52 protein-coding genes, 1 tRNA gene and 1 pseudogene (1 of these 54 cut by a window edge) are annotated in these 57,671 nt (G+C 47.6%); 35 read left to right on the plus strand and 19 right to left on the minus strand.

All coding sequences use genetic code 11. The annotated features are described in order from the left end of the window. A partial coding sequence (locus DFR44_RS06305; RefSeq protein ID WP_246012065.1) for a YDG domain-containing protein occupies positions 1-907 on the plus strand: 907 nt, incomplete at its 5' end. A gap of 126 nt (positions 908-1,033) precedes the next feature. Next, a complete protein-coding gene (locus DFR44_RS06310) occupies positions 1,034-2,677 on the plus strand; it encodes a ShlB/FhaC/HecB family hemolysin secretion/activation protein (protein WP_133620224.1) in 1,644 nt (547 codons plus the stop codon). A gap of 71 nt (positions 2,678-2,748) precedes the next feature. Here DFR44_RS06310 and DFR44_RS06315 read toward each other — a convergent pair whose 3' ends face one another. Then, a complete protein-coding gene (locus tag DFR44_RS06315; protein WP_162845185.1) occupies positions 2,749-3,963 on the minus strand; it encodes a class I SAM-dependent methyltransferase in 1,215 nt (404 codons plus the stop codon). Between the two features lie 47 nt (positions 3,964-4,010). Between DFR44_RS06315 and DFR44_RS06320 the strand changes: the two genes are divergently transcribed. From DFR44_RS06320 to ttcA, 3 genes are all read left to right on the plus strand, one after another. Continuing rightward, on the plus strand, positions 4,011-4,838 hold the full coding sequence (locus DFR44_RS06320) for an SDR family oxidoreductase (RefSeq protein WP_246012066.1): 828 nt from the start codon (positions 4,011-4,013) through the stop codon (positions 4,836-4,838). A gap of 6 nt (positions 4,839-4,844) precedes the next feature. Further along, positions 4,845-5,264, plus strand: a complete 420-nt coding sequence (locus tag DFR44_RS06325; RefSeq protein WP_133620228.1) for a dihydroneopterin aldolase — start codon at positions 4,845-4,847, stop codon at positions 5,262-5,264. Positions 5,265-5,327: 63 nt separating this feature from the next. Continuing rightward, positions 5,328-6,263 carry a tRNA 2-thiocytidine(32) synthetase TtcA gene (ttcA, locus tag DFR44_RS06330; RefSeq protein WP_133620230.1) on the plus strand — a complete coding sequence of 312 codons (936 nt, stop codon included), beginning with the start codon at positions 5,328-5,330 and terminating at the stop codon, positions 6,261-6,263. A gap of 172 nt (positions 6,264-6,435) precedes the next feature. On the opposite strand, the gene DFR44_RS06335 is transcribed toward ttcA, so the two are convergent. Together DFR44_RS06335 and DFR44_RS06340 are read right to left on the minus strand one after the other, a co-directional pair. Continuing rightward, positions 6,436-6,933, minus strand: coding sequence for a DUF4822 domain-containing protein (locus tag DFR44_RS06335; protein WP_133620232.1), 498 nt, complete (start codon positions 6,931-6,933; stop codon positions 6,436-6,438). A 59-nt stretch (positions 6,934-6,992) separates the two neighbouring features. Continuing rightward, entirely contained in the window at positions 6,993-7,904 is a 912-nt protein-coding gene (locus DFR44_RS06340; RefSeq protein WP_162845186.1) for an HNH endonuclease, read from the minus strand. 236 nt (positions 7,905-8,140) lie between these two features. Here DFR44_RS06340 and DFR44_RS06345 point away from each other — a divergent pair, with 236 nt between their 5' ends. Then, on the plus strand, positions 8,141-8,815 hold the full coding sequence (locus tag DFR44_RS06345; RefSeq protein WP_133620236.1) for a glutathione S-transferase family protein: 675 nt from the start codon (positions 8,141-8,143) through the stop codon (positions 8,813-8,815). Positions 8,816-8,922: 107 nt separating this feature from the next. Further along, positions 8,923-10,014: a redox-regulated ATPase YchF gene (gene ychF, locus DFR44_RS06350; protein ID WP_133620238.1), complete on the plus strand. Its 1,092-nt coding sequence runs from the start codon at positions 8,923-8,925 to the stop codon at positions 10,012-10,014. A 77-nt stretch (positions 10,015-10,091) separates the two neighbouring features. On the opposite strand, the gene ppk2 is transcribed toward ychF, so the two are convergent. Genes ppk2 through ftsY form a run of 3 tightly spaced genes read right to left on the minus strand, consistent with a single transcriptional unit; the run spans position 10,092 to position 13,645 of the window. Continuing rightward, positions 10,092-11,078 (minus strand): polyphosphate kinase 2, encoded by a 987-nt coding sequence (gene ppk2, locus DFR44_RS06355; RefSeq protein WP_425459563.1) that lies wholly within the window; start codon positions 11,076-11,078, stop codon positions 10,092-10,094. Continuing rightward, complete coding sequence (locus DFR44_RS06360) at positions 10,997-12,466, minus strand: Ppx/GppA phosphatase family protein (protein ID WP_133620240.1); 1,470 nt, start codon at positions 12,464-12,466, stop codon at positions 10,997-10,999. The genes ppk2 and DFR44_RS06360 overlap by 82 nt, the downstream gene beginning before the upstream one ends. 45 nt (positions 12,467-12,511) lie before the next feature. Continuing rightward, positions 12,512-13,645, minus strand: a complete 1,134-nt coding sequence (gene ftsY, locus DFR44_RS06365; protein ID WP_133620242.1) for a signal recognition particle-docking protein FtsY — start codon at positions 13,643-13,645, stop codon at positions 12,512-12,514. 258 nt (positions 13,646-13,903) lie between these two features. On the opposite strand from ftsY, the gene DFR44_RS06370 reads away from it, so the two are divergent. Further along, positions 13,904-14,515, plus strand: a complete 612-nt coding sequence (locus DFR44_RS06370) for an RsmD family RNA methyltransferase (RefSeq protein ID WP_133620244.1) — start codon at positions 13,904-13,906, stop codon at positions 14,513-14,515. A 44-nt stretch (positions 14,516-14,559) separates the two neighbouring features. Here the strand turns inward: DFR44_RS06370 and DFR44_RS06375 are convergent, their stop codons facing one another. Next, a complete protein-coding gene (locus DFR44_RS06375; RefSeq protein WP_133620246.1) occupies positions 14,560-14,976 on the minus strand; it encodes a DUF2721 domain-containing protein in 417 nt (138 codons plus the stop codon). A gap of 181 nt (positions 14,977-15,157) precedes the next feature. On the opposite strand from DFR44_RS06375, the gene coaD reads away from it, so the two are divergent. Together coaD and DFR44_RS06385 are read left to right on the plus strand one after the other, a co-directional pair. Beyond that, a complete protein-coding gene (coaD, locus tag DFR44_RS06380; protein ID WP_133620248.1) occupies positions 15,158-15,655 on the plus strand; it encodes a pantetheine-phosphate adenylyltransferase in 498 nt (165 codons plus the stop codon). 88 nt (positions 15,656-15,743) lie between these two features. Continuing rightward, positions 15,744-16,010 carry a YfhL family 4Fe-4S dicluster ferredoxin gene (locus tag DFR44_RS06385; RefSeq protein ID WP_133620250.1) on the plus strand — a complete coding sequence of 89 codons (267 nt, stop codon included), beginning with the start codon at positions 15,744-15,746 and terminating at the stop codon, positions 16,008-16,010. A 140-nt stretch (positions 16,011-16,150) separates the two neighbouring features. On the opposite strand, the gene yiaA is transcribed toward DFR44_RS06385, so the two are convergent. The 4 genes from yiaA to DFR44_RS06405 form a co-directional block, all read right to left on the minus strand. After that, complete coding sequence (gene yiaA, locus DFR44_RS06390) at positions 16,151-16,597, minus strand: inner membrane protein YiaA (RefSeq protein WP_133620252.1); 447 nt, start codon at positions 16,595-16,597, stop codon at positions 16,151-16,153. 305 nt (positions 16,598-16,902) lie between these two features. Continuing rightward, a complete protein-coding gene (locus DFR44_RS06395; RefSeq protein ID WP_133620254.1) occupies positions 16,903-17,511 on the minus strand; it encodes a YitT family protein in 609 nt (202 codons plus the stop codon). A gap of 99 nt (positions 17,512-17,610) precedes the next feature. Next, positions 17,611-18,120 (minus strand): TlpA family protein disulfide reductase, encoded by a 510-nt coding sequence (locus DFR44_RS06400; protein WP_133620256.1) that lies wholly within the window; start codon positions 18,118-18,120, stop codon positions 17,611-17,613. A gap of 84 nt (positions 18,121-18,204) precedes the next feature. Next, positions 18,205-18,654, minus strand: coding sequence for a YraN family protein (locus DFR44_RS06405; protein WP_246012067.1), 450 nt, complete (start codon positions 18,652-18,654; stop codon positions 18,205-18,207). 113 nt (positions 18,655-18,767) lie between these two features. Between DFR44_RS06405 and rsmI the strand changes: the two genes are divergently transcribed. The 5 genes from rsmI (at position 18,768) to DFR44_RS06430 (ending at position 24,490) form a co-directional block, all read left to right on the plus strand. Continuing rightward, entirely contained in the window at positions 18,768-19,655 is an 888-nt protein-coding gene (gene rsmI, locus DFR44_RS06410; RefSeq protein WP_133620258.1) for a 16S rRNA (cytidine(1402)-2'-O)-methyltransferase, read from the plus strand. A gap of 311 nt (positions 19,656-19,966) precedes the next feature. Next, entirely contained in the window at positions 19,967-21,202 is a 1,236-nt protein-coding gene (locus tag DFR44_RS06415; RefSeq protein ID WP_133620259.1) for a glycosyltransferase family 2 protein, read from the plus strand. Beyond that, on the plus strand, positions 21,195-22,169 hold the full coding sequence (locus DFR44_RS06420; RefSeq protein ID WP_133620261.1) for a hypothetical protein: 975 nt from the start codon (positions 21,195-21,197) through the stop codon (positions 22,167-22,169). The genes DFR44_RS06415 and DFR44_RS06420 overlap by 8 nt, the downstream gene beginning before the upstream one ends. A 9-nt stretch (positions 22,170-22,178) precedes the next feature. Beyond that, on the plus strand, positions 22,179-23,222 hold the full coding sequence (locus DFR44_RS06425; RefSeq protein WP_133620263.1) for a hypothetical protein: 1,044 nt from the start codon (positions 22,179-22,181) through the stop codon (positions 23,220-23,222). Continuing rightward, a complete protein-coding gene (locus DFR44_RS06430) occupies positions 23,219-24,490 on the plus strand; it encodes a nucleotide sugar dehydrogenase (RefSeq protein WP_133620265.1) in 1,272 nt (423 codons plus the stop codon). The genes DFR44_RS06425 and DFR44_RS06430 overlap by 4 nt, the downstream gene beginning before the upstream one ends. Here DFR44_RS06430 and DFR44_RS06435 read toward each other — a convergent pair. Next, on the minus strand, positions 24,476-25,708 hold the full coding sequence (locus DFR44_RS06435; protein ID WP_133620267.1) for an MFS transporter: 1,233 nt from the start codon (positions 25,706-25,708) through the stop codon (positions 24,476-24,478). The two genes, DFR44_RS06430 and DFR44_RS06435, sit on opposite strands and share 15 nt — an antisense overlap. 125 nt (positions 25,709-25,833) lie before the next feature. Then, on the minus strand, positions 25,834-27,111 hold the full coding sequence (locus DFR44_RS06440) for an aspartate kinase (RefSeq protein WP_133620269.1): 1,278 nt from the start codon (positions 27,109-27,111) through the stop codon (positions 25,834-25,836). Positions 27,112-27,359: 248 nt separating this feature from the next. Between DFR44_RS06440 and DFR44_RS06445 the strand changes: the two genes are divergently transcribed. Together DFR44_RS06445 and DFR44_RS06450 are read left to right on the plus strand one after the other, a co-directional pair. Then, the gene (locus DFR44_RS06445; RefSeq protein ID WP_133620271.1) at positions 27,360-27,965 is read left to right on the plus strand and encodes a M15 family metallopeptidase; all 606 of its coding nucleotides are present in this window, start codon (positions 27,360-27,362) and stop codon (positions 27,963-27,965) included. Between the two features lie 20 nt (positions 27,966-27,985). After that, entirely contained in the window at positions 27,986-28,669 is a 684-nt protein-coding gene (locus DFR44_RS06450; protein ID WP_133620273.1) for a hypothetical protein, read from the plus strand. An 11-nt stretch (positions 28,670-28,680) separates the two neighbouring features. Here DFR44_RS06450 and tsaE read toward each other — a convergent pair whose 3' ends face one another. Beyond that, on the minus strand, positions 28,681-29,202 hold the full coding sequence (gene tsaE / locus DFR44_RS06455; RefSeq protein WP_133620275.1) for a tRNA (adenosine(37)-N6)-threonylcarbamoyltransferase complex ATPase subunit type 1 TsaE: 522 nt from the start codon (positions 29,200-29,202) through the stop codon (positions 28,681-28,683). Positions 29,203-29,235: 33 nt separating this feature from the next. On the opposite strand from tsaE, the gene queG reads away from it, so the two are divergent. The 3 genes from queG to DFR44_RS06470 all read left to right on the plus strand — a co-directional run bounded on the left by queG (position 29,236) and on the right by DFR44_RS06470 (position 32,541). Continuing rightward, complete coding sequence (queG, locus tag DFR44_RS06460; RefSeq protein ID WP_133620277.1) at positions 29,236-30,342, plus strand: tRNA epoxyqueuosine(34) reductase QueG; 1,107 nt, start codon at positions 29,236-29,238, stop codon at positions 30,340-30,342. 189 nt (positions 30,343-30,531) lie between these two features. Next, positions 30,532-31,545, plus strand: a complete 1,014-nt coding sequence (locus tag DFR44_RS06465; protein WP_133620280.1) for a homocysteine S-methyltransferase family protein — start codon at positions 30,532-30,534, stop codon at positions 31,543-31,545. 114 nt (positions 31,546-31,659) lie between these two features. Beyond that, entirely contained in the window at positions 31,660-32,541 is an 882-nt protein-coding gene (locus DFR44_RS06470) for an EamA/RhaT family transporter (RefSeq protein WP_133620282.1), read from the plus strand. A 164-nt stretch (positions 32,542-32,705) separates the two neighbouring features. Here DFR44_RS06470 and DFR44_RS06475 read toward each other — a convergent pair whose 3' ends face one another. Then, complete coding sequence (locus tag DFR44_RS06475) at positions 32,706-33,164, minus strand: hypothetical protein (RefSeq protein ID WP_133620284.1); 459 nt, start codon at positions 33,162-33,164, stop codon at positions 32,706-32,708. 175 nt (positions 33,165-33,339) lie between these two features. Between DFR44_RS06475 and metH the strand changes: the two are divergent. From metH to pyk, 5 genes and pseudogenes are all read left to right on the plus strand, one after another. Next, positions 33,340-35,958, plus strand: a pseudogene (gene metH / locus DFR44_RS06480) (methionine synthase); the annotation flags it as partial. A gap of 30 nt (positions 35,959-35,988) precedes the next feature. Next, positions 35,989-36,405 (plus strand): hypothetical protein, encoded by a 417-nt coding sequence (locus DFR44_RS06485; protein ID WP_133620288.1) that lies wholly within the window; start codon positions 35,989-35,991, stop codon positions 36,403-36,405. A gap of 97 nt (positions 36,406-36,502) precedes the next feature. Then, the gene (locus DFR44_RS06490; RefSeq protein ID WP_133620290.1) at positions 36,503-37,030 is read left to right on the plus strand and encodes a YcnI family copper-binding membrane protein; all 528 of its coding nucleotides are present in this window, start codon (positions 36,503-36,505) and stop codon (positions 37,028-37,030) included. Between the two features lie 88 nt (positions 37,031-37,118). After that, on the plus strand, positions 37,119-37,550 hold the full coding sequence (locus DFR44_RS06495) for a copper chaperone PCu(A)C (RefSeq protein WP_133620292.1): 432 nt from the start codon (positions 37,119-37,121) through the stop codon (positions 37,548-37,550). Positions 37,551-37,749: 199 nt separating this feature from the next. Then, on the plus strand, positions 37,750-39,174 hold the full coding sequence (gene pyk / locus DFR44_RS06500; RefSeq protein ID WP_246012068.1) for a pyruvate kinase: 1,425 nt from the start codon (positions 37,750-37,752) through the stop codon (positions 39,172-39,174). A 132-nt stretch (positions 39,175-39,306) separates the two neighbouring features. On the opposite strand, the gene DFR44_RS06505 is transcribed toward pyk, so the two are convergent. After that, positions 39,307-39,804, minus strand: coding sequence for a hypothetical protein (locus tag DFR44_RS06505; protein WP_133620296.1), 498 nt, complete (start codon positions 39,802-39,804; stop codon positions 39,307-39,309). A gap of 159 nt (positions 39,805-39,963) precedes the next feature. On the opposite strand from DFR44_RS06505, the gene secA reads away from it, so the two are divergent. From secA to hpf, 3 genes are all read left to right on the plus strand, one after another. Next, positions 39,964-42,750: a preprotein translocase subunit SecA gene (secA, locus tag DFR44_RS06510; RefSeq protein ID WP_133620298.1), complete on the plus strand. Its 2,787-nt coding sequence runs from the start codon at positions 39,964-39,966 to the stop codon at positions 42,748-42,750. Positions 42,751-43,020: 270 nt separating this feature from the next. Continuing rightward, complete coding sequence (locus DFR44_RS06515; protein WP_133620300.1) at positions 43,021-45,879, plus strand: adenosylcobalamin-dependent ribonucleoside-diphosphate reductase; 2,859 nt, start codon at positions 43,021-43,023, stop codon at positions 45,877-45,879. 226 nt (positions 45,880-46,105) lie between these two features. Beyond that, complete coding sequence (hpf, locus tag DFR44_RS06520) at positions 46,106-46,420, plus strand: ribosome hibernation-promoting factor, HPF/YfiA family (protein ID WP_133620302.1); 315 nt, start codon at positions 46,106-46,108, stop codon at positions 46,418-46,420. Between the two features lie 60 nt (positions 46,421-46,480). Here hpf and DFR44_RS06525 read toward each other — a convergent pair whose 3' ends face one another. After that, the gene (locus DFR44_RS06525) at positions 46,481-47,902 is read right to left on the minus strand and encodes a phosphomannomutase/phosphoglucomutase (RefSeq protein ID WP_281275630.1); all 1,422 of its coding nucleotides are present in this window, start codon (positions 47,900-47,902) and stop codon (positions 46,481-46,483) included. Positions 47,903-48,035: 133 nt separating this feature from the next. Between DFR44_RS06525 and pgi the strand changes: the two genes are divergently transcribed. The 4 genes from pgi to mutS all read left to right on the plus strand — a co-directional run bounded on the left by pgi (position 48,036) and on the right by mutS (position 53,319). Further along, complete coding sequence (pgi, locus tag DFR44_RS06530; protein WP_162845187.1) at positions 48,036-49,577, plus strand: glucose-6-phosphate isomerase; 1,542 nt, start codon at positions 48,036-48,038, stop codon at positions 49,575-49,577. 113 nt (positions 49,578-49,690) lie between these two features. Further along, a tRNA-Leu gene (locus DFR44_RS06535) sits at positions 49,691-49,775 on the plus strand. 160 nt (positions 49,776-49,935) lie between these two features. Further along, entirely contained in the window at positions 49,936-50,718 is a 783-nt protein-coding gene (locus tag DFR44_RS06540) for an inositol monophosphatase family protein (RefSeq protein WP_133620306.1), read from the plus strand. A gap of 15 nt (positions 50,719-50,733) precedes the next feature. Continuing rightward, the gene (gene mutS / locus DFR44_RS06545) at positions 50,734-53,319 is read left to right on the plus strand and encodes a DNA mismatch repair protein MutS (protein WP_246012069.1); all 2,586 of its coding nucleotides are present in this window, start codon (positions 50,734-50,736) and stop codon (positions 53,317-53,319) included. 21 nt (positions 53,320-53,340) lie between these two features. Here the strand turns inward: mutS and DFR44_RS06550 are convergent, their stop codons facing one another. Then, on the minus strand, positions 53,341-54,210 hold the full coding sequence (locus DFR44_RS06550) for a glycosyltransferase family 2 protein (RefSeq protein ID WP_133620309.1): 870 nt from the start codon (positions 54,208-54,210) through the stop codon (positions 53,341-53,343). 14 nt (positions 54,211-54,224) lie between these two features. Next, positions 54,225-55,163 (minus strand): LysR family transcriptional regulator, encoded by a 939-nt coding sequence (locus tag DFR44_RS06555; RefSeq protein ID WP_133620311.1) that lies wholly within the window; start codon positions 55,161-55,163, stop codon positions 54,225-54,227. A gap of 126 nt (positions 55,164-55,289) precedes the next feature. Here DFR44_RS06555 and DFR44_RS06560 point away from each other — a divergent pair, with 126 nt between their 5' ends. The 3 genes from DFR44_RS06560 to waaC form a co-directional block, all read left to right on the plus strand. Then, positions 55,290-56,009: a pirin family protein gene (locus DFR44_RS06560; protein WP_133620313.1), complete on the plus strand. Its 720-nt coding sequence runs from the start codon at positions 55,290-55,292 to the stop codon at positions 56,007-56,009. Between the two features lie 151 nt (positions 56,010-56,160). Continuing rightward, on the plus strand, positions 56,161-56,778 hold the full coding sequence (locus DFR44_RS06565) for a DUF4254 domain-containing protein (protein ID WP_246012070.1): 618 nt from the start codon (positions 56,161-56,163) through the stop codon (positions 56,776-56,778). Between the two features lie 34 nt (positions 56,779-56,812). Next, positions 56,813-57,671: the 5' portion of a lipopolysaccharide heptosyltransferase I gene (waaC, locus tag DFR44_RS06570; RefSeq protein WP_133620315.1), read on the plus strand. The gene runs 320 nt beyond the window's last position; only the first 859 of its 1,179 coding nucleotides appear in the window; it begins with the start codon at positions 56,813-56,815; its stop codon lies beyond the right edge, outside the window.

Genomic DNA, 57,671 nt, shown 5'->3' on the forward strand with positions numbered 1-57,671 from the left:
CGCGGACGCGGTCAGCATCACGGGTCTGGTTGCTGGCGACACCGTCACGGGTCTGAGCCAAAGCTACGACAACAAAAACGCAGGCAGTGGCAAGACCGTCAGCGTTGACAGCGGCTACACGATAGGCGACGGCAACGGCGGCCAAAACTACAGCGTGAGCACCCAAAGCGCAACGAACGGAGTGATAGACAAAGCGAGTCTGACGCTATCGGCGAGCAACCAACACAAAACCTATGACGGCACGACCAGCGCTGCGGACGCGGTCAGCATCACGGGTCTGGTTGCTGGCGACACCGTCACGGGTCTGAGCCAAAGCTACGACAACAAAAACGCAGGCAGTGGCAAGACCGTCAGCGTTGACAGCGGCTACACGATAGGCGACGGCAACGGCGGCCAAAACTACAGCGTGAGCACCCAAAGCGCAACGAACGGAGTGATAGATCCAAGGAAATTAAAGGCAATTAGCGCTTTAGTCAGGGACAGATATTACGACGGTACTGCTCGTGCTAAAGTTGAGGGTGTTGTGCTTTCAGGTCTTATTGATGGTGAAACGCTAGTTGTTGAAAGTAACGCTAGTTTTAGCAATGCGTTGATAGGGAAAAATAAACCCGTCACTGTTACTTATTCATTATTTGATAGTAAAAACAATGGGTTGAAAAATAATTACTCACTTGATGCAACTGAGATAGTCTCTGCTTCTATCTTGCCAAACTTAAACCCTGTTAACTCACAAAAAATATCTTTTAAACCTGACCGCCTTGTGTTAAATAAGTTTGCGGTTAAAGATATTAAATTAGAAAACAATTCTACTTGTTCTAAAGAAAATCCAGAAAAGTGTTTCTGTGAAGACACCTCAATTGATTTGGTACAAGTTTGTTATTTTGTTGCAGATAAAATTGATAAATAGTTTTCTTTTCTGTACAGGAGCTAATTAAGAACGCCTCGAATTGACGCTTTCTATTTAAGGGGGTTGCGGGGGTAGATAACGCCTGTTAAAGCGGTATTTTTTAAAATCACATACCAAAGTGAAAAAATGATAAACATAAAAAAATTAGTAGCGGTATTGTCTCTTCAGTTGATTTTTCCTGATTCGCTATTTGCTCATGGAGAAATTGGTGACGTTCAGCGCAATATTGAGCAAATAAAGATGGATACTTTGCCAGTTCAAAGCCAAGAGAAGGCTTTTCCTCAGACCTTTTCTGAAACGAATCTTACGAAAATCGATAACTTGTTGAGGGTTGAGGTAACGAGTGACGTTATGCAGGATGAAATTAAGGAGTATTTTTCTACTAAAATTGGTAAGGCCGTATCACTAGAGCAGCTGGAAGATTTTAATGGGTGGGTTTGGAGCTTGCTTCAGACTAATGGATATTTAGGGTACATCAGTTCGACGCAAAAGCAGGAGGAAAGAGGAACGGTATTGATAATTAAGGTAAATAGTCTGACTATTCGCAATCTGTTTATATCTTCCGATAAAGAGTCAGTGGCTAGACAATATGAAAAAATACTGCTTGAGCGGATGTCTGATGTAATAGCTCCTGGCCGTCTCTTGGATTTAAAATATTTAGAAAATAGAATTGTTAGAGCGAGTTTTGATTTGCCGATTGACATACGAGCCAGTATTCAAAATCCTAAGTCGGGTAAGGTCGACTTGGTCTTGCATGTAAAAGAAGAGCCGAAAAATACAGGAAAATTATCAACAGCTCTTATGCAGGTTAATAATTTTGGTTTGCGCCGTTATGGTCGAGCTCAGGGGGTCGCATCTTTAGCTTTTGTAGGATTGACCCCTTCGTCAGACTTGCAGTTGACTGCATTAGGTTCAGAAGGACTGAGGTATGGTCGTTTAGAATATGAGTTCCCTTCGCAGAGCTTCAAGGGGCGCTTTCGTTTATACGGTAGTTATACACATAGCCGAAGTATTAGGGGGGAAGAGAGTGACACAAATGGAGAGGCTAGTGAATATGAAGTTAGCTTAACCAATTTGGTAGGAGCAACTAGGAGCGTTGCCTTTAAAACAACCATTGAAGCAATGCATAGACAAAGTAAAACCTATTTAGATATTGGAGGTTTTAAACTTGAGGATATTAAAGATAATAAATTTCGTTTTGCTGTGAGCGCGGATAATGATGCCCTTGCGTTAAATCATTTTCGCTATGAGCTGGCTTTTACATATGGTCGTTATAATACGTCAGGTACTTACAGCAAGGGAGAAATAAACGGATTGGTGAGACATACTTTGGTTAATAATCGTAGATGGGAGGCCAGCCTTCGCTTTCATGGCCAGTTTTCGAGCACGAACTTGGACAGCTACGATAAATTTGTGCTAGGTGGCTTAAATGGTGTCCGTGCTTATTCAACTAATGATGGTGTCGGCGATCTTGGGTTTGTTGCATCAGTTGATTTAACAAGAAGACTATGGAATAACCATTATTTTAGTGTTTTTTATGATGCAGGTTTAATTAAACCTAATCGGGAATTATTGAGTTGTTTTTCATGTAATAACTCTTATTCATTACAGGGTGTTGGTATAGCAGTGGGAGGTCGTTTTGGTAAAGGTTTTTCTTATTCAATGACCTTGGCTAAGGGGGTCGGTTCTTATAGTGGTTATCTTAATGGAAATGTTGAGTCTTACCCACGCAATTGGCGCTTCTTGTTTTCTTTGTCCAATCAATTTTAGTGTAGTCCACTCGTGGGTTTAAAGCTTGGTGTTTAATAATTTTTCATTTAATTTGTTGATTCTAAGGTGGCTTACAAACTCAACAACCGATTGCCTCGGGTAAAGCCTTGCAAGGTATCGTCCTCTTCAAACGCCAAGCCTTTTGCCCACGCCATCGCTTTAAACAACTCGCCCATTTCTGCCTCAGAAATCAACTTATGCGCACGATTGGCCGCCACGCGCATGTGCTCTTCTGGTAGTTGCGTGAGCAGCTCGAGCAAACCGCAGTTGATTAAAAAATTCGCTTGGTTCACATAGCCAATCGCGGTCAAATTACGCGGCGATTTTAAAGCTGAAAAATTGACATGTGCCGTGATGTCTTGCACGCCAGGGCAGTACAACGCATCATCATGCGCCACATGTTGAATGTGACACATCAGCGTGCCTGTATTGCGTTGCGGGTGGTAAAACTCGTGTGCAGGAAAGCCATAATCAAGCATCAGTACAACGCCTTTTTTCAAGCACGCGCCTAAACTTTCAATAAACGCAAGTTGTTGGCAATGGGTCTCGCTCACATAAGTCGCGCCGCTGTCCTCTAACGCCGTCAGCCACTCCTTGGGCATGGTTAAACGTTTGTCGGTCGGTCGGTCGACATACTCCAACCCCTGCGCATCCGCCGTCACGCCACGCTCAAACCATTGCCCCGCCTGTACGCCAATCAATTCAACAGGCATGGCATCGAGCACCTCATTGCCAATGATGAAGCCTTCATAATCCTCGGGTAAGGCATCCAGCCATCTGACTTGATGCGATAAATGCACGCCCGCATCCGCTAAGGTCGCTTGCTGTTGTGCACGCAAAGTGCCCGACAGCTCTAAAATGGCGTAGTTCACTTGCACGCCACGATTGTGTAAGTGCGTTAAGATGTCCGCCGCCAAACGTCCTGTCCCTGCGCCCACTTCCAATATTTGAGCGACGCCCACACGTTCAAACACTTCCAACGCTTGTTCGGCTATGCACGCGCCAAATTCGGGCGACAACAAGGGCGCTGTGATGAAGTCCCCATCCGCCGCAAGCGCAGAAAAAGGCGATGTTTCACTCGCGTAATAGCCCAACCTCGGCGTGTACAAAGCGGCGTTCATATACGCGTCAAATGGCAACCAGCCGTGCGCTTGATGAATTAACGTGTGTATCACGCTCATCAGTTGTTCGCTGCGTGCCAGTTGTGCTGTAGAAGGTTGCGGAAGCTGTTGTGCCATCGGGGTGACTTTCTTTGAGGCGTTGTAAGGCGTACAATGGCGGCACATCGTGTACCCCATATTTTTTGAACCGCTGGATTATAACAAATCGCATCATGACCCCATCTGCTTTTCACTTGAAATTGCCCACTGCCATGCCCAGAACTGCGCTGGTCACTGGCGGTGCGCGGCGCATTGGGCGCACCTTATGTTTGGCACTGGCTCAAGCAGGTTTTGATGTGGCGGTACATTACGGTCAATCGTCCGATGATGCACACGACTTGGTTGCTCAACTGCAACAATTGGGCGTGCGCGCCTGTGCGCTACAAGCAGATTTACAAGATGAGCACGCCACCGCTCACTTGATACAAGCCGCCTCGCAAGCATTGGGCACAATTGGTGTTTTAGTCAATAATGCGTCTGTGTTTAATTACGACTCATTGACGCAAGATGCGCCCTTGTCGCAAGCGCATTTTGAGCAACATTGGCGCGCGAATACATTCGCCCCGCTCTTGCTAACTCAGCAAATGGCGCAAGGCTTAGACGCGCAACAAACGGGCGTCGTTATTAATATTTTGGATCAAAAACTGCATAACCCCAACCCTGACTTCATCTCCTACACCCTCTCAAAAGCCGCACTTGAGCATGCCACGCTGTTGGCGGCGCAAGCACTTGCGCCTCGTGTGCGCGTGATTGGCATTGCGCCTGGGTTGAGTTTGCCTTCTGGCGACCAAACCCGCGAGGACTTTACCCGAGCGCACAACGCCACGCTTTTGCAACAAGGCTCCACCCCTGACGATGTGGCACACGCCATGCTTTACGCCATCCATGCGCGTAGCATGACAGGCACAACCCTGCTGGTGGACGGCGGGCAACACCTCACGCCACAAACCCGCGATGTGATGTTCACGCATCGAGCCCATTCATTCACTTCTCAAATTTAGGACACCATGCTGACCCATCCCGTTACCGAAGAACTGGCGCGCACCCTTGTTGACTGCCGCTGTATTTTTGTGCGCAACTATCACCTACAAGTCTCCATCGGCGTATACGACCACGAAAAAACCGCCCCGCAGTCCATGGTGTTCAACGTCACGGCGTTCGTCAAACGCACATCGGCCTCACCCCAGCACGATGGTTTGGACGAAGTGATTGATTACGACTTCGTGCGCAACACCATCACCGAACAAGCATCAACAGGCCACGTGCAGTTGCAAGAAACCTTATGCGACCGCATAGGCGAAGCATTAATGAAAAAAACCGCGATATTAGCGGCTTATATTTCCAGCGAAAAAACGGAGATTTATCCAGACGTCGATGCGATTGGCGTAGGCGCATGGTATTTTTCACCACACACGTCGCCCGTATAAATCACGTAAAATAACGCCCAATAACCGATTTTCAGATTTTTTACGCTCTTTTAAAAAAACATTATGACCATGACACACACGGACGCTTTAACCAAAGCCGAACAAAAACGCCTGTATGAGAACAATAAACTCGAAAAACGCCTGTGCCGCTTGGTTGGGCAAGCCATTGGCGATTTCAACATGATTGAAGACGGCGACAAAGTCATGGTTTGTCTCTCAGGCGGTAAAGACAGTTACGGCCTGCTCGATATTTTGTTAAAACTCAAAGCCCGTGCGCCCATCCATTTTGATATTGTTGCGGTCAACCTAGACCAAAAACAACCAGGTTTTCCAGCCGATATTTTACCCAACTACTTGACCTCGCTTGGCGTGCCCTTTCACATCGAAACGCAAGACACATACAGCATCGTCAAGCGCGTCATCGAAGAAGGAAAAACCACCTGCAGCCTCTGCTCACGCCTACGCCGAGGCATTTTGTATCGCGTAGCGGACGAATTGGGCGCAACCAAAATTGCGCTGGGACACCACCGTGACGATATTCTTGAAACGTTTTTACTCAATTTGTTTTATGGCGGCAAGCTCAAATCCATGCCCCCCAAACTGGTCTCTGACGATGGTAAACACGTGGTCATCCGCCCCCTCGCCTACGCCACAGAAGCCGATATGGAACGCTACGCCACCGTGCAAAACTTCCCCATCATTCCGTGCAACTTATGCGGTTCACAAGACAACCTGCAACGCCAAGCCATGAAAGCCATGCTGCAAGACTGGGGCAAAAAACACACGGGTCGCATCGAAAACATGTTCGCCGCGCTCAGTCATGTCGTGCCCTCGCACCTGCTCGACAGCGACTTATTTGATTTTAAAGCATTGGATGTTCACACACAGGTGAAAGAAGGCGATATGGCATTTGACGAAGAGCCTTGTTCAACAACTGAAAAAGCCGAGCCGTTCAAAACGGATGTTAATACGTACGCGCAGAAAATTACGTTTGTTTGAGTTTAGGAAAAGTGTCTTAGCAAAAAAGATGACTAACGGACTGTATTGCTATTTTTAGCGGGCGTAAGGTAAGACTTCAATGGTGAGTCAAGTGATGGTGCAAACTATCAGTCGTTATATTTATGAAAAACCTCTGCAACTGAATATAAGCACCATCGACACGATTATGAGTTTACTTGCTTAGTGTTTTGTATGGCTCATGCTTGACCAAAACGTCCACGCCCGCACTGTTTTTGATACGGTAAGTAAACACATTTGGCGACAATTTAACCACATCCACGACTCGGGTGAACAGTGCAGCGCCAGTTTGCGGGTCTATAGCATAAAGTATGCGTTTTTTTCCATCAGGGGTGAGCGCCCAAATGCCCGAACTCTTGGGCTTGCCCTCTAAATCCAAGATGGCATATTTACCGTCGATTTGGTAATTCGCCAAGCCAATATACATTTGATTTTCTTTAGCAGATGTCAAGTCAACACCTGACTGAGCGTCGGTGATTTGGGTGGTCTTCCAAGTTTTACCAATGAAATTTAAGGCTGCATTTTTAGATTCTGAAACATGGGCAGCTTTGTCCGTTTCAACTTTTGGGTTTGACTTTGCATGAGCTGAAGCCATGCTGCCCATAATAGATAAGGCAATCATTGCATTGGTGATACATACGCTTTTTTTCATTTGTTTTTCCTTATTGGAGTGGTTTTCGAGATGATTGAGGTTTTGTAAAAATCAAGTAGTCATGTTATTTTTGCACCTTTTGAGCGGTTGCATCTCCAGCAAAGTGTTTGCAAGTTACTTTCTGTCGTCATTCCGCCCTTTGAAATTGGAAGTATGTGGTCAATCTCCAGCAATAGATTCTTTTCATCTCTTGTTGATAAATTGCAAATTTTGCAAGTGTAGTTGTCCCTTAATTTGATAGTTTCTCTTAAGTTTGATGTCATAAGTGCTCTTTGCCCAGCAGCACTTTTTCTAAATTTCACAAGTTCACTAAGGTATAGAATCAATCCATCCAAGTTGTTAATATCCAGTTTTATTTCTGTTTTTACAGAGCTGTTTCCTCCTGCAGACACGTATTGAAAAGTGTAAGTGTCGAAATATAAGTCGCTCAAGTCAATGTTATAAAATCCTAATTTTTTAGCTAACTTTCGTTTGCTAAATTTCATTACGATTAATGGAATGGAGCGGCTGATACTGGCTAAAATTGAATCCTTCTGCTTTTCCAGCAAAAATTTGCCTTGCTCAACCGCAGAAAAATCATTCAAGGTGTTTTCAAGTTCAATGAGAGTGTCTTCGTTGGTTTTTATATTGAAATACTTGCAGAGATATTTGAACGGTTGGTCATGAGCGTTTTTGCAAACAGAAGCTGAGCAGTTGTGAGTTTGACTATTTCTATCATTTTTTCCCCAGTCCTGTCTTTTGAAATTGTATTTACTGTTGTCTTTTAGATTAGCGACTCCATAGTCCTGAGAGTTAACGCCTTCATGCGAGCGTTTGAGTTCTTCAATATGATTATTTAATTCGTTGCAGTCGTTAATATGTTCACTGATACTGGCTTTTAAAGACCTAAATTTTTCGCTTCTAAAATAAAAAAATAAGAAAACTTGATATATCGCAAAAATACCGACGCAAAGTGAAATTATTTTTGTCATAAGATACATCTCCCATTCAGTTCCTAAAATTTTATAAAGCCGTGATTATTCTTTGTGATTTTACCATTGGCTTGTATTGAAAACGGTTGTTGAATGAATAAAATCTTTGACTTTTAAGCAAGACTCTCGGTGATATTTATATTGTTTATTCGCCTTGGTTGTTTTATGCTTCGACATCACGTTTTTTTATCAAAACATGGCTTAAAAACACCTTCATCAAGTACACGGAACACATCATGCAACTCATCATCGGCAATAAAAATTATTCTTCGTGGTCGTTACGGGCGTGGTGGTTGCTCAAATCGATTGGCGTGCCTTTTAATGAGGTTCTTGTGCCTCTGGCTCAAGCCGACACTCGCGCGACGTTATTGCAATACACGCCGTCGGGTCTAGTGCCTGTGTTGTTGAATGAAGAAGTCGGATTATGGGACACCTTGGCGATTACAGAATATTTGAATGAGCGCAATTTAGGCGTGTGGCCTGTTGATCACTTGATGCGGGCGTATGCGCGAGCGGTGTCGGCTGAGATGCACAGTGGTTTTACGGCGTTGCGTTCTGAGATGCCGATGAATTGTCGGGCGCGTTTGAAATTAGTTCCATCGCTTGCGTGCGTCGCTGATATTGAGCGCATTTGCGCCATTTGGCGAGATTGTCGGTTGCGTTATGGTCACTTGGGGCCGTGGCTGTTTGGTAAGTGGAGCGCGGCGGATGCTTTTTTTGCGCCCGTGGTGATGCGCTTTAATTCATACGGCGTTGAGTTGGACGATGTGTGTTTTGCTTATTTGCACACGGTTTGGTTTGACCCGTACATTCGTGAGTGGGTGGCGGCAGCGGAGCTTGAGCCTTGGTCTTATCCAGCAACGGATGCGATTGCGCAGGCGGCACAGGTGGCATTGACACCCGCCATCTAAATAGATGAAACACAAAGGCTATAAGTAAGGCACATAAACCGCTATAATGGCGGTTTATTTGATTGTGCGAGCGCAAGGTGCGCTGGCTTACTTTTTGAGACACCATCATGAGTTTAAAATGCGGCATCGTTGGTTTGCCCAACGTCGGTAAATCTACCCTGTTTAACGCTTTGACTAAAGCAGGCATCGCGGCGGAAAATTATCCGTTTTGTACCATTGAGCCCAACGTTGGCATCGTTGAAGTGCCTGACCCACGCATGGCTGAGTTGGCGAAAATCGTCAATCCACAGCGCATGCAGCCTGCGATTGTAGAGTTCGTTGATATTGCGGGCTTGGTTGCGGGTGCGGCGGATGGTGAGGGCTTGGGCAATAAGTTTCTTGCTAATATTCGAGAAACCGATGCGATTGCGCATGTGGTTCGTTGCTTTGATGATGAGAATGTGGTGCATGTGGCGGGTAAGGTCTCGCCGATTGATGACATCGAGGTGATTAATACCGAGTTGGCGTTGGCGGATTTGCAGTCGGCTGAAAAAGCCTTGTTGCGCAACCAAAAACTTGCGCGTTCGGGCGATAAAGATGCGGCGAAATTGGTGGCTGTTTTAGAAAAAATCATCCCTGTTTTGAATGAAGCCAAAGCGATTCGCGGGGCGGGTTTGGATGCGGACGAGCTGGCGTTGCTTAAACCGTTTTGTTTTATCACGGCGAAGCCGACCATGTATGTGGCCAATGTTTTGGAAACAGGTTTCACCGACAATCCACACCTTGATGCCGTGCGCGATTACGCTGCGAAAGAAAATGCGCCTGTGGTCGCGGTGTGTGCTGCCATTGAAGCGGAAATCAGCGGTCTTGAGGATGACGAAAAAGGCATGTTCTTGGCTGAGATGGGCTTGGAGGAGCCAGGCTTGAACCGCGTGATTCGCACGGGTTACACGTTGTTGGGCTTGCAAACGTATTTTACGGCGGGGGTTAAAGAAGTTCGCGCGTGGACGATTCACATCGGTGACACCGCACCTCAGGCGGCTGGCGTGATTCACACGGATTTTGAGCGCGGTTTCATTCGCGCGCAAACCATTGCGTACGAAGACTTCATCGAGTACAAAGGCGAAGCAGGCGCGAAAGAGGCGGGTAAAATGCGCGCCGAGGGTAAAGAATACGTGGTCAAAGATGGTGATGTTTTGAACTTCTTGTTCAATGTGTAATCTATACGGGTTCGCATGACATGCAAAAAGCCGCTCTTTTGTGAGCGGCTTTGTTTTGTGCGTGATTTCAGGGTTGATTAAGACGAGGAATCATCTTGGTCGTGTGGCGAGCTGATTAATAACGGGTCAATCGCGCCAATTTTAGTGATGTCTTTGTTGGTGTATGGCAGTTTATGCAAAACGTATTGCATCGCGGTCAAGCGGGCGCGGCGTTTGTCATTGGACTTAATCACCGTCCACGGGGCTTCAGGACGGTCTGTGAACGAAAACATGGCGTCTTTGGCATCGGTGTAAGCATCCCACTTGTCGAGGGATTGTAGGTCAACGAAGGAGAGCTTCCACTGCTTGAGCGGGTCGGTGGCGCGTTCGGCGAAGCGGCGGCGTTGTTCCTCTTGGCTGACTGAGAACCAAAATTTAATCAGGTGTATGCCACTGCCGACCAGCATTTTTTCAAATTCGGGTGCTTGCTGCATGAACGTAAAATACTCATGTGCATCGCAAAAGCCCATCACTCGTTCAACCCCTGCGCGGTTGTACCATGAGCGATCAAACAACACCATTTCCCCCGCCGTTGGCAACTGCGCGACATAACGTTGAAAATACCATTGACCGCGTTCGGTCTCGGTTGGTTTTTGTAGCGCCACGACACGCGCACCGCGTGGGTTTAAATGCTCCATGAAGCGTTTAATCGTCCCGCCTTTACCTGCGGCATCGCGCCCTTCAAAAATAATCACCACTTTTTCGTGGTTTTCTTTGACCCATGCTTGTAGTTTAAGCAGCTCAACTTGTAAGTCTTGTTTGCGCTTCTCATAAAGGCCGTAGTCAATCCATGTGTCGTAAGGATACGGCGCGGCGACTTCATGTGGCGTGACGGGCGCGCTACTCGCCGAATGGTCGCTTAACAACTTATCCAATGAGTTGTCGTCAATGTCGTTGCGTCCGTTGCCAGCGTCCGCCGCCATGGGGCTGTCTTTTTTGGATGTCATGGTTTGAGGTTGACCTTCACGCCTGTTTTTTCCCAAGTGCGCCACTCCTCCTCGAGCAGGTACGCGCTCAAGGGGAATTTTTCAGCCCACGCAGGGTCATGATGCCAATGTATGATGCGACCGTCAAAAGCCAATGTGCAGAGAGGAGTGCGGATGTCGATACGCGCATGACACAGCAATGCCGCTAGGCGCAAGCACAGTAACTCTTGTGCTGTATTCGGTTGAGCCAGCAGTGCCGCTGATTTGCGCAAGCCTCCGCGTTGCCCGAGCACCAGTTGCGCCAAATGGGTTTGTTCGGCGCGTGAAAAGCCTGCTAATTCGGCATTTTGCACAATGTATTCACCGTGGCGGTGAAAGCCTTCGTGTGAAATGGCCATGCCAACTTCATGCACGCGCGCGCTCCACGCCAACCATTGCGACTCGCTTGGCGTGAGGTGGTCGCGAATTTTTGCCAACAAATCCAAAGCAATTGTGTGTACACGCATGGCTTGGGCGTGGTCAGCCGACCAGCGTTTCGCCAAGCGAGAAATGCTTTGCTCCCGCACATCGTCGCCCATGTCGCGACCGAGCAAATCCGCCATGACGCCTTGGCGCAACGCGCTGTAACAAGGGGTCATGCTGCTCACCCTAAAGGCTTGAAATAAACCCGTTAAAACAGCCAATCCTCCTACCAAAACTTGTGCGCGAGCGGCTTTTAAGTCAGTGAAAGGCCATTTTTTGGCATCGGTTGTGGTGACGATATGGGCCAGCTCATCTAAGCCCGCACGCGTGATTTTATCTGTGCCACCATTGAGTTGGGCGCACAAATGGGCGATGGTCTCAATCGTGCCCGAAGAGCCGTAAGCCACTTGCCAATGCGCGGAATCAAATGATTCGCCGACCTCTTCAAAAACCGCCGCCGCAGCAATAACCGCTTTTTCAAAGGCTTTGGCGGTGACTTTGTTATTGTTAAAAAAACGCAAAGTGTGCGACACGCAGCCGATTCGCATCGACTCCATGCGATGCGCATCGGCATTAACGCCAACAATTAACTCCGTGGAGCCGCCCCCAATATCCACCGCCAAGCGAATTTTATGGTCTTTGGGCAAATCATTGGCCATGCCTTGATAAATTAAACGCGCCTCCTCTTGCCCTGAAATGATGTCAATTGGGTAGCCCAGCGCGGCTTGGGCGGGTTCGAGAAACGCGTCGGGGTTTTTTGCCGAGCGCAGGCTTTGTGTGGCGACGGCGCGAACAGCGTCAGGATGAACGCCGCGTAAACGTTCAGCGAATCGGCCTAAGCATGCGACGCCGCGTTCAATGGCCTCCTTCGTCAAGCAGCCGTTTTCATCCAATCCTGCCCCCAGACGCACAGGTTCTTTGTAATAGTCCAGTCGAACCAGTTGGCCATGATCAAGTCGCGCCATTTCGAGACGAAAACTGTTTGAACCTAAATCAACTGTAGCGAGTATTTGTCCATCGCGCATGCTTGCCCTCTGATTTTTGAATTGCTGTTTGAGTTATTTATTGAGTTATTCGTCTAGTAACGCATCAACAAATTCACGCGCGTCAAACGTTTGTAAATCATTCACGCTTTCGCCCACGCCAATAAAATACACGGGAATCACGCGGTCAATGGCCAAAGCCGCGAGCACCCCACCTTTGGCCGAACCATCGAGTTTAGTGACAATCAGTCCTGTTAAACCAACCGCATCATCAAAAGCTTTAACTTGTGCGAGCGCGTTTTGTCCCATGCTGCCGTCAATGACAAGGAGGACTTCATGCGGTGCGCCGTCAAGGGCTTTATTGGCGACACGTTTGACTTTTTTCAACTCGTCCATGAGGTGAAGTTGTGTTGGTAAACGCCCCGCTGTGTCGGCAATGACGACGTCGATGCCTTTGGCTTGTGCCGATGAAATGGCATCAAAGACGACCGCCGCTGGATCGCCCGATTCTTGGGCAATCACCGTGACACCGTTGCGCTCGCCCCAGACCGCGAGCTGCTCACGCGCGGCCGCGCGAAACGTGTCGCCCGCAGCAAGGATGATGGTTTTGCCGATGTGTTGGAGGTGATGCGTGAGCTTGCCAATGCTGGTGGTTTTCCCTGCGCCATTCACGCCCGTGACCATTAAAACCAGCGGCTTGTGTGTGTCCACATCCAGTACTTTTTCCAAGGGTTCGAGGATGCGAATCAGCTCTTCTTTCACCACCGACTTGACGTCTTGCGCGTCCTCGATGCGCTCTTTTTTAACGCGAACACGCACCGCTTCAAGAATGCGCATGGTGGCGGGCACGCCCACATCTGCCAAGAGCAAGGCTTCTTCGAGCTGTTCAAACAAAGCCTCGTCTACTTTATGACCGACAAACACATGCTTAATGTTTGAGCTGGTTTTTGATAAACCTTTCTTCAAACGAGTCAACCAGCCGCTAGATTCAGCGGTTGTCGGCGTGGCTTCGGTGGGCTGTTCGCTGTCTGTTGGTGACGAGGGCGAGGTGATGGTTGGGTTCGTTTGTGTGCTCAACGCGGCCAAAGGCGTACTTTGAACGGCGGTTTCGGTGGTGGTTGGAGGTTCTGTTGTGCTCAGATTGTCAATGTTTTCAACAGTCTCAGGGGTGGATTTAATGCTATCTTCAAGCGTTTTTTTGCGGCGGAAAAAATTAAACATAGTGGATTCGGCTTTTCAACATCAGGGTTAAACAGGGCTGGCGTACGTGGAGTCGTCTCTGTTTTTGAATCAGCAATATAAATCATTTTAAACATATAGAATGATTTTACACAAAAATTCACTTTTTATAATTTTTTTAAATATTGCTGATAAAAACCAACAGGCTAAACCAAGCGCAGACGGTTGTTACCGTCCCTGCACTTTCATTACGCTATAATTTCGCTATTTTCTCACAAATACAGGCCGAAACTTTCACAAATGCGCAAACTCAATACCTCACAGCCAAAGCCAGCGCGCACCACGGGGCAAGTGCGCATCATTGGTGGGCATTGGCGACGACAAAAAATAGATGTTCCTGCCCATGACGGCTTGCGTCCATCATCCGACCGCGTGCGCGAAACAGTATTTAATTGGATGATGCACCAATGGGGGGGCGTGTTTGAGGGGAAAGCCGTTTTAGATGCGTTCGCAGGCAGTGGTGCTTTTGGCTTGGAGTGCATCAGCCGCGGCGCGCGCGATGTGGTAATGATTGACAACCACCGCCCAGCGGTCACGGCCATTCAATCCACCTTAACGCGTTGGCAAGTTGCGGCGGATGTGCGTCACGCCGATATTGTGTCAACGTGTCACGATTTGTCGGCCGCAGGACGCGTTTTTGACTGGATTGTCCTTGACCCGCCATTTGAGCAAGGTTGGCTTACCCAGATGATGCCCGTCATCAATCCACTGTGTCACAAAGGCACATGGTTGTACGTGGAAGTTGAAGCGGGTTTGGATACTGAGTTGTTGTCAACTTACGGTTGGGAGAAGGTGCGTGAGGGCAAAACCCAGCAGGTTAAATTTGGTTTGTATCGGCGCAGGGAGGTGTGAGTGCTTTCGTTAAACCCAAGCCGTGAGGCTTAAACGGTTTGATTTTATTTCAGCATTAAAAATACTTCTCGCAGAAACATTCCTAACGAAGTCACCACGCACAACATGGCCAGAATGAACAGCACCGCAATCATACGAGACAACTCGATGCTCAGTAAGGCCGCTAAAAACGCACCAATCACCACCAAACAAATCATCAACGCCGATAAAACCGCCGACAAAATGCCCAAATAAATCACGCGCAAACGATGCACATGCAAGTCGCGTTCGGCTTGTAACTCTTGTAAAGTTAAAGCGTCGTGAGTTTCTCTTAACAGGTGGTCAAGTTGACGACGACGGTCAATGCTGCGGCTGAGTCGAGTGTTCAGCACGTTGATGAGCGTGGCAATCGCGGTGAGTAAAAAAACAGGGGCAACCGCCATTTGAATGGCGTGAGCAATCTCGGCAACATGAGCTTCCATGCGATGTCACTTTCTCTTAAAAAAGGTGTGTATTTTAACCGATTTAACCGCTGGCCAAACAAAAGGCCTCATTTCAAGTCGTAAGCCCCGCCATTACCGCATTGAAAATTACGGTTTGGATAAGTGAATCGCTATATAATGCCCTCTCTAATATTGGCATTGAGTTTTATTTGAGGAAAACATGTCTAAAATTGCAGTATACCCAGGCACTTTTGATCCACTCACGCGCGGACACGAAGACTTAATCCGCCGTGGCGCAAAGATGTTTGATACCGTTGTCGTTGGCGTCGCCGACTCAAAGAACAAAAAACCGTTTTTTAATTTAGAAGAGCGCGTCGCCTTGGCCAAAGAAGTGCTTAATCACAACGCCAATATTCAAGTGGTTGGTTTTTCAGGGCTGCTCAAAGATTTTGTTCGAGAACATAATGGCAACGTGATTTTGCGAGGTTTACGTGCCATGTCTGACTTTGAATATGAGTTTCAAATGGCAGGCATGAACCGTTATCTCATGCCCGATATTGAAACCATCTTCATGACGCCATCAGATCAATATCAATTCATCTCAGGGACAATGGTTCGAGAAATTGCCGCGTTGGGTGGGGAGATTAGCAAATTTGTCTTCCCAAGTGTAGAAGCCGCAGTCAAAGCCAAATACGCGCAGCTAAAAGCAGCAGGCTAATGCCTTCGCGCACATTCAGCAGCTTCAATAAAAAGCCGTTAAAATAGCAGTTTAACGGCTTTATCATTTTTCAAAAGTACTTTTAATTATGGCACTCATCATCACCGACGAATGCATCAATTGCGATGTGTGCGAACCCGAATGTCCAAACAAGGCCATCACCATGGGCAAGGATATTTACGAAATCAACCCTGATTTATGCACAGAATGTGTTGGACACTACGACGAGCCGCAATGCCAGATTGTGTGCCCAGTCCAATGTATTCCCAATGACCCCAATCGAGTCGAAACGCGAGAACAATTGCACCAAAAATATGCGTCATTGGTCGGTCAAGGACACTTTAAAAAAGATTGAATAACAGAACTGAGTCATATTGAGTCATAGTGCGCCATGGGTTTAATTTTAATCCTAGGCATCGGCGCAGATGCAATGACCTTATCGCCATCTGTCGTTGCGTGATGAGTCGCCACACCACGCAAGCACAGGTCAGAGTATTATTGGACGTCTTGGTGGTCAGTCGTGTCGTGTTTCATATCATGAGGCTTATTGGCTTCGATGTCGCGAGTGTTCTTTTGTACGGCAACGGCTCCAAACAAAGCCAATAAAAATGAAATGCCGTAAAAGCCTTTTTCACTCAACAACAAAGTGGCATTAAATAAACCAACAATTAATAATAAAATTGATAAAGCCAAAGAAAACCATGACAAGCTGTAATAAATAGAAGTGACTTTAATGCCCTCTTGTCTATCTCTCACGCTTTTTTGTAGTGACACCGCAGAAAAAAGACCGTACATTAAAATCGTAAAATAGTAACCTTTTTCATTGAGCTGCATTTGAGCGTTAAGCAGCCCGACAATATACACCAGTATGCCTGCAAAAAGAGCCAACCAAGAGGCGGCGACAAACGCGCTTGACGGTTTTATATATTGCACTTGAGTCATGAGTGTGGTTCCCTTTTGTTGTGATAATTGAAGTTAATGTGTGTACTTGATTGATGTGTTTAAGTTCATTTGAAAATGTGACAGGACGAATAAACTTAATAGCGACAAGTAGGCGTTGACTGTAGCTATTAACCTCGTTAGAGGTTAATAGCCTAATGCTTTACGAAGCCCAGTGCTGCGGGATTTTACAGGAGTTTTGACGGGTTGTTGATTTTTGTTTTTTACTATAATTAATAATTGTCTTCTGTCTTTAGTATAGCGATGAATCGCCGTACAAGCGGCTTAGATGTCCAAGCAGACTTAGGTCACATCCCTAAGTAACGACCTTGTCGATGATTAATCGCCAATACAAGGTTCATCACCACAGCACCCAAAATTGAATACGCCACTTTGTCTGGCGATGCGGCAATAAAGGCCAATGCCACAATCACAACATCAAAGCCCATTTGCAACTTGCCCGCGCGCCAGCCTCTGGTTTGTTGCAAATAAATAGCGACGATGCCGACACCGCCCAAGCTGGATTTGTGTCGAATCAACATCAAAAAGCCACCGCCTATCATCAACCCACCCACAACCGTTGCAAATAAGGGGTTAACTTGACTAATGTCCACCCAGTCGGGAATGTAAGCAGTCCATAGCGACAGCATAGCCACGGCGCAAAAGGTTTTGATGGTGAATTCATGCCCCATTTTTTGCCACGCCATCCAATAAAACGGCAAATTAATCACGAAAAAAATCACGCTGAAATTCCAGTGTGTTAAATAATGCAGTAAAAATGCCACGCCGACCGTTCCGCCTGATAACAGCCCTACGTCTTTGTACAACACCACACCAAAACCCACAAACAAAGTGGCGTTAATCAACGCAAATGCGTCTTCCCAGACGCTGTGTTTAATGTTTTCTAAATGACTCATACATGCTTTCTTTTAAACGATACCCAGTTCATCCGCTGCTTTCATTAGGCACATATAAAACAACCCGCCAACGGCGGGTTTGTTAAACATGCGCCGCCATCAGGCAGCGATGGCTTTATTGATAACACTGTACATATCATCCCAATTGGGTTCACCCACATATTGTTTAATTACATTGCCTCTTTTATCAATGATAAATGTGGTGGGTGTGCCCATGATGCCGCCAAACTGGGTCGCCAAACGACCTTCTTGATCCCATGTGACGTTGAACGGTAATTGCTGTTCGTTCACATAATTTTTGATGTACTCAGGATTGTCGTAATTCATCGCGATGGCCACATATTCCAAACCTTTTGGATTCAGTTCCTGATACATCTTCACCATATTTGGCATTTCTTTTTTGCAAGTAGAACAGCTGGTGGCCCAAAAATTAACAACGGTCACCTTGCCCTGCGCTTGCCAATCGGCAAAATCAATTTTTTTATGGTCTATTGTGGTGAAACTCACTTGACTCATCGCGCCCTTGGTTGGGGCGAGTTGCTGATACGCCGTGAGACCGATAATGGCGGCAATGCCCGCAGCAACCATCCATTTAATTGATGTGTTCATGATGCCCTCCAAATACAACCGTGCAAATTTTCAATGGATGCATTATAACCCACGGATGTGCACTATGTGAGACCGCCTCACGACTTAAGCCGTGACATTTTTCACCCACTCAATCTCGGGTGCATCTAAGCGACCTTGCAATGCCACCACGTCAATGCGACAAGGATGATGTTGCCATTTCGTTTCTTGCTGCATAAACACTTCACATGCACGCATTAACTTTGTCAGCTTATGTGGTGTCACTGAAGCCATCGCGCCGCCAAATGCATTGCTTTTACGCCAACGCACCTCAACAAAAACCAAGGTGTCACCATCCAACATGATTAAATCAATTTCGCCCTGCGTACACGCCATATTCGCCTGCACCACTTTCAAGCCATTTTTGCCAAGATAGTCCCGCGCAAAAGCTTCGGCTTGTGCACCATCAAGCTGCTTGGCTGCTTGCGGCTGGTAGGTTCGCATGGTTGTGTTCATAGTTGATTTTTCATTCGGCTTTTTTTGCTCAACGGATTGTTTTTTTAACCATGCCCACATATCGCGTCCCCTTTCCCTTTGGTTCGTTTTGTCCGTTTCGCTTTTTACTCGCATCCATGTAACGGCATGATATAGTGCGAACCAGATTAATCTTTTTTGATACAGCACAAGCAATGACCGATTTTAACCCCAGCACACTCAGCTCGTTGTGGCAAAATGCCCACACCCAACAATGGCCTCAAGGCACTTTATATGTGGTCGCCACGCCAATCGGCAATGTTGCGGACATCAGCATCCGCGCTTTATACGCTTTGCAGCTGGTCGATGCCATTGCGTGCGAAGACACTCGGCACAGCAAACCCTTACTCGCACAATACGGCATCAGTAAACCACTGATTGCCGTGCATGACCACAACGAAAGTGACGTCGCTGCCAGCTTAATCGCGCGGTTACAACTCGGTGAGCGTATTGCCTTGATTACTGATGCAGGTACGCCTGCCATTTCTGACCCAGGTTCGCGCGTCGTCGCCGCTGCACATGAAGCGGGCATCCGCGTCATGCCCATCGCGGGTGCAAGTGCGGCTGTCGCTGCCATGAGTGCGGCGGGCTTGGATGGCGGTTTTCAGTTTATTGGTTTTTTACCAAATAAGTCTGCTGCACGCCTAAGTACTTTGCAACGTCTCGGCTCGGCGCAAACGCATCTGGTTTTTTATGAAGCGCCGCATCGCCTACACGACACCATAACCGACATGGCTCGTTCCTTCCCCAGCCGATGTTTGATTCTAGCGAAAGAATTAAGCAAGCTACATGAAAACATCCAAATTCTAGACTTAAGCGCAATCGACTCTTGGCTCGCCAATGCGCCCGCTCCACGCGGTGAATATGTGTTAATACTTAGCGCGCCTGCAGTTGAGGTGAGTGACAGCGTTCCAGAATGGCACAACACCCTGACCACGCTACTGACCGAACTGCCGCTTAAACAAGCCGTTGCACTCACGGTTAAACTCTCTGGCGCATCTAAAAATACGGTATACGCCACTGCTCTGTCTTTGAAGCTTTAGTCAAAACCTACCTTTTTCACATCAAGAAATGCAAAATACGTGCAATATAACTATGCATTAAAGCGTAATAGTCAAAAAAATAGGTGAAAAACACTTCTTAATATTCAAAAAAACATTATAAAATGCAAAAATAACTATTGAATAACTGTTGAAAATACTAAACATGTGAAATAAAAATGCGTTTTAAATATAAACTTATATTTTAACGTGTATTTATAGCTATGTTATTGTGCAAATTATGTAGCCTAACTCAAACAACAAAGTTTTTGAGTCGGGCTTTATTTGCTTAAACATATAACTGGCTGTAAAAATTGGACTACTTTATTTTATTTGTAACGTTTTTACCTGCTCTTGGACTTCTTTTAACTTTTGGTTTTGGTCTTGTCGTTAAACTCAATGTTCCTGCGGCTGAAATAAAAAAAGATTTTTCCTATGAGCCTAAAGTAAGTGTGTTGCTGCCCGTCTATAACGAGGGAGCGCATGTATTAGAAACAATCAACAGCATCTTGCGTTGCAACTATCCACCAGAAAAGCTCAACATCATTGCATTTGATGATTGTTCGAGCGATGACTCTTTTGCTTACATACAACAAGCAGAAAGAGAAAATCCGACTAGAGTTCAAGCGTTTAAAAACCCAACCAATGCAGGTAAGCATCATTCATTGTCCAATGCTTCAAAAAAAGCCGATGGCGATATTTTGATTTGCATTGATTCCGATTGTATTTTTCACACTGAAGTCATCCGTGAGCTGGTGTCATGCTTTGCTGAGTCTAATATTGGCGCTGTGGGTGGTCGGGTTGGGGTATCCAATCCGAATGAGAACATCATCACGCAATGCCAGTCATTTGTGTATTACTTCTCTTTTAACATCATCAAAGCTTTTGAAAACTTACATCGAAATGTGGTCTGTATTTCAGGTTGCATGTTTGCTGTTCGTCAGGAACTGTTCAAAGAAATTGAACCCGCTATGACAGCGCGCAATTGGTTCGGCATTGGCGTTCGAGATGGCGAAGACCGCTACATGACCCATTTGCTGGTTCTTAAAGGCTATAAAACGTATATAAACAATGATGCCCAGTGTTGGACTTCGGTGCCTAACAATCTAAAGCAACTATTCATGCAACAGTTGCGTTGGCGACGAAGTGGATTACGTGACCTTTTTTGGACGTTACGCCATTTTTCATCACATACGAAAATCATGAGTCCTTTAAGGACCACCCATCTCATCGCGCCAGCAGTCATTTCAACGATATGGATTTTGATTATTCCATTTTCTTTGGTTGGCACGGCGACGCTTGAAATGCGGATATCTTCATTGGCGTGCTGGATGCTGGTGTTTTGCATGATGGCCATTGCCTACAACTTTTGGACGGGGATTAAGAATCCAGAACAAAAAATTGACAGCCCGTTGCTGTTGCCGCTGATTTGTTTATGGATGATTGTCAACACATTCTTCATTACCGCTTTGGCACTTTTTACATTTGACGTGGGCACGTGGGGGACACGAGAAAGCGTAGTTACCAACATAGGACAAACCAATGCATAGCTTTATTCAAAAAACCATTTTGTCGTCTTATCGGACAATTTCAAATATTGTTCTAGCGTTTTTGATTGGTGGGGTGATTTGGTTCTTAGTCCTATTGTTGTTCTATATGCTCAACAACAACTGGGCGGCGCCCATTGAAATTTCTCGAACCCATCCAAAGATTTTGCAACTAAACGCAAGCATGTTTCAAGCACAGCAACAGGCTGATATATTGAAGCTTGAAATTTCGGAAGCGACTCAAGAGTTAGCCGTCATTGATAAAGAGCAAAAAGAACTTGAACAACTGATTAACGCAAGCGAACAGTCTGCTATTAAATTGGCACATTTAAATCAAGAGAAAAAAACAGACACCACTCATAACAAAACCCTAGTGGCTAAAGTCAACCAAGTGGAAACCTCGCTGGATGACAATCTGAAAGCAGGCATCATCACCAAAATTGATGCGCTGAATGCCAAAATCAAATTAAATGGCATTAAGTCTTCAACAATTGATGCGGTCATCTCCAGCGAATTGTTGGACCATCAAATGGTGAATAAAAACCGATTGGAATTGTTAGAGGCCAAATCAAAAATACTTCGAATAGACCTGAAAAGAGCACAGGACACCGAAGTCATCGCGGCTAAAAAAAATCAGCTCGAACAAATTAATAAAATCATCCAAACGCTGTCAGACAGCCCATACATTAGCGTCACGCACTCCGAAAGCCCGCTCCATTTCGCTTTCGTTCCGTATGGCACGCTGGATTCAGCCACGAAAGTTGGCGAGCCTGTGTATGACTGTTTACTGCACAACTTTATTTGTAGAAATGTAGGTAAGGTCGTGAAGCTCAACCGTGATGAGGAAGTCGCACAGCACCCGTTATTCAAAATCGATACACGCGGTGTATTGGTACAAATAGAACTGACCGATGAGAGCAGCGCCACCAGCCGAGTGGTGTTTATTGGACATAAACCTTTACTTTTTTAAGTCACCCCAATGAATAAAATTTTAATCGCATGGCTCATGCTGCCTTTTGCCGCCTCGGCCAACGAGGTGGATGCCTATTGCCGTTTGACCAAAGTTCAAGCAAATGCTCAATCCCTTGTGTTGTCTGCGCCCAAAGTGTTTTTATCAATGGGCAGCACGCAATCTCAGGACAACGTCGCATCTATGGGCATCAGCCAAAGTCTATCAGACAAAATTCAAGCGAAGTTGATTGAAAAAATCGCTGATAACAAGTGCAAAATTTATTCAACAAACCAGTCCATTGAAGACAGTCTGAAGTTTCTCAATAACAAAGTTCTCCTTAGTCAAATCCAAGCTCAAACACCATTGTTGATTGAAGCGCTTAATCTCGCAGAGCAAAATTTGTACTTAGAAAAAAAACTTTTTGACTCTCAAAATGGCACGCTCAGAGAGCTAACAGAAGCCTATCGCGACAGAGATGACATCAGGGCAAGCATCAGCTTCAACGAACAGCAACGGAGTGTCTTGCAAAACACCCCCAATGTGGACATCCAAAACAATCTAAAAGAACAAATTGCCGCATCAGAAATCGCCAAAAGCAACATTGCCTATCTCACATCAAAGCTTAATACAACAGCGGGCTGGGATGTTATTGGCAGCACGGGTCTTAAACGTGAGCTTGAAAGCGGGACGAATAAGGCATTTGTCAGTCTCAACATGTATTGGAGTTTAGGTGAGCCAAAGTCGAGCAAGGCTGCAGCTTTAGTAGAGGAACTCACTCGAGACTATCTCAAACAACAATATGACTCAACGGGCAATGCTTTTTTGCGACTGGTACACAGCACTCAAGGCGTGTTGGCGGCGGAGAAAGATATCAATACGAGCTTAATGCAGCAAATCCAATCGAACAGTGAAATGCTCGCCAGAGTCAACACCATCAGCACTGTCGAGGCGAATCGAGCACGCAACCTGCTGCAAATCAAGCAAAAGGTTTTGCGTGCGAATTGGGTCGCTTCAAATGTGAAGTTAAAAGAGTTGAATGAATGGTTGTCTATAAATGAGGTGAACAAATGAGAATTGCTATCGTTGGATTGGGTTATGTCGGTGCACCGCTTGCCGTCGAGCTTGCAAAACACTTTACTGTTGTCGGCTACGATGTCAATCCAGCTCGTGTCGCGGCGTTGAGCCAAGGCATTGACCACACCCATGAAATAGCGCCAGAGACATTGGCCGCCTCAACGTGTACCTTTGTCGATGATTGCGCTTTGATACAGAACTGCAACGTTTACATCATCACCGTACCCACGCCAATTGATGCCGCCAACGTGCCCGACCTCAATGCGGTTCGCTCCGCCTCACACAGCATCGGTCACCTCATTAAAAAAGGCGACATCATTGTCTACGAAAGCACGGTTTATCCTGGTGTGACTGAAGAAATATGCGTTCCGATTCTTGAAGCCGCAAGTGGTTTGATATGGAAAAAAGACTTCAATGTCGGCTACTCACCCGAACGCATTAACCCTGGCGATAAAATCAATACATTGACGACAACGACAAAAATTGTTTCAGGCGATAGCGAAGAAACATTGCAACGCATCGCTTCAATTTATCAAACCGTTACTCAAACCTACCGAGCATCTTCCATCAAAGTCGCAGAAGCGGCCAAAGTGATTGAAAACACCCAGCGTGATGTCAACATTGCACTGATGAATGAGTTGTCACAAATTTTTTCGCATCTTGGCATCGACACACACGACGTCATCAACGCCGCTAAAAGTAAGTGGAATTTTTTACCCTTTACACCAGGCTTGGTTGGCGGGCATTGTATTTCTGTTGACCCCTACTATCTCAGTTATAAAGCCGCTGTACACGGCATCGTATCGGACGTCATTTTATCGGCACGAAAAATAAACGACTCTATGGCCAATCATGTGGTCGCCGAAATCATAAAAAAGGCGATGAATCTCAATATGACAACGCCCGACATCAAAGTCACTATTTTAGGGGTTACGTTCAAAGCCAATGTGCCAGACATTAGAAACTCAAAAGTCTACAACATGGTTCAGCAATTCAAAAAATATGGCATAAAAACTCAGGTTGTTGACCCTCATGCCTCTAAGGACGAGGTTCAACACGAATTTAATTTCCAACTGCAAGATGCCAATGCGATTGAATCAAGCGAGATTTTAATTGTCGCCGTTCCACACCAGGAATATGTTGAAGGCGGCTGGGACATGATAGCCACGCTGCTCAACAACAATAAAAAATGTATTGTCGCCGACCTAGGTGCGGTTCTCGATAGAGCGTTGAAACCTGCGCATGTTGAATTATGGCGTTTGTAAATTAACCCGCCCAAACATCCGCCAAACGCCAAAGGTAAAAGCCAACATCGCCACAGCCAACACACTGTAACCCAAATGGACATTAAAAATCGTAGACAAATACCCAATAACCAACCCCGCCAATTGCAAACCAAACAAAATCATCATCATGAGCAAAGCCGAAAATTTTGACGTGTTTGCAGGTTCACGCTGAATCAAGTGATTGAGCAATAAAGGAAAAACAACGCCGATGCCAACCCCAGCCAAAAAATTCGCGCCATACACAGGGATGGCTGGCATCAAGCGGGGCATCAACGCCAACAGAACAAACATCACGCAGCCAAGTACGCTCAATCGTTTGAGCCGTTGTTCGCTCGACCAACGGCTATGGATAAACGCTTGCCAAATCCGCGCACTGAGCATCCCACCTGTAAAAGCCGCTAAACCCACGCGAGCGACATCGGCATCCAATCCACGGTCATTGGACGCATAAATCACAAACCAATAGGTTTGTCCCCATTCGACAAAGCCAATCAAAATGCCACAGAGCCACGCCCAGCGCGCCCACGGCGCAGTCAGTAATTTTAAATAGCTCGATTTTGTAGGATTTAGATTGCTTGGATGTGGTTCAGTTGCATGGATGTTCGACAAAGAAGCCAACACATTTAACGACTGCGGGCGCGACATCAAGAGCAGCACACCCAATAAAAGCACGAGAAAAAATGCATAAGGCGCACGCCAATCATCCAATACATTTAAAAACGCACTTGACCAAAAAGGCGACATGGTTGCGCCCACACTAAAACCGACATCAATCAAAGCAATCAACCTTGGGCGCAAGTCATCACCCAAACGCAACATCGTCACAATGCTGTGCACCACTGTAAAGACAGCCGTACACGTAATGGCATACAACAAAAAACTCAAGCTCAACCATTTAAAAGAGGGCGCAAGCACAATGCCAAACACGCTTAAAAAAATCAGAGCAAAATAAATGAGCAACAACGGCACCGTGCGGAAACGATGAGCAAAGTCACCGCCCAAAAATGCGCCGATAGCCCCACCACAACTAAAAACCATCATCAAATGCCCAATGTCTTGCGGGCTCAATTGCATATCTTGCGATATTTCGGGTGTTAAACTGCCCAGAATATTGGCAAACAGTCCAAAAGACAAAGTCGCCAACATCAGTACCCATGCGAGAAACGGCACTTGGCGAATGAATTGTTGAGTATTCATCCCAACCCTCTAATTTGTTAGTATAAAAAAACGCTTCGTCTAGGCGAAGCGTTTGGTGAAGCATCAAAAATTAATGTGCATTTTTAAGCACTTTTGATGTGTATTGGATGCTTTTTGGGATTCTTTTAAACGGACTCAATCTGCGCATCTTGCTCTAAATCAAATACTTTATGCAATTCACGCACAGCCAATTCCAAATACTTATCCGCAATGACCACAGAAATTTTGATTTCTGAAGTTGAAATCATTTGGATGTTCACACCCGACTGCGCCAATGTTTCAAACATCAAACTGGCCACGCCCACATGCGAACGCATCCCAATGCCGACGGCAGAGACTTTACAGACTTTATCGTCGCCAATGACTTCTTTCGCGCCAATCGCATCTTTTACTTCAGTTTCCAGCACTTCCATGGCCTTTTTATATTCGTTGCGATGGACGGTGAACGAAAAATCGGTTGTGCCGTTCGTACTTTGATTTTGGATAATCATGTCCACATCAATATTGGCTTTGGCAACAGGACCTAAAATTTTAAACGCCACGCCTGGGGTGTCAGGTACTTGCATCAACGTGATTTTGGCCTCATCGCGATTAAAAGCTATGCCTGAAATAACTGCTTGTTCCATGGTTTCATCTTCCTCAAAAGTAATCAGTGTGCCAGAGTGGGCTTCAATATTAATGTCCAAATCATGCGGGGTTAAGCTCGACAATACACGGGTTTTAACGCGATATTTACCTGCAAATTCAACGGAGCGAATTTGTAAAATTTTCGAGCCTAAACTCGCCATTTCCAACATTTCTTCAAACGTGACTTTATCCAAGCGGCGGGCATTTTCAACCACGCGTGGATCGGTCGTGTACACGCCGTCAACGTCGGTATAAATCAAACACTCATCCGCTTTAATCGCCGCCGCCACCGCCACCGCAGAGGTGTCGGAGCCGCCCCGTCCCAAAGTGGTGATATTGCCTTGCGCATCCACACCTTGAAAGCCCGTGATAATCACCACGCGACCCGCGTCCAAATCTTGGCGAATGCGCTTGTCATCAATTGATTCAATACGCGCCTTGGTGTACGCGTTATTGGTGCGCACAGGCACTTGCCAGCCCGCGTAGCTCACCGCATCTTGACCAATCGCCTGTAATGCAATCGCCAACAAACCAACAGAGACTTGCTCGCCCGTAGAGGCAATCATGTCCAGCTCTCGAGGACTCATGTCCTGCGCATCGGCGTTAATTTCTTTCGCCAAACCCAACAAACGGTTGGTTTCACCCGACATCGCCGAAGGCACCACCACCACTTGATGACCCGCTTTTACCCATTTTGCCACGCGCTTGGCCACGTTTTGAATGCGCTCAACTGAGCCCATCGACGTTCCACCGTATTTATGCACCACTAAAGCCATAACATTCCCTCAAAAAAGAAAATACGTCAAAGCGTTTTGTACACTTTTTTTGAATATAAAAATCGTTTTCGCCGTATTTTCTCAACACAAAATTGACACACAATGAATCCATAAAAATACATGATGCAGCGCAAAAACTCAAGTTTTTCAAGTGTTACCGACTGATTTCTTTAATATTCAATCTTGGCGACATGCTTTCCCTTCGTTTTTGCGACAAAAATGTAGGCGGGCTGGCGTAAAATGTCGCCATGACAATATTTACAATTCCCAACGAAAGCCATTTGCCGCTTGCCCCTTTGGTTGACTTGATGCAAGTCGCTCAAGCAGCTGCGGCCAACCTTACTTTTGACATCAAATACGCCAGTACCGATAATTTCACAGGGCAAATGGTGTACCCTCAAGCACGGTGTTTCATCATGAAGGAGGCCGCGCAAGCCTTGTTAAACGTGGCGGTCGACCTTAAGCCACACGGCTACGGTCTGCGAATTTTTGACGCGTATCGGCCATGGTATGTGACCGCGTACTTTTGGGAACACTATCCCGACAGCCATTTATACTTGGCCGACCCTGCTGAAGGCTCTCGCCATAATCGCGGTTGCGCCGTTGATTTGAGCTTATACGATTTAAAAACAGGCCAAGAAATCGAGATGCCGAGCGCGTATGACGAGTTTAATGAAAAATCTCATCTCAATTATATGGGCGGCACGGCGGCACAAAATGCCATGCGTGATGTGCTACAAAACGCCATGCATGCACATCGCTTCAGTAGCCACCCGCACGAGTGGTGGCATTTTGATTATGAAAACTGGCATAATTACCGTGTTCGGGATGATGAGTTTGAACAATTGATTTGAACAACAGGAGCGTGAATCAAATGAAAAAAACTTTATATTTTGCATTATTAAGTACTGTTTTTTACAACGCCGTAGCCGCTGCCAGCGGTGTTCAAGACCTTGTGCCCACAGGCTGGAACATTGTACAAAAAGCCGAAGGTGACCTAAATAACGATGGTTTAAATGACGTTGCAATCATTGTTGAGAACACCGACCCCGCCAATTTTAAAGCCAATGACGCTAACCAGCCCAGACTTAATCTGAACCCGCGTCACCTCATCATCGCGCTGCAAAACAAAGACCAATCTTACGTGACACAGAGCACACAAAAGCAACTCATTCCATCCGCCAATAATGCGCAAACACCGTGCTTAACAGACCCATTGGCGGATGCAGAACCGATGAGCATTAAAGACGGAACCTTGCGACTTAACCTCAAATACAAACTCAATTGTGGTTCGAATTACGTCAGCAACAACCATTATGTGTTTCGTTACAACGGCTCAAACGTCGATTTAATTGGCTACGATTCGTCCAGTGAGCTGCACGCAACGGGCGCAAGCAACGAGAAAAACGCTCAACTCTCCGTAGCGAATACAAGTTTTTTCTCAAGCGACAGCAGCACGCTCAACCCCAAGCTGCTCGAGGAGCAAAAAAACGCCATTAAAAACATATGGCAACAACTCAATAACATTCAAATGTTCACTTTAGACATGTTGCCATAAAGAACTGCGCCTTATTCAAGGCTTAAAGCTCGTACATCCACAGAAACTGGAACGGTTATCCGCACTTGACGCTGCCCATCAAAAGATTCTGATGATACATCGGCAGCGTCATCCACATGTTCAAAACTCAATCGCATCGTTGGCTCAGGCAGTGCGCCTTGGGCTTGGGTTGGCCATTCAATCAGAGCAATTGAATGTGGATTTAAATACTCATCAAACCCCGCCGAAAACCATTCCCGCGCTTCGCCCAGTCGATACAAATCGAAGTGATGTAATTGCCGCGCACCGTGTGGCTCATGATTCGGGTTCGTTAAATCATAAGATTCTACCAAGGTATAAGTGGGGCTTTTAACCCGCCCTGTCACGCCCAAAGCGCGTGCAAAATAGCGCGTGAAAGTGGTTTTGCCTGCGCCTAACTCACCTTGTAAAAATATCACTTCGCCCGCCCGCACAATGCGCGCCAACTGCTGCGCCAAACGTTCGGTGGCGGCTTCGTTGGGTAAAGTCAATTTAAAAGTCACATTTTCACTCATAAAACTCGGCTCATTTTTCGGTATGATGGCGGCATGACGACGCCTAAAAACAGCCCACATTGTAACGCAGCAGCGGAACTGTCCGCATGGATAAAAGCACAAGCCCTTGCACTTGGGTTTGCGCACGTCGGCATCAGCCAACCTGATTTACGTTCGGCGAAACAAGCACATTTGGCGTGGTTAGAGGCTCAATTTCAGGGCGAGATGGATTACATGTCTCGCAATATTGAAGCGCGTTTTCAACCCGATGTGCTCGTACCACACACGCTCAGCATCATCAGTGTGGCCTTGCCTTATCTGGCAACCGATTTGCCAGATGACTGGCGAGCGGATGCTTGGCAGAATATCAATAACCAAAATAAAGCCTATGTCTCTCGCTATGCGCTCGGGCGGGATTATCATAAAGTCGTGCGCAATACCTTGCAAAAGCTCGCCAGCGCATTGGCAGCGCACCTTGCCAATATGACTGAACAGGTTTTAATTTATCGTGCGTTTGCCGATTCTGCGCCTGTGCCCGAGGTTGAAATTGCGCAGCAAACTGCTTTAGGTTGGCGTGGCAAACACACGTTGTTGCTCAATCGCGCGCACGGTTCAATGTTTTTTCTCGGCGAGTTGTATGTCAATTTAGACTTGGCGACTGATGCGCCGAGCAGCGCACATTGTGGTCAATGCACCGCCTGCATCGACATCTGCCCAACTCGTGCGATTGTTGCGCCGTATCGTGTCGATGCCCGTCGTTGCATTTCGTATTTAACCATTGAGCATAAAGGCGAAATTCCACACGAGTTTCGTCAAGCCATTGGCAACCGAATTTATGGGTGCGATGACTGCCAACTGGTCTGCCCTTGGAATAAATTTGCGCAAAAGTCCGCTTTGTCTGATTTCGCTGTGCGACACGCGCTGGATTGCTCCGATTTACTGGCATTGCTCCAATGGGACGAAGCCACGTTTAAACACAATATGGCGGGTTCTGCCGCTTATCGCATCGGTCATGCTCAATGGCAGCGCAATGTCTTGCTTGCTCTGGGCAATGCGCCGACCACGCCAGACGTACTCACTGCACTACAGACCTTTACCACTCATCACAACCCCGTTGTTGCTGAACAGGCGCGCTGGTCTTTAGCGCAGCACCCAAAATAATGCTCTTATCACAACCGCTTCTTTTTCAAACATCCGCGGCCTAAGTGCATGCGAATGCTCGGTACGGCTCAAAATCAACACGTGCTGTTTTGCATCCACCTCACGCCTTTGGTACAATGGTGGGCTGGCGATGAAGGCCATTATTTCCAATAAAATCAAATTGATAGAAACATTTAAGAAAGTGTCGTTATGAATTACACTCGCGCCCAAAACCTGCCAGACATTCTCAAGCAACGCATCGTTGTCCTTGATGGTGCAATGGGCACGATGATTCAGCGTTACAAATTGTCTGAAGCCGACTATCGTGGTACGCGATTTGCCAATCATCCGATTGATGTCAAAGGCAATAATGAATTGCTGTCATTGACCCGCCCCGATGTGATTTCTGAAATTCATCGCCAATACTTAGCCGCAGGGGCGGACCTCATCGAAACCAATACTTTTGGCGCGACCACCGTAGCGCAAGACGACTATCACATGGCCGAATGGGCGTATGAAATGAATGTCGAGTCTGCGCGTTTGGCGCGCGCGGCGTGTGACGAATACAGCACGCCCGACAAGCCGCGTTTTGTTGCTGGCGCCATTGGCCCCACGCCCAAAACCGCCAGTATTTCGCCTGATGTGAACGACCCCGCTGCACGCAATGTGAACTTTGAGCAACTGCGCGCGGCGTATTACGAGCAAGCCAAAGGGCTGATGGATGGGGGCGCAGATGTGTTTTTGGTGGAAACAATTTTTGACACGCTGAACGCAAAAGCCGCGTTATTCGCCCTCGAAGAACTTTTTGAAAACACACAAGAACGTTTGCCCGTCATGATTTCGGGCACGGTCACGGACGCTTCGGGCCGCATTTTATCGGGGCAAACCGTGGAAGCGTTTTGGTACAGCTTGCGCCACGCCAAGCCCATCACATTCGGTCTGAACTGCGCTTTGGGTGCGGAGCTAATGCGCCCGTACATCGCTGAGTTGGCTAAGATTTGTGACTGCGGTATTTCATGCTATCCAAACGCGGGGTTGCCGAATCCGATGTCTGATACGGGGTTTGATGAAACGCCCAACATCACTGCGGGACATTTACATCACTTCGCCGAATCGGGCTTGGTGAATCTCGTCGGCGGTTGTTGCGGCACGACACCTGATCATATTGCGGCTATCGCACAAGCGGTTGCAACGCAAAAACCACGCGCTTTGACTTCAGCATAGTTGCAGTTAAAACGCAGTCAATCGGCAACACCAATTAAATCATCGACGACCACATGGACGCTCGGTATTTAATTGTTGAATCATTTTTCTGTATTTCACCTCAAAGGGTTTGTCATGACTTATCTGCTATGCGCCATTTTATGCAGCGTCGCTGTGTCTGTTTTTTTAAAGCGAGCGCGCACGCAAAACATCGTGATTGAACAAGCGATTCTCGTAAATTACGTTGTCGCCACCGCATTAACATGGTTCTTTCTGTCGCCGAATCTCAACGCCATCGCGCATGAACCCAATGCGATTATGTTGTTTGTTGCGCTTGGGGTTCTGTTGCCGACTGTTTTCATCATGATGTCGCACGCGGTGCAACATGCGGGGATTGTTAAATCAGATGCAGCCCAACGTTTGGCTCTGTTCATTCCGATTTTGGCCTCATTTTTGATTTTTGGTGAACAACTCAAAACCAGCCGTATGGTCGGGATTGGCTTGGCGTTTTTAGCGTTATTGTGTTTAATCGCTAAACCCAGTGCGGCGGGTAAAAACCGCGCCAGCTCGGGCAATCAAGGCGCATTGATTGGCAGCTTGCTGGCGGTGTGGGTCGGTTATGGCGTGATAGACGTGCTCTTTAAACAAGTGGCGAAAACAGGCAGCGCAACCCCCGCCAACCTGTTCGCCGCATTTGTCCTCGCAGGCGTTCTGATGTTGATCTACCTGCTCATCAAGCGCACGCGTTGGAATGACGGCAGCTTGGCGAGCGGCATTATTTTAGGCGCACTCAATTTCGGCAATATTTGGTTTTACATCCGCGCCCACCAAGAGTTTAGCGACAACCCCACCTTGGTTTTTGCGGGGATGAACGTTGGCGTCATTGCCCTCGGCACTTTGGTCGGCGCAGGGTTGTTTCGCGAAAAACTTTCTCGCATCAACGTGCTGGGCATTGCAATTGCCATGAGCGCGATTGTGTGTTTATTCTATTTGGAGCGATTTTTTCCTGCGGTTTAGATGGGTTAAACCAATTACATTCAGTCCCGTTGAACTTGGTTTAGTTAGCGTGTGTTTGTTGGTTGGTGTTTGATGTTCACGCGTATGTCATGCTTGTTTTTGGATAAACATGTGGCGCAATGCGCGTTGCTTATTGTGCCCTACGGTTTACTTGTTGAGTATCTTTACTGTTCTACTGCTTTGCTTAAAGGTTGCGAACCTACAAATTTAAACCCTCCATCTAACTCTTGATAATAATTCACGGAACAACTGCCCTTTTGCATTCCTGATACAACAAATAACCTACTGTCAGGCTTGAAATACACCTCGTTTTCACAATCTTGGTCGTTATAATCCACCTGTAAATATTCAGGCAAAAATTTTGCTTCTCCCGTTTTGACATCTACATAAAAATATCTTGCGCATCCTGTGCCACAGCCAAAAGAGTTCACAACATAATGACCAGCAAAGTTTATTGGCATTTTCCCAGTCTCAATAAATCTCGATTTGAACTGTTTGGTATCTTTATTCAAAGTGACATTATGTCGTGGCCCTATATATGCCTCAACTTGATAATCCTTAAACCGAAATGCGGCCTGTGCTAATAGTGGTAGACATATCAGTAAAGCAACTATTTTTTTCATTTATCCTCTCCTTGTAAGAAAGCTAATTAAAGCACACATAATTCCAATTGTGTAATCCACCACACATCTAAGCAACGCGCATTGCGCCGCATGTCTAAAATACAGCATAATGCTAAATTAATACAAAATGCGTCCAAACGCTTATTGACGCTTATATCTTTACACTGAATTGATTATGACCACCCAACACCGCAACCTCCGTCTCTCTGGCCTTGAACCTTTTGTCGTGGACGACGCATCGCTATTCGTCAACGTGGGCGAGCGCACGAATGTGACGGGTTCTAAAGCCTTTGCCCGCATGATTTTGAACAGCCAATTCGATGAGGCGTTGTCGGTGGCGCGGCAACAGGTGGAGAATGGTGCGCAAGTGATTGACATCAATATGGATGAGGCGATGCTCGATTCAAAAGCGGCGATGGTGCGCTTTTTGAATTTAATTGCCTCTGAGCCTGATATTTCACGCGTACCGATTATGATTGACTCGTCAAAGTGGGAGGTCATTGAGGCGGGTTTGCAATGCGTGCAGGGCAAGGCGATTGTGAACTCGATTTCTCTTAAAGAGGGTGAAGTCGCCTTCATCGAGCACGCTAAAAAAATCATGCGTTACGGCGCGGCGACGGTGGTGATGGCGTTTGATGAGGATGGTCAAGCGGATACATTGGCGCGCAAAATTGAAATTTGCCAACGCTCGTATGATATTTTGGTTCACACCGTTGGTTTTCCTGCGGATGACATTATTTTTGACCCGAATATTTTTGCGGTGGCAACGGGCATTGAAGAGCACAATAATTACGCGGTTGACTTCATTGAAGCGACCCGTTGGATTAAAGAGAATTTGCCATTCGCGCTGGTCAGTGGTGGCGTGTCGAATGTGTCGTTTTCGTTCCGAGGCAATGAGCCTGTGCGCGAGGCGATTCACACGGTGTTCCTCTATCACGCGGTGGCGGCGGGAATGGACATGGGCATTGTCAACGCAGGACAGCTCGGCGTGTATGCCAATCTAGACCCGCTGTTGCGCGAGCGTGTGGAGGATGTGATTTTAAATCGCCGTGCGGATGCAACCGACCGCTTGCTTGAAATTGCCGACCAGTTTAAAGGCGATGGCATCAAAAAAGAAGAAAACCTCGTTTGGCGTGAGCAGGGCGTGAATGCTCGCTTGACTCATGCGCTGGTCAATGGCATCACTGCGTTTATTGATGTGGATACCGAAGAAGCGCGACTAAATGCCGCTCGTCCCATCGAAGTCATTGAAGGCCCGTTGATGGACGGCATGAATGTGGTCGGTGATTTATTTGGCGCGGGCAAAATGTTCTTGCCGCAAGTGGTGAAGTCGGCGCGTGTCATGAAGCAGGCCGTGGCTCACCTCATTCCGTTTATTGAAGAAGAAAAAGCGGCGCGCAAAGCCGCTGGCTTCAAAGACGCTGAAAGCTCACAAGCCAAAATGGTCATCGCCACGGTCAAAGGCGACGTGCATGATATTGGTAAAAACATCGTGACCGTCGTCATGCAGTGCAATAATTACGATGTCGAAAATATGGGCGTGATGGTGCCATGCGCACAAATTCTTGCCAAAGCCAAAGAAGTCAACGCGGATGTCATTGGCTTATCGGGCTTGATTACGCCGTCGCTCGAAGAAATGGCGCATGTGGCCTCTGAAATGCAGCGTGATGATTACTTCCGCGAGCGTAAAATTCCTTTATTGATTGGCGGTGCAACCACTTCACGCGTGCATACCGCCGTTAAAATCGCCCCCAATTATGACGGGCCTGTGGTGTGGGTCGCCGATGCTTCGCGTTCGGTGACGGTCTTGCAACAACTGCTGTCTCCGCAAACGCGCGATGCGTTTTTAGCCGAGCACCATGCAGAATACGAGCGCGTGCGCCGTCAACATGCCAACAAAAAAGGGCAAGTGCAGATTTCTCCTGAGGCCGCGCGTGCGAACAAATTGCAAACCGATTGGACACGTTACACGCCTCCCGCCCCTAAAGTACTGGGCAAGCAGTTGATTGAAGACATGGATGTGAGCGTGCTGATTGACTATATTGACTGGGCGCCTTTCTTCCAAGTGTGGGATTTGGCGGGGCATTTCCCAGCCATTTTAGATGATGCTGTGGTGGGGGCAGAAGCACGCCGTGTTTATAACGACGCGCAAGACATGCTGCAAAAAATTGCCCGTGAAAAATGGCTCACGGCTAAAGGCGCATACGGCTTTTATCCCGCCAACACCGAGGATGACGACACCATCGTGGTCTTTAGCGATGAGACACGCAAGACCGAGCTATTGCGCTGGAACCCAGGTCGTCAACTCACTGAAAAACCTGTCATTGATGGCAAAGCCCATCCAAACCAGTCATTGGCGGATTACGTCGCGCCCACAGGACGAGATTACATTGGCATGTTCGCCGTCACAGCAGGGCTGGACATGGAAGAACGTTTGGCCGCAATGGATGCGGCGTTTGATGATTACGGTTCAATCATGTTTAAAGCGCTTGCCGACCGTCTGGTTGAGGCTTTTGCAGAATACCTGCATGAAAAAATTCGTAAAGATGATTGGGGTTACGCGCCCGATGAGGCTCTAAGCACTCATGAGTTGATTAAGGAGCAGTACCGCGGCATCCGTCCTGCACCTGGTTACCCTGCATGTCCTAAACATGAAGTGAAAACTGATTTGTTCCGCGTGCTGGACGCTGAGTCCATCGGCATGCGCTTAACGGAAAGCCTAGCGATGTGGCCTGCGTCATCCATTTCTGGCTTTTATTTCGCCCATCCAGAATCGCACTATTTCAATGTGGGCGGGAGCATGTGGTCTAATTAATTAACCCTCATGAACATACTGCGCTTGCCCTCGTCTCGGCGTTTTCTCGGTGCATGGCTATTGCCCTTGCTGCTGTGGGCGGCGTTGTGGCCTGCGCATTTTGCCAACGTGGCGGGGCGCGTGGTCGATGTGTGTACCGAGGATGGCGTTCGTTCTGTTTGGGTGCAAGATGATGCGGGCGCGACGGCAACGGCAATTTCAAGCAAGACCGCCGACCCGCAAAAAAGCGCACATGGTCAGCCCCATTGCGCATGGTGTTTGTTCACACTGCCTGCGCTGATTTTTTTCGCGTGGTTGTGGTGTGCTCGGCCGCGCTCAACATCTAATTTAACAACCCTTTATCAAAGCCCACTGCGTTCGCTTCTGTTTTTCGAGCGCTGGTCTCGCCCTCGCGGCCCGCCTGTTGCAACTCCTATTTGTCTTTAATTTTTAATGAAATAAAGCGGTCACGCCATGTGTGGCGGCTTATTGATACGTCCTGCCTTTTTGGTCTGGGCGGTATTCTCATTTTTTAGGAGTTGTAATGAAACATTTATTGAAAACAAATTACGCCATCGTGGTCAGCATGCTCGCCATTGCCAGCGCACCCGTCTATGCGCATGTCTCTGCCGAGCCGAAGCAAGTGGTTGCGGGGGAGTACGCCCGCATTGCAATCAAAATTCCGCATGGTTGCGACGATGCGCCGACGAATTCTGTCATCGTGCACTTACCAGAGGCTTTTCAAAACGCCAAGCCCATGCCCAAAGCGGGCTGGGACTTAAAAATAAGGGAAGCTAATTTATCAGAACCTTATGAAAATAACGGCAAAATCATCACGATATTCACTTCACAAATAGAATGGTCGGGCGGTTCGTTGCCCACTGATTTTTATGATGAGTTTGTTTTTTATACTAAAGTAAGCGGCTCACCAAAAAAACTGTACATTCCTGTTGAACAGAAATGTGGCAACAAAAATATCATGTGGCAAGCCACTTCTCATGATGATGCGTATCCCGCCGCCACGCTCGATGTTCTGCCGTCAGCGGCCGAGCATGGTGCTCACCATCATTAAACCGTGCAGGAGGTCGAACCAAAATTGGACTTGACCTCCTACATTAAATATTGTTTTTCTTTCATTCAAAAATTTTAGGAGTTTTATCATGTTTAAAATACCCGCCATCATCGCCTTGGCTTTTTTCACGCTGGCTGCACACGCCAAAATTACAGTAAACGAACCGTGGGCGCGCGCCACAGTTGACGGACAAACCATGGGTGGTGCATTTTTGACCCTGACCAACGACGGCAATGACAATGCCACTTTGATTGGCGCACAAAGTCCCGTCGCAGAAAAGGTCGAGTTGCACATCATGAGCAACCATGAGGGCATGATGCACATGCAGGCGACATCTGAAATCCAACTGCCCGCGCATCAAACCGTTACCCTTGCCCCAAAAAGCACGCACATCATGTTAATGGGTCTCAAAAACACATTGCGTGCAGGAGAAACAGTGCCCTTAACTTTGCTGGTTAAGCAAAAAGGCCGCACACAACAACTGCGCGTACAGGCATCGGTAAAGGCGTTGGGGCAATAAGGAAAAACTCTGAAGGGAGTCCGAGGTATTTACACGCAACATGATGCAACACATCGGTTGTGTGTAAACGCTTATGTAGTAAAACAACAAATATAAATATCAATTCAGTAATTTGAATACATGGGCACTTGATTTTCATTCGAAAATGGCGCATTCTTACGCATCACTTTTATCCACCCACACAACAAGAATACTAAAAATGAGAGACACAAAAATTGTAGCCACCCTTGGCCCCGCTTCCTCTGATGAACGCGTGTTGCGTGACATGATTAATGCAGGCGTGAATGTTGTGCGCATTAATTTTTCGCATGGCACGGCACAAGACCATATTGACCGCGTGAGTAAAGTCCGCAAGTTGGCTCTAGAAATGGGCGTGCATATTGGCGTGTTGGCTGACTTGCAAGGCCCTAAAATTCGCATTGCTCAGTTCGCCGAAGATAAGGTGATGCTCGAGAATGATGCCGAATTTACATTCGACACCGATGCGGGGACTTTAGGCGATGTGCATCGTGTTGGCTTGGATTATCCTGAGTTGATTAAAGATGTTACGACGGGCGATATTTTGTTGCTCGATGATGGCAAAATCCGTATGAAAGTGCTTGGAAAAACCAACACCAGCGTGCGTTGTGTGGTTGAAAAAGGCGGCGTGTTGTCAAACCGCAAAGGCATCAACAAACTGGGGGGCGGTTTATCGGCCGCAGCATTGACCAGTAAAGATTGCGCCGATTTGATTACAGCGGCGGCTTTTGAGGCTGATTTTTTGGCCATTTCATTCCCCAAAAATGCGGCCGACATGTATATGGCACGCGAATTAATGCGCAATGCAGGTGGTAAAAACGCTTTAATGATTGCAAAAATCGAGCGGGCCGAAGCCATTCCAAATCTCGATGAAATTTTGGACGCTTCAGACGGCATCATGGTTGCACGTGGCGACTTGGCCGTGGAAGTCGGTGATGCCAAAGTCCCTGCGTTGCAAAAGAGAATGATTCGCAGGGCGCGTGAAAAAAACAAATTGACCATCACCGCCACACAGATGATGGAGTCGATGATTAGCAGTCACGTACCGACCCGCGCCGAGGTCTCGGACGTTGCCAATGCCGTGTTGGATGGTACGGATGCTGTGATGTTGTCCGCCGAGACTGCATCGGGCGCGTTTCCCGTTGAAACAGTGCGCGTGATGGCGCAGGTGTGTGAAGAGGCCGCATTGTTCGCACCCATTACACTCGACCAAGAGATGAGCAACATGACCTTTGGTCGAATCGACCAGTCGGTGGCCATGGCGGCGATTTTCACCGCCCATCATCTCAAAGCCAATGCCATCATTGTTTTAACCGAATCAGGTTCCACGCCGCTATGGATGTCTCGTTTTAACAGTGGCGTGCCCATCTTTGCGGGCAGCCATAATGTTCACACCTTGCGTCGCTTGAGTTTGTTCCGTGAAGTCAATGTGATTCCTTTGTCAGAGCACAACATCAACCGCGATACCATCGTGGCGCAAATTGAAGCCGAGCTTATTAAACAAGGTCAGCTCAAGTTTGGTGACACCGTGGTCATGACCTTTGGTTCAAACATGGGTCAAATTGGGGGTTCGGATAGTTTGCAGATTCGGCGCATTGGTGGTTAGGGTCGCGCTGGAGTGAGTTCGCCCCAGCGTCTATAAAAAACGAGCCAAATAACGGCTCGTTTTTTGATGTGCGTTTAGCGCGTGTTTTAGCTTTATTTATTTGGTTTTTGATAAAGAAAAACACATTCAATATCAATTTGATTTTTTCTCTCCGTGAATCGCCAACATCCTAATCAATGCCGCTTTCACGGGCGAATCATCGGGCAGATGCGAGATGGTGTCGGCAATTCGATGGGCGCTTTTAACCGTTAAAATCCGAGGGTTTTTTTCAACCTCCTCTTTTTTAGGTGATATTAACCACACGGGGCGGTTGAAATGGCTGACCTTGACCTCCATATGATGAATGCTCCAGCCCGTCATGTTGAGTCCGTCCACGATGAGCGGTGCAATTTGTTTGATTTTCGTTGCCAGCGCATTGTGTGGAACTTTTAGTGTCAGTATGTGCTCACTCAAAAACGCACGCCACCCTGTTTTTAAGGTGTCGGGCATCAGTGCTTTGATGGCTATCGACAAATGTGCATTTTGTTCAAGGCGAGGTAAAGTGTGCGCCAAATGCGAGGTTTGCAACCAAGTGTCATTGACGCGCCACACGCCAGGCGGACGGTATTTGGATTTGGAATAAGTCACCATAGGAATGCTTTTGGTTGATAAATTTTAAGAACGACAACGATGTCGAGTTGTTTTACGCCGCAAGTGAATGCGGCATGGTAAAATAGAACGTTATGTGCGTATTTTTGGCATAAAGTAAAAAAAATCGCACAACTCATATCATTTTAGGATAAAAGCACCATGGTCAGCGGATTATTAAAAAAAATTTTTGGTTCACGCAATGAGCGTTTGCTCAAAATTTATCGTCGCAGTGTCAAACGCATCAACGGTATTGAAGAATCGCTGGCCTCATTGTCTGATGAAGCGTTGACAGCAAAAACAACAGAGTTTAAACAACGCTATCAAAATGGCGAATCTTTAGAATCAATGCAAGCCGAAGCCTTTGCGGTGGTGCGTGAGGCATCGCGCCGTGTGTTGGGCATGCGCCATTTTGACGTTCAATTGATTGGCGGTATTGTTTTGCATGAAGGCAAAATTGCTGAAATGCGCACGGGTGAAGGTAAAACATTGATGGGTACCTTGGCGGTATACCTGAATGCAATCACAGGCAAAGGGGTTCACGTCGTCACGGTCAATGACTACCTCGCACGCCGTGATGCCCAATGGATGGGGCAGTTGTACAATTTTCTTGGATTGAGCGTTGGCATCAACTTATCAGGCATGGAACGCGATGACAAAATTGCCGCGTACCAAGCCGATATCACATACGGCACCAACAACGAGTTTGGCTTTGACTATCTGCGCGACAACTTGGTTTACAACGCGCAAGAACGGGTGCAACGACCTTTGCACTATGCGATTGTGGACGAGGTGGACTCGATTTTAATTGACGAAGCACGCACGCCGTTGATTATCTCAGGCACGGCTGACGACAATACGGAGCTGTACACCAAGCTCAACAGTGTGCCGCCCATGTTAATCCGTCAAGCAACTGAGCCAAAAGCCGATGAGCCTGAACCAGAGGGCGATTACTATATTGACGAAAAATCACGTCAAATTCATTTGTCAGAAGCGGGGCACGAAAAAGTTGAGCACATTCTTGAGCAAATGGGTCTGATGCCAACGTCGGCCAGCTTGTATGACCCTCAGCACATTTCTTTGGTACATTATTTGCACGCGGCCTTGCGCGCCCACACCTTATTTACACGCGACAAAGACTACGTTGTGCAGGACGGCGAAATCGTCATCGTCGATGAGCACACAGGCCGACTCATGACGGGCCGTCGCTGGTCAGAAGGTTTGCATCAAGCGGTTGAAGCCAAAGAGGGTGTTGAAATTCAATCCGAATCGGTGACCTTGGCTTCCATCACGTTCCAAAACTTCTTCCGCATGTACGAAAAACTGGCGGGTATGACGGGTACGGCGGACACAGAAGCATATGAGTTCCAACAAATTTACGGTTTAGAAACAGTGGTCATTCCCACCCATCGTAAAGTTCAACGAATCGATAAACAAGATTTGATTTTCCGCTCCGCTGAAGAAAAACACGATGCGGTTATTAATGACATCAAAGATTGCATCAAGCGCGGCCAGCCGACTTTAGTGGGCACGGCTTCGATTGAGTTGTCAGAGCACCTGTCCGCGCTGCTCAATCAACAAGGCATTGCGCACAACGTGCTGAACGCCAAACAGCATGAGCGTGAAGCACTGATTATTTCACAGGCAGGCCGCCCAGGTGCGGTCACCATCGCGACCAATATGGCGGGGCGCGGTACGGATATTGTCCTTGGAGGCAACGTCAACATCCAGTCGCAGTTCATTTTAGCGGATGACCGCCTGACCGACGCGCAAAAACAGCAACAGATTCAACAACTCAAAGATGAACACCCTACTTTGCACGACCAAGTTTTAAAGGCGGGTGGTTTGCACATCATCGGTACTGAACGTCACGAATCTCGCCGTATTGACAATCAGCTGCGTGGTCGTGCGGGTCGACAAGGTGACCCAGGCTCTTCGCGTTTCTATTTGTCGATGGATGATCCATTGTTGCGCATTTTTGCAGGCGAGCGCTTAAAGTCAATGATGGACCGTCTGAAAATTCCACAAGGCGAAGCCATCGAATCGGGCATGGTTTCGCGCTCAATTGAGTCGGCGCAACGCAAAGTAGAAGCACGTAACTTTGATGTCCGCAAGCAATTGCTCGAGTACGATGATGTTGCGAACGACCAACGGCGCGTGATGTATGCACAACGCAATGAGTTGCTTAATGACGGCGACATCATTGAAACCGTGGCCGCCATGCGCAACGACGTCATGGCAGAAGTTGTTTACCAATATGTGCCGAATGGCGTAACCGAAGAGCAGTGGCTGTTGTCTGAGCTGGAAAACCATTTGAAAGATGAATGGTCTCTCGAGTTCCCTGTCGTCGAATGGATGACCTCGCATAAAACGGCGACACCAGACGATTTGGTTCAAGCGGTACAAGAACAAGCGAGTGAAACTTACCAAGTTAAAATCAATTCCGTTGGTGCCGATGGCTTCCACAATTTCGAACGTGTGCTGATGCTCCAATCAATGGATCAACAATGGCGTGAGCACTTGGCATCTTTGGATCATTTGCGTCAAGGCATTCATCTGCGCAGTTATGCTCAGAAAAACCCCAAACAAGAATACAAACGCGAAGCATTTGATTTGTTCAGCATCATGCTTGAGCGCATCAAGAGCAATGTGACCAGTATTTTGATGAACGTTAAAGTCCAAGCGCAAGAGCAGTTAGAAGAGGCCGAGCAGCACATTTTGCATCATGAAGAAGAGATGTTGTCGAATTTAAACTTTCAACACAGCGATGCACCTGTGGCTGACGATGCTCAAAACAGTTCAGACCAAACCGCTTCAACCTTCCAAAAACAAGTGCTTGCCAGTGCGTTTGGTGAGGCTGAAAGTGGAACTGCTCGTGTTGGACGCAATGAGCCATGCCCATGCGGTAGTGGCAAAAAATACAAACAATGCCACGGTCGATTGGCTTAATGATGTCATGAAAGCCCGCATAAAAAATGCGGGCTTTTTTTGCTCCGCAACAAAAAAATTTCAAAGTGCCAATGCCCTCAATAAAACCAATAACCTTTTGTAAATAAAGGATTTTTTTTGTGTTGTGCGGCATAAAATGCACAAGGGTGCTTACACACACTCTGATTTTTCGGTATGATAGCGAATGTTAAAAAAAATAAACCGAGACGCGATGTGATCGCAAGCTCAGTTCTGTTGAATCAAAAAAGCACACACCCTGTAGGAGCCCCCGTGAAAAATGAAAACATTGCAGCCCTGACTGAACAAGAAATTTGTCGCGAGGTCTTATTAGAAAAATACGCCAAGGGCGACGAACAAAATGTCAACGATGTACGTAAACGCGTGGCACTCGCTTTGGCTCAATGCGAGCAATCCAAGGATGTTAAAAAATTTGCCGATTTGTTTTTCAAAACGCTCGATGGCGGTTTTATCCCAGGCGGTCGCATTAACTCGGCCGCAGGTACAGATTTACGCGCCACGTTGATTAACTGTTTTGTTCAGCCTGTTGGCGATTCAATTTCTGAAGTTGACAGCGATGGCAAGCCTGGGATTTATTCCGCTTTACTGCAAGCCGCTGAAACCATGCGTCGCGGTGGCGGTGTGGGTTATAATTTCTCTAAAATTCGCCCCAAAGGCGCAGCCGTCAAGGGAACCAATAGCCTTGCCTCTGGCCCTGTGTCATATATGCGCGTGTTTGACCGCTCGTGCGAGACGGTGGAATCGGCTGGCTCGCGTCGAGGCGCTCAAATGGGTGTGTTGGACTGCGACCACCCCGATATTGAAGACTTCATTCACGCCAAAGATGAGGGCGACCTGCGTAACTTTAATATTTCTGTCGGCGTGTCGGACGCCTTCATGCAGGCGGTCAGCGACGACGCGGATTGGGAGTTGGCGCACGAGAAACAGCCCGATGCGTCCGCATTTCAAGGCTTTTACCAACGCAATGACGGCAAATGGGTTTATCGCAAAGTACGTGCACGTGATTTGTGGCAACAAATCATGGAATCTACATACGACCATGCCGAGCCAGGCGTGTTGTTCATGAGTAAAATCAACCGTGACAACAACTTGTCATACTGTGAAGTCATCGAATCAACGAACCCCTGCGGTGAGCAGCCTTTGCCCGATTATGGCTGCTGCGACTTGGGCTCAATCAATCTATGTAAATTTGTGCGTGACCCTTTTGGCGCACAGCCGCATTTTGACTTCGAAGGTTTTGCAGCAAACACCGCCTTGTCTATTCGCATGTTAGACAACGTCTTGGATTTAACGGTTTGGCCGTTGCCTGAACAAGAGCGCGAAGCACAAAACAAACGCCGCGTAGGCTTGGGCTTTACGGGTTTGGGTGATGCGCTGATTATGCTGAAACTGAAATACAACAGCGTTGAAGGTCGTGCCATGGCCTCACGTATTTCAGAAACCATGCGCGATGCGGCATACAATGCATCTGTAGACATCGCCATTGAAAAAGGCGCATTTCCCTTATTTGATGCCGACAAATACCTCGCCGAGCCGCATTGTGCGAGCCGCCTGCCTGAAGCGATTAAAACGCGCATTCGTGAGCACGGCATCCGCAACTCACATCTGCTCTCAATCGCGCCAACGGGAACCATTTCACTGGCGTTCGCGGACAATGCCTCGAATGGCATTGAGCCGCCTTTTAGCTGGTTTTACACCCGCAAAAAACGCATGCAAGACGGTTCAAAACAAGAGTACCAAGTGGAAGACCACGCTTACCGCGTATACCGCTTGATGGGCGGTGACGTCAACAACCTGCCCGATTATTTCGTATCGGCACTCGAAATGAGTGCGGAAGACCACATGCTCATGTGTACCGCGGTTGGCCCTTACGTTGATACGGCTATTTCTAAAACGGTCAATGTACCCGCCGATTACCCATTTGAGGACTTTGAAAACCTCTATATGGCGGCTTGGAAAGCAGGTCTAAAAGGCATCACCACATATCGCCCGAACAGCGTGCTGGGCTCGGTTTTGTCGGTTGAGCCATCGAAGGAAACACCGCAGGACTTGTCGGGCAATTTAATGACAATTGAGAACGACACGGAACGTCGAATCAGTTTACAAACTGCGCCCACTCCTGCTTTAGCCAGCTTGAAATACCCGCACCGTCCCAAAGCGCGCGGCGGCAACCCGTCATGGACGTATATGGTCGAGCATACCGATGGCAACTTCGCCGTTTTTGTCGGTCATATGGACAACGAATCAGAACCATTTGAATGCTGGGTCAACGGCAACCATCCGCGTGGCTTGGGCGCAGTGGCAAAAACCTTGTCGATGGACATGCGCAGCCAAGATAAATCATGGCTCGCCATGAAGCTTGATTCATTAGCACGTACTTTTGGTGACCATGAGTACGTAGTGGAAATGGGCGACACAGAAATTCAGGCCAGCAGCGCATCGTCTATTTTGGCCAAGGTGTTGCGTCATCGCATCGCTCAAATACCCGCACCAGAAAACGAGGCCAATGAGCCCACGCCTGTTTTAGATGCCATGTTTGCTCGCAAAGAGCCTAAGTCAGGTACAGATGGCACGATTAGTTGGTCTGTGGACATTAACAATCCTCAAACAGGCGATGATTTTGTCTTGTTCATTAAAGAATTGGTGTTGCCAAATGGAACGCGTCGTCCATATTCAATGTGGATGGCAGGCACGTACCCGCGTGAATTAGACGGCCTGTGCAAAATGTTATCGCATGACATGCGCGTGATTGATCCCGCATGGATTGGCATGAAATTGCGTAAATTGCTCAACTACGCAGAGCCACAAGGTGACTTCTTTGCCCGCGTGCCCAATGCAGAAAAATCACAAAGCTGGCCTTCAACAATCGCCTACATGGCTCGATTGGTGATTCATCGCTATGCCATGCTCGGCATTTTGAGCGAAGACGGCTACCCCATTGAAAATATGGGTGTGATGATGCCTGAACAAGGTGACTTGTTTAATGAGCGTATCGAAAAAGTCGCGCCCATGGCAGGTAAGCCCTGCCCCGAATGCGGCAATCACGCGGTCATCAAGAAAGATGGTTGTGAGTTTTGCACAGCGTGCGGTCATGTGGGTGCATGTGGCTAATATTTCAAGCGCACTCAATCCCGCTTCGATATGAAGCGGGATTTTTTTATCATGTTTATGTGCATTGCAGCATAAAAACAATAGATGCCCTCTTGCAAGCGCAATTAAATAAGCGTACCTTAAGGGCGTGGGCAAAAATAACGAACGAACTACCCATAAAGCTAGAGGTTTTTTTCAACACACTTGTGGTGAATTGAAGCAGCCACAAGGCAATAGGAGGTCCATCATGAACGTTCAAGTCAGTGGTCATCACATCGAAGTCACCCCAGCTATCCGCGAATACCTAGAAGAAAAACTCGTTCGAGTTCGTCGTCACTTTGAACAGGCGATTGATGTACAAGTCACTTTTTCAGTTGAGCGACATGTACAAAAGGCATCTATTCGCTTACACTCAAAAGGTCACGATTTTCATGCTGAGGACATTGAAAACGACTTGTATGCCGCTATTGATTTGGTGATGGATAAATTGGACAAACAAGTGATTAAATATAAGAACAAAAACCAAGAGCACCATTCAGACCTTAAACGACAAATGGCATAAACATAAAAACGCCGCGGTTATCGCGGCGTTTTTTTATTATTTGAATATTAAAACAGAATATTAAAACGTTACATTCAAATCGGGCGCGATACGCTGTAAGCCTGTACGAAACTGGGCTTTAATTCGTTCTAAACCCGCCTCGTCGTTGGCCTCAAAACGCAGCACCAAAACAGGGGTGGTGTTTGATGAGCGCACCAAACCAAAGCCATCTGAAAAGTCCACACGCAGGCCATCCACGGTGTTGACCTGTGCGTTATCAAATTTAATATGTGTTTTAAACAATTCTACAATGTGTGGCCCCTCGCCTTCTTTCACTTTCACATTGATTTCAGGTGTCGAAATGCCTTGCGGTAACTCATTTAAGACACGCGTCACTTCCTTTGCATCCGTCGATTGTGGCTGTCGAGACAAAATTTCCAACAACCGCGCACCCGCATACAGGCCATCATCAAAGCCTGACCAACGGTCATTGAAATACAAATGCCCACTCATTTCGCCCGCAAAAACCGCCGCCGCGCCCACTTCGCGTAATTTTGCTTTCATCAATGAATGGCCTGTTTTCCACATCAATGGCGTTCCACCATGTTGACGAATCCATGGCGCAAGGTGTGCACTGCATTTCGCATCAAAAATCACGGTTGCGCCTTGATGACTTTGTAAAATATCTTGCGCAAAAAGCATCGAAAGCCTGTCGGGGTAAATAATCTGCCCATCCTTGGTGACTACGCCTAAACGATCTGCATCACCATCAAAAGCCAAGCCCACTTCAGCATCCGTGGTGCGCAAGATGTTTTGCAAATCAACCAAATTATGCGGGTCAGCTGGGTCAGGATGGTGGTTGGGGAAGTGCCCGTCCACATCACAAAATAGCTCGGTTACTTCACAACCGAGACGCTTAAATATTTCAACTGCTGCTACACCACCCACACCATTGCCGCAATCAACGGCGATTTTCATCGGCCGAGCCAGCTTCACATCCTGTAATAAAGCCTCAAGGAATACGGGCAAAATATCCAAGGTTTTAATCACACCGTGCTGCTGTGCGGTGTGCAAATCACCTTTGACAATGCGCTCGTATAATCCCGAAATCATATCGCCATATAAAGTATCACCACCGAGCATCATTTTTAAACCGTTGTATTCGGGTGGGTTATGACTGCCCGTGACCGCTACGCCTGAACCTGTTTGCAGATGCTTGGTGGCAAAATAAACCACAGGCGTTGGTACCATACCCACATCAATCACATTGACACCCGCAAGGACAATGCCCTGCGCCAAGGCATTCAATAAACGCTCGCCCGACAAACGCCCGTCACGTCCGAGCACCATGTCAGTTAAACCGCGTTGTTGAGCCTCTGTGCCCAGTGCGTGACCAATCTGGCGCACAGCTTGTTCGGTTAACGTCTCATCAACCACGCCGCGGATGTCGTAGGCTTTGAAAATACTTTTTATCATCATGTTCTCCGTCATTGAGTGCATCATTTTACCTTGTCATGCTTTTACGTCATGTCTTTTTGTTATTTTGCTACAATAACCGCGCAACAACCGCAAATAAGTGCAGCCATTGAAGCGTGCCATTTCACTAATTGACATAACAATGACCGAGGGAAAAATAATGACTCAACCGAATCAACAGCCCGCTTGGGCGGCCTTAAAAGAGCATCGTGCTGCGACAGCAAGCGAGACCTTATCGAGTTTGCTCACCGCCGACAGCAGCCGTCCAAAACGTTATACTGCCAGCGCAGCAGGCATCCACCTTGATTTTTCAAGACACTTGATTAATGACCAAACCATGAGCATGTTTGAGCAACTGCTTGAACAGCAGGACATGAAAGGCTGGCAGGCAAAAATGTTTGGTGGCGAAGCCATCAATACGTCCGAAGGTCGCGCGGTGTTGCACGTAGCCTTGCGCGGCTCATATAAAGGCACTGACACAGGCATTCCTGCCGAAGTGGCTGAAACACAACAGAAATTTTTTGCGTTTGCACAAGCGGTACGCAACGGCACAATTAAAAGTCATAGCGGCGAGGCGTTCACGGATGTCATTAACTTAGGCATTGGTGGCTCTGATTTGGGGCCGCGTCTGATTTGTCACGCACTGGCGGATAAAGTCGCCAGTCCTCGGGTTCACTTTGTTGCCAACTTAGATCCCACAGAAATGCACAACGTGCTGATGGGACTTAATCCCGCCACCACCTTATTTATATTGTCATCCAAGAGCTATTCCACAATGGAAACCCAAGCCAATGCCGAAGCCGCCGTTGCTTGGCTGACAACGCATTTCAAAAACAGCGACATCGCTGCCATCAAAGCCGCACATTTTTGCGCCGTTTCAAACAACATTAAAGCCATCAGCAGCTGGGGCATCGCACTGGAACGTTGTTTCACTTTACCCGAGTGGGTCGGCGGGCGTTTTTCATTGTGGTCCGCCGTCGGTTTATCAATTGCCATTGCCATCGGCGAAGCGAAATTCCGCGAGATGCTGCAAGGTGCGCATGAGATGGATGAGCACTTTCTTAATGCGCCTTTAAATAAAAATTTACCCGCTTTGCTCGCTATTTTAGGTGTTTGGTACACCAACTTTCACGGCGCACAAACTCATGGTGTGATTAGTTACTCAGAACGTTTACGCTATCTCCCTGACTATTTGCAACAATTAGAAATGGAATCAAATGGCAAATGTGTCGATAAAGAAGGCAAGCCCGTGACTTACGCCACCTCGCCTGCTTTATTTGGTGGCTTAGGAACAACCACGCAACATAGTTTTTTCCAGATGTTGCACCAAGGCACGCAACTCGTGCCGCTCGACATCATTAGCGTATCCGCGCAAGACAACATCGTTGCGCACGAAGGCGACAGCCGTGCCGCTGATTTGCTGCTGTTTGCACAAGCACAATCCGATGCGCTCGCTTATGGCGTTGATGCCTTACCCGTCAGCCTGCGTGAACAATGGCAAGCCAAACCTAGCTACAGTCACTTCCCCGCCAGTCGCCCTAACAGCCGCATTCACCTCGATGCGCTCACCCCACACACACTCGGTGCGCTCATAGCCATGTATGAGCACAAAACTTTTTTACAAGGTGTGATATGGCACATCAATAGCTTCGACCAATGGGGTGTGGAACTGGGCAAAGTCATGTTTGGTTCTATGAAATAAGCCTAAAAAATTAGGAACGTACATTTTTTTGGACTTCAATGAACTTCTCAGTGATTTTTTTCATGAGTGGGCTTGTCAAACCCAAAAAAAACGTTCATAATGCTGTTCTCGTTGCCGGGGTGGTGGAATTGGTAGACGCGCCGGACTCAAAATCCGGTTCCGAAAGGAGTGGGGGTTCGATTCCCCCCCCCGGCACCAACGAATAAAAAGGGCTGTACTGATTTTCGGTACAGCCCTTTTGCTTTGTGTTCACTTTTGTAGCCCAAAACAAGCCTAAATTACAGTAAAATGACGTTTTACCGCATTTATCAAGAATGAATGCGAGTGCTTCTAACACACGACCAACAGGATTTTTCTCATGCATCCCATGCTCAATACCGCCGTTTCGGCTGCCCGCGCTGCTGCGCAGATTATCACCCGCGCGAGCATGAACCTCGAACAAGTCAAAGTCAGCCCAAAAGGCACGCAAGATTTGGTGACCGAGATTGACCATGCCGCTGAGGATATTATCAAAAATATCTTGTTGGAAGCCTATCCTAAACATGCTTTTTTAGGTGAAGAATCAGGCCTGACAGGGCATGTCAATTCGAATCACAAATGGATAGTTGACCCAATCGACGGTACGAACAACTTTATTCATGGGTATCCACACTATGCGGTGTGCATCGCTTTGGAAATTGATGGAAAAGTTGAGCACGGCGTTATTTACAACCCCTGTACAAACGATTTGTTTACGACCAGCCGTGGTTCGGGGGCGTTTTTGAACAACCGCCGCATTCGTGTGTCGTCGCGCATTCGCTTGACGGATGCGCTACTTTCAAGCGCGCTGCCCTCGAAAGAACTGAAAAACAATCCAAGCTTAATCGATTTACAAACCCGTTTGCGTTTTAACGCTTCAGGTTTGCGTTATTCTGGCTCATCGGCACTGGACTTGGCCTATGTGGCCGCAGGTTATATTGATGGCTTCATCGGTGTGGGTTTGTCGTCTTGGGATATTGCTGCAGGTGCTTTAATGGTGAAAGAGGCGGGCGGTTTAACCACAGATTTGACAGGTGAAAGTGATTTCATGAGTGGCTCGATTGTGGCGGCGACGCCCAAAATTTTGCCGCACTTGCTGCGTGAAATTTCGCCTGCACTCTAATTGAGCAACAACGGTATGACCGCGACCGTTAAACACTCTCCGATGATTACCCAATTTTTGGGAATTAAGGCAGATTTCCCGGATACATTGCTGTTTTATCGCATGGGCGATTTTTACGAATTGTTCTTTGATGATGCGATTAAAGCTGCTCAATTATTGGGGATTACACTCACAACTCGCGGCACGTCAAATGGCGAGCCCATTAAAATGGCGGGCGTGCCTTATCATTCAGCCGAGCAGTATTTAGTTAAGCTCCTGAGCTTAGGTGAATCCGTTGCCATCTGCGAACAGGTCGGCGACCCCGCCACCAGTAAAGGCCCTGTCGAGCGCAAAGTTGTGCGCATCTTAACGCCAGGTACGGTGACGGATGCTGCTTTGCTTAAAGACAAATCCGATGCCTATTTGATGGCGGCGCATACCCGTGGCACGGGTGCGAATGCTCAATTGGGTTTGGCGTGGCTAAACATGGCGAATGGTGAGTTTTGTGTCACCGAAGCACCTGCACGCGAATGGAGCAGTTGGGTGGAGCAAATCCGCCCATCTGAAATTGTATTGTCTGACCGCATCATCTCTGACATGGCGAGTCCTGCGTTCGAGTGCGTGTTCACGCCTTTACCTGATAAATTTTTCCATAGTGACAAGGGCGAAGCCGCACTGCTCGCGCAACTCTCAGTCAAACATTTAGCCAATCTAGATGCCGAACATTTAACGGCTGGCTTGGCCGCAATTCAAGCGCTTTTGCATTACGCGCAACACACACAAGGCCAAGCCTTACGTCATGTACAGACGTTAACAGTCGTTCGGAGTGAGCACTATCTGACGCTCGATGCTGCAACGCGGCGTAATTTGGAAATCACAGAAACCCTGCGCGGACAAGAGTCCCCCACTTTATTTTCTCTGCTGGATGGTTGCGCCAGCAGCATGGGTTCGCGTTTGTTGAAACGCTGGCTGCACCACCCTTTGCGACACGCGCCGACCGTATTGGCTCGTCAAACTGCGATAGAGGTACTGCTCAATGAGCGGACACAACCCGCACTGCGCACACATTTAAGCGGATTGTGTGACATGGAGCGCATCGGTGCGCGCGTGGCATTAAATTCGGTCAGACCGAAAGAATTGGCCGCCCTACGCGACAGTTTATTAAGTTTAGATGCGGTGCGTGCGGTGTTGCCTGTAGGGCATGCCGAACTACTGGACATGTTGGCAAATGCTGTTCGCAGTCCGAGCGGGTTACTTGAATTACTGCAACAAGCGATAACGGCTGAACCTGCTACCTTTGTGCGCGAAGGTGGGGTGATAGCGGACGGTTTTGACACTCAATTGGACGAGTATCGAGGTCTGCAAAGCAATAGCGGTGCATTTCTAATCGATTTAGAAAGTCGTGAGCGTGCGCGCACAGGCATCGCGGGTCTAAAAGTTGAATACAACCGCGTACACGGATTTTATATTGAGTTGACCCATGTGCAGGCAAAAGATGCTGCCTTGCCCGTTGATTATCAGCGACGTCAAACCCTCAAAAACGCAGAACGCTTCATCACGCCCGAACTCAAAGCATTTGAGGACAAAGCGTTGTCGGCGCAGTCTTTGGCTTTGGCACGCGAGAAGCTTTTGTATGAACAGCTATTGATTGAGCTCCAGCCATTTGTGGGCGAATTGCAAACCTTGGCGCGCGTGTTGGCACAGCTGGATGTGCTCAGTACATTGGCCGAGCGCGCCCGCGCTTTAAATTGGCGCAAGCCACAATTGGTGGAGTCGAGCTGCATTCATATTCAACGTGGGCGACATCCCGTGGTCGAACAACAGGTCACACCTTTTATCGCCAATGATTGCCATTTGTCCAGCGATGAGCGGCTGTGGGTCATCACGGGTCCGAATATGGGCGGTAAATCAACATTTATGCGACAAGTCGCGCTCATCACTTTGCTTGCTTATGTGGGCAGCTTTGTGCCCGCTGAACATGCAACTTTAGGCCCGATTGACCGTATCTTTACTCGCATCGGCGCGGCAGACGACCTTGCGGGCGGGCGCTCGACATTCATGGTCGAGATGACCGAAGCGGCGCAAATTTTGCAACACGCCACCTCGAATAGCTTGGTGTTGATGGATGAAATTGGACGGGGCACATCAACCTTTGATGGTTTGGCTTTGGCAATGGCGATTGCTCAATCATTGTTGAATAATCAACTCAGCTTAACCTTGTTTGCCACGCATTATTTTGAATTGACTCAACTCGCCCACAGCGCACCGCATGTTAAAAATGTGCATTTGTCCGCCGTAGAAGAACGAGAGTCCATTGTGTTTTTACACAAAGTTCAAGAGGGGCCCGCCAGTAAAAGTTATGGGCTGCAAGTGGCGCATCTCGCGGGCGTACCGCGCGTAGTCGTCAATGCTGCACGCAAGCATTTGGCTGAGCTCGAAGCGCAGCACGCCAGTCATACGCAATTTGATTTATTTAGCGGCACCACGGTAGTGGAAGATGCGCCAGAATCGTTGGCTCTCGTCGCGCATCCATTGTTAGATGAGATTGAGCGATTGAACCCTGACGAAATGTCACCCCGTCAGGCATTAGACGCGCTGTATGCATTGAAAAAATTATTATAAGGCGGCTCGAATAGGCATGCCTTAGCTCAGCAGCCGCTTAATGCGACCGCGCAAACGATGCCAGCGATACGCCCATCGGCTTGAGTCAGGCTCAGGCAACACAAGGGCTTGGGTTTGCACAACGTGCCCACGTTGGATGAAAAAGCGATCAAAGGTGCTGATGGTCATGCCCCATTTATTTAAAAATTGCTGGCGACCATTGTTTTTTTGTACCTTGCCTGTGCTTTTTGACATGAAATGATGCACCTTTGACGCGCCGACACCGATAAACACGCGACAACCTGCGTGCCACATTTTGATGGCGAAATCATTGTCACTCGCCATGCCTGGCGACAACTCACTGCTGTAACCACCTACTTTAATCCACCAGTCTTTGTGTACCAAGGTGGGGGGCCATGTTGAGCCATACCAATCCTCTTTGTGCAAATGCGTCGCATTGTTCGCAATGTCGCTTTTTAACTGTGCCTCATTGAACGTATGCGCGTCTTGCCCATAATCAAATCTAACCACACATGGGTTTCGTGTCAGTTTCGGCTCAATCATCGTTCCCGATAGCATCCAAGCCGTACCAACTGATGGTGGCAGCTGCTGCATATAATCGACCAAAGCAGTATCCCAATCGGGGCAGCAGTACATGTCGTCGTTCAGATACAAAATATAGTCAAATTTAGCCAGTGCTGCGCTTTGATTCACGGCCCAGCAAATGCCGATGTTCTCTTGTGAGTGCGTGTAGTCTAAGCCTTGCTGCTTGACCCACTCTAAAGTGCCGTCGCTGCCGTCATTCACGTGCACAATGATTTGGTGCTCAAAAGCAGAATTTTCGCGGATGCTGCGCACGCACAATTGCAGCAGTGATAAGTTATTCCAAGTGGGTAAAACGATTGAAAACATGGCTCTCCTTCTTATTATTGATGTTTAGCGCATTTTTTTGCTAGTTCTGCAAATTCTGCCTTTAAAAAATCAATCAAATGTTTAATGCGTGCAGGTGGGTTTCGTGCGGTGGTTAATGCATGTATTGGAATGGCTGGGCTGTGCCAATCGGGCAAAACAGGGACAAACACATCGTTGAGAATTTCTTTGTGTACCAATAATTCTGGAATCATCGCTACGCCCGCATTGGCAGCGCATAAAGAAATAATTACGCCCATATCGTTGGCTTGTAAATTGCCTTCGATGCGTAAATCAATTAACTCTTGTTCGCGTTGCAACATCAACTGTTGGCGTTGAGTATTTGTGCGCAATACGAGAAAGTTGCATTGTTTTAAGTCGTTGGGATGCCGCATCGGAGGCAAGCCCGCTAAATAACTCGGCGTGGCATATAATTTACTGGGCATTTGCAACAACGGCCATGCGTATAAATTTGAATCACTCAAATCGCCCATACGAATCGCCACATCAATTTGCTCTTTCACTAAATCCACTCGGTTCGAACTGAGGTGAAGCTCAATGCGAATGTTCGGATGTTTTTGTACAAATTGCGTCAATGGCTGGGCTAAATTTAAACGGGCAAAATCAGCCGTTGTGGCAATACGGATAACGCCTTGGATGCTGCTCGCGGCATCGGTCACCTCATTCACAGATGCTTGGACGGCATCCATTGCAGGCACAAGCTGCTGATAAAAAGCCTCGCCTGCGGGTGTCAGGCTAACATGGCGCGTATTGCGTTTAAACAACGGAACATTTAAACCTTTTTCAAGCGATGCGATTCGACGCGACAAGGTCGCAACGGGCAAATCCAAACGCTCAGCCGCGCGGCTAAAACCTCCCGCATCGGCCACTGCAATAAAGAGCTGGAGATTATCTAGAGAAACTTGTTTGCTGGGGTGGGAAATGCCTTGTGCCATGACGTGATAGTCTTAAGATTGTTTCAAAAATGAAAAAGTTATTTGGCATTCTACCGATTTATTACAAGCCGTGCAGGGCGTATACTTTTCATTGTTGCTATTTTAAATTTTTTAGGGGAACAGACCATGTTAGAAACACATTTATCCGATCAACGCGGTACAGCCGACCACGGCTGGCTTAAAGCCAAACACAGTTTTTCTTTTGCCAATTATTACAATCCTCGCCACATGGGGTTTGGCCCCTTGCGCGTCATCAATGACGACCGCATTGCTCCATCAATGGGGTTTGGTACGCACGGGCACGAGAACATGGAAATCATCACTTATGTCATGTCAGGTGAGCTTTCACATCGAGACAGCATGGGCAATCAAGAAAAAATCCCTGCGGGTGAAGTTCAAAAAATGAGTGCAGGCCGTGGTGTGCGCCATTCTGAATTTAATTCATCGGACAGCAGTGAGGTTCATCTGTTACAAATTTGGATTGAACCGAATGTACAGGGCATCGCGCCAGAATATGAACAGTTCACATTGGATGATTTACCCCTAACAGAAGGTTGGCGCGTGATAGCCGCGCCCAATGGCAAATGGCATGATGCCAAGGGTGCGATGCGTTTATATCAAGACGCCGCCTTGCTCTGCGCCCGCGCAACTGAGGCATCAAGTGAGTTGCAATACGTACTCGATGGGCAACGCGCGGCCTACATCCACGTTGCGACAGGTTCGGCAAGCGTAAACGGCATGACACTGCACGCGGGAGATGCCGTTAAGGTGTGGGACGAGTCGCTTATCAAAGTTGAGCTCCATGCCGATGCCCAAGTGTTGTTGTTTGATTTGCCTCGCCATTAAAACGCAGCTGTGTCGTCATAACGCGCACGTATTTCTACAATCGTTTTCCCACGTGTCGACGTGGGTTTTTCTTACTCAAGTCCATACAAATCACTCATCGAATGGCGATATAATATAGACCTTATTTCAACAACTCTGAACGGATGAGACCATGAGCGCAGACACGTTTTTTGCAGACATTAAAGCCCAACACGTTATGGCATATCACGATGCGGCCCTCAATAAAGCTGACTTCACGTCCGCCCCGCCTCAATTCAATCAAGGTGTTTGGGCGTGGATTGAAGCCAATCATTTTAATAACGCGTCTTTATGGGCCGAGGAAGATTTGGCACGTCGCACCACGGTGTCATCTGATGAAATCGCTCAAAATAAACGTCGCATTGATGGCTTTAATCAAGCACGCAATGATGCGACCGAACGCGTGGATGAAGAGATTTTAGTGCGCATGCCCGATTTGGGTGACAAACGTGCAACCGCGCGACTGAACAGCGAAACAGCGGGTGCGATGGTTGACCGCATGTCAATCATGAGTCTAAAAATCAAAGCCATGCGCGCACAAACTGTGCGCACAGATGTGGATGCCGAGCACATTGCCAAATGCACCAGCAAACTCAATACGCTGATTGAACAACGCCAAGATTTGGGCGGCTGCTTGGACACCTTAATCGCCGACATGCGAGATGGTCGTGCGTATTACAAAATTTACCGTCAATTCAAGATGTATAACGATGCCACTTTGAATCCCGAGCTGGTCAAAGAATCAAAATAAATCATCGACATCAACAATTGAGCGACCGCTTTAGATGCGCACTTTAAAAATTTTATTGGTTAAAACCAGCTCCATGGGCGACTTGGTTCACGCCCTGCCTGCTGTGACGGACATCGTCCGCGCCTACCCGAATGCGCAAATTGATTGGCTGGCAGAACGTCCTTTTGATGCCATTGCGCGTTTGCATCCCGCCGTGCACAAGGTCATTCCGATTGCATGGCGCAAGTGGCGCAAAACACTGTGGCGCAGCGACACCCGTCAATCCATCCATGATTTTTGGCTCAACTTGCGCAGCGAGCATTATGATGTGGTCATTGACTTGCAAGGTCTGGTTAAAAGTGCCGTCATGTCGCGCATGGCGAAACTTAGTCACCACACATCGGATGACTTCGGTACACCCAATTTGCATTTGGGCTACAGTGGCTATGATGGCAAAAGCATTCGTGAACCGATGGCCGCGCGAGCGTATCATCACCGATTCAATGTCTCTCGCCAAGATTCTGCCGTCTCGCGCAACCGACAACTGGCGGCCGCCGTTCTCGGTTATCCTCTAAATGACGCCATTGATTTTGGCCTGCACACATTAGCCATGCCAAGAGATTGGACTTTTTTAGGCGCACACCACGTCACGCCTGCACCACCGTGGGTCGCCATAATTCATGGCGCCAGTCGTGACGAGAAACTATGGGACGAAGCGAACTGGCTTGAACTCATTAAACACGTGGCGACACAAGGACAACGCTGTCTGTTGCTTTGGGGAAGCCAAGCTGAGCGCATGCGCAGTGAAAGGCTCTATGAGGCAGCGGTACAAGCACATATCGCAACTGAGTTGTTGCCCATCGTACCCCCGTTTTTAACCATCTTGCAAGTTGCGCAATGTTTAGCCGCCAGCC

The organism is Hydromonas duriensis, assembly GCF_004363775.1.
Classification (GTDB): domain Bacteria; phylum Pseudomonadota; class Gammaproteobacteria; order Burkholderiales; family Burkholderiaceae; genus Hydromonas; species Hydromonas duriensis.

Coding starts and splice junctions, on each gene's coding strand:
- DFR44_RS06310 (WP_133620224.1), top strand. CDS start 1,034: ATGATAAACATAAAAAAATTAGTAGCGGTATTGTCTCTTCAGTTGATT.
- DFR44_RS06315 (WP_162845185.1), bottom strand. CDS start 3,963: ATGTGCCGCCATTGTACGCCTTACAACGCCTCAAAGAAAGTCACCCCG.
- DFR44_RS06320 (WP_246012066.1), top strand. CDS start 4,011: ATGACCCCATCTGCTTTTCACTTGAAATTGCCCACTGCCATGCCCAGA.
- DFR44_RS06325 (WP_133620228.1), top strand. CDS start 4,845: ATGCTGACCCATCCCGTTACCGAAGAACTGGCGCGCACCCTTGTTGAC.
- ttcA (WP_133620230.1), top strand. CDS start 5,328: ATGACCATGACACACACGGACGCTTTAACCAAAGCCGAACAAAAACGC.
- DFR44_RS06335 (WP_133620232.1), bottom strand. CDS start 6,933: ATGAAAAAAAGCGTATGTATCACCAATGCAATGATTGCCTTATCTATT.
- DFR44_RS06340 (WP_162845186.1), bottom strand. CDS start 7,904: ATGACAAAAATAATTTCACTTTGCGTCGGTATTTTTGCGATATATCAA.
- DFR44_RS06345 (WP_133620236.1), top strand. CDS start 8,141: ATGCAACTCATCATCGGCAATAAAAATTATTCTTCGTGGTCGTTACGG.
- ychF (WP_133620238.1), top strand. CDS start 8,923: ATGAGTTTAAAATGCGGCATCGTTGGTTTGCCCAACGTCGGTAAATCT.
- DFR44_RS06360 (WP_133620240.1), bottom strand. CDS start 12,466: ATGCGCGATGGACAAATACTCGCTACAGTTGATTTAGGTTCAAACAGT.
- ftsY (WP_133620242.1), bottom strand. CDS start 13,645: ATGTTTAATTTTTTCCGCCGCAAAAAAACGCTTGAAGATAGCATTAAA.
- DFR44_RS06370 (WP_133620244.1), top strand. CDS start 13,904: ATGCGCAAACTCAATACCTCACAGCCAAAGCCAGCGCGCACCACGGGG.
- DFR44_RS06375 (WP_133620246.1), bottom strand. CDS start 14,976: ATGGAAGCTCATGTTGCCGAGATTGCTCACGCCATTCAAATGGCGGTT.
- coaD (WP_133620248.1), top strand. CDS start 15,158: ATGTCTAAAATTGCAGTATACCCAGGCACTTTTGATCCACTCACGCGC.
- DFR44_RS06385 (WP_133620250.1), top strand. CDS start 15,744: ATGGCACTCATCATCACCGACGAATGCATCAATTGCGATGTGTGCGAA.
- yiaA (WP_133620252.1), bottom strand. CDS start 16,597: ATGACTCAAGTGCAATATATAAAACCGTCAAGCGCGTTTGTCGCCGCC.
- DFR44_RS06395 (WP_133620254.1), bottom strand. CDS start 17,511: ATGAGTCATTTAGAAAACATTAAACACAGCGTCTGGGAAGACGCATTT.
- DFR44_RS06400 (WP_133620256.1), bottom strand. CDS start 18,120: ATGAACACATCAATTAAATGGATGGTTGCTGCGGGCATTGCCGCCATT.
- DFR44_RS06405 (WP_246012067.1), bottom strand. CDS start 18,654: ATGTGGGCATGGTTAAAAAAACAATCCGTTGAGCAAAAAAAGCCGAAT.
- rsmI (WP_133620258.1), top strand. CDS start 18,768: ATGACCGATTTTAACCCCAGCACACTCAGCTCGTTGTGGCAAAATGCC.
- DFR44_RS06420 (WP_133620261.1), top strand. CDS start 21,195: ATGCATAGCTTTATTCAAAAAACCATTTTGTCGTCTTATCGGACAATT.
- DFR44_RS06425 (WP_133620263.1), top strand. CDS start 22,179: ATGAATAAAATTTTAATCGCATGGCTCATGCTGCCTTTTGCCGCCTCG.
- DFR44_RS06430 (WP_133620265.1), top strand. CDS start 23,219: ATGAGAATTGCTATCGTTGGATTGGGTTATGTCGGTGCACCGCTTGCC.
- DFR44_RS06435 (WP_133620267.1), bottom strand. CDS start 25,708: ATGAATACTCAACAATTCATTCGCCAAGTGCCGTTTCTCGCATGGGTA.
- DFR44_RS06440 (WP_133620269.1), bottom strand. CDS start 27,111: ATGGCTTTAGTGGTGCATAAATACGGTGGAACGTCGATGGGCTCAGTT.
- DFR44_RS06445 (WP_133620271.1), top strand. CDS start 27,360: ATGACAATATTTACAATTCCCAACGAAAGCCATTTGCCGCTTGCCCCT.
- DFR44_RS06450 (WP_133620273.1), top strand. CDS start 27,986: ATGAAAAAAACTTTATATTTTGCATTATTAAGTACTGTTTTTTACAAC.
- tsaE (WP_133620275.1), bottom strand. CDS start 29,202: ATGAGTGAAAATGTGACTTTTAAATTGACTTTACCCAACGAAGCCGCC.
- queG (WP_133620277.1), top strand. CDS start 29,236: ATGACGACGCCTAAAAACAGCCCACATTGTAACGCAGCAGCGGAACTG.
- DFR44_RS06465 (WP_133620280.1), top strand. CDS start 30,532: ATGAATTACACTCGCGCCCAAAACCTGCCAGACATTCTCAAGCAACGC.
- DFR44_RS06470 (WP_133620282.1), top strand. CDS start 31,660: ATGACTTATCTGCTATGCGCCATTTTATGCAGCGTCGCTGTGTCTGTT.
- DFR44_RS06475 (WP_133620284.1), bottom strand. CDS start 33,164: ATGAAAAAAATAGTTGCTTTACTGATATGTCTACCACTATTAGCACAG.
- DFR44_RS06485 (WP_133620288.1), top strand. CDS start 35,989: ATGAACATACTGCGCTTGCCCTCGTCTCGGCGTTTTCTCGGTGCATGG.
- DFR44_RS06490 (WP_133620290.1), top strand. CDS start 36,503: ATGAAACATTTATTGAAAACAAATTACGCCATCGTGGTCAGCATGCTC.
- DFR44_RS06495 (WP_133620292.1), top strand. CDS start 37,119: ATGTTTAAAATACCCGCCATCATCGCCTTGGCTTTTTTCACGCTGGCT.
- pyk (WP_246012068.1), top strand. CDS start 37,750: ATGAGAGACACAAAAATTGTAGCCACCCTTGGCCCCGCTTCCTCTGAT.
- DFR44_RS06505 (WP_133620296.1), bottom strand. CDS start 39,804: ATGGTGACTTATTCCAAATCCAAATACCGTCCGCCTGGCGTGTGGCGC.
- secA (WP_133620298.1), top strand. CDS start 39,964: ATGGTCAGCGGATTATTAAAAAAAATTTTTGGTTCACGCAATGAGCGT.
- hpf (WP_133620302.1), top strand. CDS start 46,106: ATGAACGTTCAAGTCAGTGGTCATCACATCGAAGTCACCCCAGCTATC.
- DFR44_RS06525 (WP_281275630.1), bottom strand. CDS start 47,902: ATGATGCACTCAATGACGGAGAACATGATGATAAAAAGTATTTTCAAA.
- pgi (WP_162845187.1), top strand. CDS start 48,036: ATGACTCAACCGAATCAACAGCCCGCTTGGGCGGCCTTAAAAGAGCAT.
- DFR44_RS06540 (WP_133620306.1), top strand. CDS start 49,936: ATGCATCCCATGCTCAATACCGCCGTTTCGGCTGCCCGCGCTGCTGCG.
- mutS (WP_246012069.1), top strand. CDS start 50,734: ATGACCGCGACCGTTAAACACTCTCCGATGATTACCCAATTTTTGGGA.
- DFR44_RS06550 (WP_133620309.1), bottom strand. CDS start 54,210: ATGTTTTCAATCGTTTTACCCACTTGGAATAACTTATCACTGCTGCAA.
- DFR44_RS06555 (WP_133620311.1), bottom strand. CDS start 55,163: ATGGCACAAGGCATTTCCCACCCCAGCAAACAAGTTTCTCTAGATAAT.
- DFR44_RS06560 (WP_133620313.1), top strand. CDS start 55,290: ATGTTAGAAACACATTTATCCGATCAACGCGGTACAGCCGACCACGGC.
- DFR44_RS06565 (WP_246012070.1), top strand. CDS start 56,161: ATGAGCGCAGACACGTTTTTTGCAGACATTAAAGCCCAACACGTTATG.